The 56,427-nt window shown below is 46.2% G+C and carries 54 protein-coding genes and 3 pseudogenes; 34 read left to right on the plus strand and 23 right to left on the minus strand.

The annotated features are described in order from the left end of the window. Positions 1-96 precede the first annotated feature (96 nt). Positions 97-3,315, plus strand: coding sequence for a SusC/RagA family TonB-linked outer membrane protein (locus NBH07_RS20495; protein WP_009274903.1), 3,219 nt, complete (start codon positions 97-99; stop codon positions 3,313-3,315). Positions 3,316-3,339: 24 nt separating this feature from the next. Beyond that, the gene (locus tag NBH07_RS20500) at positions 3,340-4,971 is read left to right on the plus strand and encodes a SusD/RagB family nutrient-binding outer membrane lipoprotein (RefSeq protein ID WP_122128820.1); all 1,632 of its coding nucleotides are present in this window, start codon (positions 3,340-3,342) and stop codon (positions 4,969-4,971) included. Positions 4,972-5,330: 359 nt separating this feature from the next. Here the strand turns inward: NBH07_RS20500 and NBH07_RS20505 are convergent, their stop codons facing one another. The 8 genes from NBH07_RS20505 to NBH07_RS20540 all read right to left on the minus strand — a co-directional run bounded on the left by NBH07_RS20505 (position 5,331) and on the right by NBH07_RS20540 (position 17,657). Beyond that, on the minus strand, positions 5,331-5,531 hold the full coding sequence (locus tag NBH07_RS20505) for a hypothetical protein (protein ID WP_034528123.1): 201 nt from the start codon (positions 5,529-5,531) through the stop codon (positions 5,331-5,333). A 144-nt stretch (positions 5,532-5,675) separates the two neighbouring features. Next, positions 5,676-6,086, minus strand: a complete 411-nt coding sequence (locus NBH07_RS20510; RefSeq protein WP_122128818.1) for a hypothetical protein — start codon at positions 6,084-6,086, stop codon at positions 5,676-5,678. A gap of 292 nt (positions 6,087-6,378) precedes the next feature. Further along, positions 6,379-11,349 carry a C10 family peptidase gene (locus NBH07_RS20515; protein ID WP_034528120.1) on the minus strand — a complete coding sequence of 1,657 codons (4,971 nt, stop codon included), beginning with the start codon at positions 11,347-11,349 and terminating at the stop codon, positions 6,379-6,381. A 40-nt stretch (positions 11,350-11,389) separates the two neighbouring features. Beyond that, entirely contained in the window at positions 11,390-12,835 is a 1,446-nt protein-coding gene (locus NBH07_RS20520) for a transglutaminase domain-containing protein (protein WP_008781179.1), read from the minus strand. A 1,272-nt stretch (positions 12,836-14,107) separates the two neighbouring features. Beyond that, positions 14,108-14,506 (minus strand): single-stranded DNA-binding protein, encoded by a 399-nt coding sequence (locus tag NBH07_RS20525; RefSeq protein ID WP_122145459.1) that lies wholly within the window; start codon positions 14,504-14,506, stop codon positions 14,108-14,110. A 1,005-nt stretch (positions 14,507-15,511) separates the two neighbouring features. Continuing rightward, positions 15,512-16,795 carry a type II toxin-antitoxin system HipA family toxin gene (locus tag NBH07_RS20530; RefSeq protein WP_008781177.1) on the minus strand — a complete coding sequence of 428 codons (1,284 nt, stop codon included), beginning with the start codon at positions 16,793-16,795 and terminating at the stop codon, positions 15,512-15,514. Further along, positions 16,792-17,130, minus strand: coding sequence for a helix-turn-helix domain-containing protein (locus NBH07_RS20535; protein ID WP_008781176.1), 339 nt, complete (start codon positions 17,128-17,130; stop codon positions 16,792-16,794). Before NBH07_RS20535 ends, NBH07_RS20530 begins: the two co-directional genes overlap by 4 nt. Positions 17,131-17,264: 134 nt before the next feature. After that, on the minus strand, positions 17,265-17,657 hold the full coding sequence (locus NBH07_RS20540; protein WP_122145460.1) for a single-stranded DNA-binding protein: 393 nt from the start codon (positions 17,655-17,657) through the stop codon (positions 17,265-17,267). A gap of 209 nt (positions 17,658-17,866) precedes the next feature. Here NBH07_RS20540 and NBH07_RS20545 point away from each other — a divergent pair, with 209 nt between their 5' ends. After that, complete coding sequence (locus NBH07_RS20545) at positions 17,867-18,472, plus strand: recombinase family protein (RefSeq protein ID WP_008781173.1); 606 nt, start codon at positions 17,867-17,869, stop codon at positions 18,470-18,472. Positions 18,473-18,693: 221 nt separating this feature from the next. Here the strand turns inward: NBH07_RS20545 and NBH07_RS22775 are convergent. The 8 genes and pseudogenes from NBH07_RS22775 to NBH07_RS20585 form a co-directional block, all read right to left on the minus strand. Next, positions 18,694-19,243: pseudogene (locus NBH07_RS22775) on the minus strand (Fic family protein); the annotation flags it as partial. Then, positions 19,240-19,426 (minus strand): annotated as a pseudogene (locus NBH07_RS22780) (site-specific integrase); the annotation flags it as partial. The pseudogenes NBH07_RS22780 and NBH07_RS22775, both read right to left, overlap by 4 nt. A gap of 440 nt (positions 19,427-19,866) precedes the next feature. Beyond that, entirely contained in the window at positions 19,867-20,268 is a 402-nt protein-coding gene (locus tag NBH07_RS20560) for a hypothetical protein (protein ID WP_034528130.1), read from the minus strand. 177 nt (positions 20,269-20,445) lie between these two features. Then, positions 20,446-21,072, minus strand: a complete 627-nt coding sequence (locus NBH07_RS20565) for a JAB domain-containing protein (protein WP_227154435.1) — start codon at positions 21,070-21,072, stop codon at positions 20,446-20,448. 880 nt (positions 21,073-21,952) lie between these two features. Next, a complete protein-coding gene (locus NBH07_RS20570) occupies positions 21,953-22,516 on the minus strand; it encodes a hypothetical protein (protein ID WP_227154433.1) in 564 nt (187 codons plus the stop codon). Further along, positions 22,491-23,162, minus strand: coding sequence for a hypothetical protein (locus NBH07_RS20575; RefSeq protein WP_227154431.1), 672 nt, complete (start codon positions 23,160-23,162; stop codon positions 22,491-22,493). Before NBH07_RS20575 ends, NBH07_RS20570 begins: the two co-directional genes overlap by 26 nt. Before the next feature lie 126 nt (positions 23,163-23,288). Next, positions 23,289-24,569, minus strand: coding sequence for an ATP-binding protein (locus NBH07_RS20580; RefSeq protein WP_008781169.1), 1,281 nt, complete (start codon positions 24,567-24,569; stop codon positions 23,289-23,291). Between the two features lie 126 nt (positions 24,570-24,695). Beyond that, positions 24,696-24,874 (minus strand): annotated as a pseudogene (locus NBH07_RS20585) (helix-turn-helix domain-containing protein). 192 nt (positions 24,875-25,066) lie between these two features. On the opposite strand from NBH07_RS20585, the gene NBH07_RS20590 reads away from it, so the two are divergent. The 4 genes from NBH07_RS20590 (at position 25,067) to NBH07_RS20605 (ending at position 28,938) form a co-directional block, all read left to right on the plus strand. Next, positions 25,067-25,417, plus strand: coding sequence for a helix-turn-helix transcriptional regulator (locus NBH07_RS20590; RefSeq protein ID WP_008781168.1), 351 nt, complete (start codon positions 25,067-25,069; stop codon positions 25,415-25,417). Beyond that, positions 25,410-26,999 (plus strand): type II toxin-antitoxin system HipA family toxin, encoded by a 1,590-nt coding sequence (locus NBH07_RS20595; protein WP_008781167.1) that lies wholly within the window; start codon positions 25,410-25,412, stop codon positions 26,997-26,999. The genes NBH07_RS20590 and NBH07_RS20595 overlap by 8 nt, the downstream gene beginning before the upstream one ends. Before the next feature lie 99 nt (positions 27,000-27,098). Next, positions 27,099-27,419, plus strand: a complete 321-nt coding sequence (locus NBH07_RS20600; RefSeq protein ID WP_007844677.1) for a helix-turn-helix domain-containing protein — start codon at positions 27,099-27,101, stop codon at positions 27,417-27,419. Beyond that, positions 27,409-28,938, plus strand: a complete 1,530-nt coding sequence (locus tag NBH07_RS20605) for a type II toxin-antitoxin system HipA family toxin (RefSeq protein WP_008781166.1) — start codon at positions 27,409-27,411, stop codon at positions 28,936-28,938. Before NBH07_RS20600 ends, NBH07_RS20605 begins: the two co-directional genes overlap by 11 nt. A 202-nt stretch (positions 28,939-29,140) precedes the next feature. Here NBH07_RS20605 and NBH07_RS20610 read toward each other — a convergent pair whose 3' ends face one another. From NBH07_RS20610 to NBH07_RS20625, 4 genes are read right to left on the minus strand one after another with little or no spacing between them, the layout of a single operon-like run. Then, positions 29,141-29,578, minus strand: coding sequence for a hypothetical protein (locus NBH07_RS20610; protein ID WP_008781165.1), 438 nt, complete (start codon positions 29,576-29,578; stop codon positions 29,141-29,143). Between the two features lie 43 nt (positions 29,579-29,621). Further along, positions 29,622-29,870 carry a hypothetical protein gene (locus NBH07_RS20615; RefSeq protein WP_034528129.1) on the minus strand — a complete coding sequence of 83 codons (249 nt, stop codon included), beginning with the start codon at positions 29,868-29,870 and terminating at the stop codon, positions 29,622-29,624. Positions 29,871-29,883: 13 nt separating this feature from the next. Then, positions 29,884-30,120, minus strand: a complete 237-nt coding sequence (locus NBH07_RS20620; protein ID WP_008781163.1) for a hypothetical protein — start codon at positions 30,118-30,120, stop codon at positions 29,884-29,886. A 40-nt stretch (positions 30,121-30,160) separates the two neighbouring features. After that, positions 30,161-30,472: a DUF2958 domain-containing protein gene (locus tag NBH07_RS20625; RefSeq protein WP_122128857.1), complete on the minus strand. Its 312-nt coding sequence runs from the start codon at positions 30,470-30,472 to the stop codon at positions 30,161-30,163. 538 nt (positions 30,473-31,010) lie between these two features. Here NBH07_RS20625 and NBH07_RS20630 point away from each other — a divergent pair. Next, on the plus strand, positions 31,011-31,160 hold the full coding sequence (locus NBH07_RS20630) for a hypothetical protein (protein ID WP_227154429.1): 150 nt from the start codon (positions 31,011-31,013) through the stop codon (positions 31,158-31,160). 596 nt (positions 31,161-31,756) lie between these two features. Continuing rightward, a complete protein-coding gene (locus tag NBH07_RS20635) occupies positions 31,757-31,912 on the plus strand; it encodes a hypothetical protein (RefSeq protein ID WP_005868867.1) in 156 nt (51 codons plus the stop codon). A gap of 44 nt (positions 31,913-31,956) precedes the next feature. Here the strand turns inward: NBH07_RS20635 and NBH07_RS20640 are convergent, their stop codons facing one another. The 3 genes from NBH07_RS20640 to NBH07_RS20650 are packed head-to-tail and all read right to left on the minus strand — an operon-like array spanning position 31,957 to position 34,703. After that, positions 31,957-32,940, minus strand: a complete 984-nt coding sequence (locus NBH07_RS20640) for a hypothetical protein (RefSeq protein ID WP_008781160.1) — start codon at positions 32,938-32,940, stop codon at positions 31,957-31,959. A 27-nt stretch (positions 32,941-32,967) separates the two neighbouring features. Then, on the minus strand, positions 32,968-34,368 hold the full coding sequence (locus NBH07_RS20645; protein ID WP_008781159.1) for a relaxase/mobilization nuclease domain-containing protein: 1,401 nt from the start codon (positions 34,366-34,368) through the stop codon (positions 32,968-32,970). Continuing rightward, complete coding sequence (locus NBH07_RS20650) at positions 34,365-34,703, minus strand: plasmid mobilization protein (protein WP_008781158.1); 339 nt, start codon at positions 34,701-34,703, stop codon at positions 34,365-34,367. Before NBH07_RS20650 ends, NBH07_RS20645 begins: the two co-directional genes overlap by 4 nt. A gap of 403 nt (positions 34,704-35,106) precedes the next feature. On the opposite strand from NBH07_RS20650, the gene NBH07_RS20655 reads away from it, so the two are divergent. The 25 genes from NBH07_RS20655 to NBH07_RS20775 all read left to right on the plus strand — a co-directional run bounded on the left by NBH07_RS20655 (position 35,107) and on the right by NBH07_RS20775 (position 56,190). Continuing rightward, positions 35,107-35,805, plus strand: a complete 699-nt coding sequence (locus NBH07_RS20655) for a ParA family protein (RefSeq protein WP_008781157.1) — start codon at positions 35,107-35,109, stop codon at positions 35,803-35,805. 4 nt (positions 35,806-35,809) lie between these two features. Then, positions 35,810-36,292 carry a DUF3408 domain-containing protein gene (locus tag NBH07_RS20660; protein ID WP_008781156.1) on the plus strand — a complete coding sequence of 161 codons (483 nt, stop codon included), beginning with the start codon at positions 35,810-35,812 and terminating at the stop codon, positions 36,290-36,292. Between the two features lie 694 nt (positions 36,293-36,986). Continuing rightward, positions 36,987-38,117 (plus strand): hypothetical protein, encoded by a 1,131-nt coding sequence (locus NBH07_RS20665; protein ID WP_110506514.1) that lies wholly within the window; start codon positions 36,987-36,989, stop codon positions 38,115-38,117. Positions 38,118-38,361: 244 nt separating this feature from the next. After that, positions 38,362-38,955, plus strand: a complete 594-nt coding sequence (locus NBH07_RS20670) for a Crp/Fnr family transcriptional regulator (protein WP_007844590.1) — start codon at positions 38,362-38,364, stop codon at positions 38,953-38,955. 308 nt (positions 38,956-39,263) lie between these two features. Further along, positions 39,264-39,842, plus strand: coding sequence for a conjugal transfer protein TraO (locus NBH07_RS20675; RefSeq protein WP_008781154.1), 579 nt, complete (start codon positions 39,264-39,266; stop codon positions 39,840-39,842). A gap of 18 nt (positions 39,843-39,860) precedes the next feature. Then, the gene (locus NBH07_RS20680) at positions 39,861-40,073 is read left to right on the plus strand and encodes a hypothetical protein (RefSeq protein WP_005868879.1); all 213 of its coding nucleotides are present in this window, start codon (positions 39,861-39,863) and stop codon (positions 40,071-40,073) included. Then, positions 40,070-40,420: a hypothetical protein gene (locus NBH07_RS20685; RefSeq protein WP_008781153.1), complete on the plus strand. Its 351-nt coding sequence runs from the start codon at positions 40,070-40,072 to the stop codon at positions 40,418-40,420. Before NBH07_RS20680 ends, NBH07_RS20685 begins: the two co-directional genes overlap by 4 nt. A gap of 18 nt (positions 40,421-40,438) precedes the next feature. Then, positions 40,439-40,783 (plus strand): hypothetical protein, encoded by a 345-nt coding sequence (locus NBH07_RS20690; protein ID WP_005868883.1) that lies wholly within the window; start codon positions 40,439-40,441, stop codon positions 40,781-40,783. Between the two features lie 12 nt (positions 40,784-40,795). Then, positions 40,796-41,107, plus strand: coding sequence for a hypothetical protein (locus NBH07_RS20695; RefSeq protein ID WP_005868885.1), 312 nt, complete (start codon positions 40,796-40,798; stop codon positions 41,105-41,107). Then, the gene (locus tag NBH07_RS20700; protein ID WP_008781152.1) at positions 41,104-43,710 is read left to right on the plus strand and encodes a TraG family conjugative transposon ATPase; all 2,607 of its coding nucleotides are present in this window, start codon (positions 41,104-41,106) and stop codon (positions 43,708-43,710) included. The genes NBH07_RS20695 and NBH07_RS20700 overlap by 4 nt, the downstream gene beginning before the upstream one ends. Beyond that, positions 43,703-43,924, plus strand: a complete 222-nt coding sequence (locus NBH07_RS20705; protein ID WP_008781151.1) for a hypothetical protein — start codon at positions 43,703-43,705, stop codon at positions 43,922-43,924. The genes NBH07_RS20700 and NBH07_RS20705 overlap by 8 nt, the downstream gene beginning before the upstream one ends. A 5-nt stretch (positions 43,925-43,929) precedes the next feature. Further along, on the plus strand, positions 43,930-44,526 hold the full coding sequence (locus NBH07_RS20710; RefSeq protein ID WP_008781150.1) for a TrbJ/VirB5 family protein: 597 nt from the start codon (positions 43,930-43,932) through the stop codon (positions 44,524-44,526). A 6-nt stretch (positions 44,527-44,532) separates the two neighbouring features. Then, the gene (locus tag NBH07_RS20715) at positions 44,533-45,588 is read left to right on the plus strand and encodes a TraJ family protein (protein WP_122128855.1); all 1,056 of its coding nucleotides are present in this window, start codon (positions 44,533-44,535) and stop codon (positions 45,586-45,588) included. Positions 45,589-45,592: 4 nt separating this feature from the next. Next, positions 45,593-46,291, plus strand: coding sequence for a hypothetical protein (locus NBH07_RS20720; protein WP_008771423.1), 699 nt, complete (start codon positions 45,593-45,595; stop codon positions 46,289-46,291). Continuing rightward, positions 46,278-47,561, plus strand: coding sequence for a conjugative transposon protein TraM (gene traM, locus NBH07_RS20725; protein ID WP_122128853.1), 1,284 nt, complete (start codon positions 46,278-46,280; stop codon positions 47,559-47,561). Before NBH07_RS20720 ends, traM begins: the two co-directional genes overlap by 14 nt. After that, positions 47,558-47,743 (plus strand): hypothetical protein, encoded by a 186-nt coding sequence (locus NBH07_RS20730; protein WP_007564699.1) that lies wholly within the window; start codon positions 47,558-47,560, stop codon positions 47,741-47,743. Before traM ends, NBH07_RS20730 begins: the two co-directional genes overlap by 4 nt. A 12-nt stretch (positions 47,744-47,755) precedes the next feature. Then, on the plus strand, positions 47,756-48,868 hold the full coding sequence (locus NBH07_RS20735; RefSeq protein WP_122128851.1) for a DUF4138 domain-containing protein: 1,113 nt from the start codon (positions 47,756-47,758) through the stop codon (positions 48,866-48,868). Beyond that, positions 48,865-50,337: a DUF3945 domain-containing protein gene (locus tag NBH07_RS20740; protein WP_122128849.1), complete on the plus strand. Its 1,473-nt coding sequence runs from the start codon at positions 48,865-48,867 to the stop codon at positions 50,335-50,337. The genes NBH07_RS20735 and NBH07_RS20740 overlap by 4 nt, the downstream gene beginning before the upstream one ends. Positions 50,338-50,355: 18 nt before the next feature. Continuing rightward, positions 50,356-50,541: a hypothetical protein gene (locus NBH07_RS20745; protein ID WP_005868897.1), complete on the plus strand. Its 186-nt coding sequence runs from the start codon at positions 50,356-50,358 to the stop codon at positions 50,539-50,541. A 3-nt stretch (positions 50,542-50,544) separates the two neighbouring features. After that, positions 50,545-51,738, plus strand: a complete 1,194-nt coding sequence (locus NBH07_RS20750) for an ArdC family protein (protein WP_122128847.1) — start codon at positions 50,545-50,547, stop codon at positions 51,736-51,738. Then, positions 51,716-52,099 carry a single-stranded DNA-binding protein gene (locus NBH07_RS20755; RefSeq protein WP_008771429.1) on the plus strand — a complete coding sequence of 128 codons (384 nt, stop codon included), beginning with the start codon at positions 51,716-51,718 and terminating at the stop codon, positions 52,097-52,099. Before NBH07_RS20750 ends, NBH07_RS20755 begins: the two co-directional genes overlap by 23 nt. An 11-nt stretch (positions 52,100-52,110) precedes the next feature. After that, positions 52,111-54,057: a type IV secretory system conjugative DNA transfer family protein gene (locus NBH07_RS20760; RefSeq protein WP_122128845.1), complete on the plus strand. Its 1,947-nt coding sequence runs from the start codon at positions 52,111-52,113 to the stop codon at positions 54,055-54,057. A 22-nt stretch (positions 54,058-54,079) separates the two neighbouring features. Beyond that, on the plus strand, positions 54,080-54,499 hold the full coding sequence (locus NBH07_RS20765; RefSeq protein ID WP_008781143.1) for a hypothetical protein: 420 nt from the start codon (positions 54,080-54,082) through the stop codon (positions 54,497-54,499). Positions 54,500-54,624: 125 nt separating this feature from the next. After that, a complete protein-coding gene (locus tag NBH07_RS20770) occupies positions 54,625-55,650 on the plus strand; it encodes a toprim domain-containing protein (RefSeq protein WP_122128844.1) in 1,026 nt (341 codons plus the stop codon). Positions 55,651-55,704: 54 nt separating this feature from the next. Further along, positions 55,705-56,190 (plus strand): hypothetical protein, encoded by a 486-nt coding sequence (locus NBH07_RS20775; protein ID WP_007844621.1) that lies wholly within the window; start codon positions 55,705-55,707, stop codon positions 56,188-56,190. Positions 56,191-56,427 lie beyond the last annotated feature (237 nt).

Raw genomic sequence — 56,427 nt, forward strand, 5'->3', positions numbered from 1 at the left:
TTAGTTCCGCTGGAACCATGTTCATATTGTGATATAACATTACAGGAATAAATGTAATCAATCTAAACTTAAACTTAATTTTAAAACAAAAGCAAGATGACAAAGAATGAATCTAAGCTATTATCCCTTCAATGGATAGCTAAAACCTCGGCGTTCTGTTTGTTGCTTTCCGCTTTTTCTGTAAACGCGGCGATGGCCGTTCCTGCTTCCGTAGGCACGGTTGATGAGGTGATGGGCGTACAGCAGGACAAGAAGGTGACAGGTACGGTCGTAGACGAAGCGGGTATTCCCGTAATCGGTGCGAACGTGATCCAAAAAGGTACGACAAACGGCGTGATTACGGATCTAGACGGAAACTTTTCTTTGGAGATTCCCAATGGGGCGGTAATCGAGATCAGTTATATCGGTTATGCGACACAGGAGATCACGGCGAGCGGGCAGACGGGCTTGCAAGTGAAACTGACGGAGGACACGCAGAAGATCGATGAGGTGGTAGTCACCGCATTGGGTATAAAACGCCAAAGCCGCTCGTTGGGTTACTCCACGACGCAAGTGGGTGGCGAGGACTTTACGATGGCCCGTGACCCGAACCTAGGTAACGCCCTTTCCGGTAAGGTGGCCGGTGTTAGCGTAGGCGGTAACTCGACCGGTACGGGTGGTTCCTCCCGTGTGATCATCCGCGGAAACGCCTCCCTGACAGGTAATAATATGCCGCTATACGTGGTGGATGGCGTGCCCTTCAGTAACCAGAACTTAGGATCGGCCGGCACATGGGGCGGTATAGATATGGGTGATGGATTGAGTAACATCAACCCGGACGATATCGAGAGCATACAGGTGTTAAAAGGTGCCGCCGCATCCGCATTGTACGGATACCGCGGTGGTAACGGTGCGATCTTGATCACGACCAAGTCCGGAAAGAAAGGTAAGCCTGTGAACATCGAGTTCAACAACAACTTGACTTTTAACATGATCTACGACTACCGAGACTTTCAAAATGTGTTCGGGCAGGGTGATTATGGCGTACGTCCTACCTCCGTAGCGGGAGCTGAGACCACGCAGACTAGTAGCTGGGGAGACGTTTTAGGTGGTACGGCGACCAACTTCCTGGGAAATGAGGTGCCTTACGAGTATATCGACAATTGGCCGAATTTCTACCGCACGGGTATCAACAACTCAACTTCCGCCTCGCTCAGCGGCGCGGGAGACAAGATCACCTACCGCTTCGGCGTATCCAACGTAGCAGAGAAGGGACAGTTACCGAACTCTAGTAACAGCCAGCAAGGTATCAATATGAATACGACGTATGATATCTTGAAGAACCTGCACTTGATCGTAAACGCCAACTATGTGTTTGAGAAGTCGAAAGGCCGTTCGAACCTGTCCGATGGCAACGGTAATACCAACGCTACCTTGCTGCACTTGGCGAACTCGTTCGATGTACGTTGGTTGGAAAGAGGCTCGGCGAACGCTCCTTGGGGTTCCTTTGAGGACGGCTCGGAAATGAACGGTAATGGTAACCGCAATGTATATTTCAACAACCCCTACTGGTTGCAGTATCGGAAAACCAACGATATGCAGAAGAACCGCTTGACGGGATCAATGACCTTGAAATACGACATCACGGATTGGTTGTATGTGCAAGGTGCCGTTCAACGCGATGGTTACAATTTGGAGTTCAAACAGATACAGCCGACTGGAGCTGCTGCGGATCCACAAGGCTGGATGACGGAATACTCCCGTAGCTTCTCCGAGATGAACTTGAACTACTTGATCGGGTTCAATAAGGAGTGGGGCGACTGGTCGGTTGGCGCCACGTTGGGCGGTAACCGTCAGCGTACGATCAACAAGATGTTCTATACGACGGATGGAGGCCGTCCGTTTATCGTCGATGGACTGTGGTCTGTAAATAATCTCAGCGATAAACGATCGAAGAAGGACTATTCGGAATACCGGGTGAACTCCATATACGCTACGGCGGACTTCGGATGGAAGAACCAAGTGTTCTTGAACCTGACGGGACGTAACGACTGGTTCTCCACCTTGAACCCGGATAGCAACAGCTATTTCTATCCGTCCGTGACGCTCTCGTGGGTATTCTCCGATACCTTCCGTGACAATATGCCGGATTGGTTCGATTTCGGTAAGATCCGCGGCTCGTGGGCAAGCTCCTCCAATGGTACAGATCCATACAAGACCTTGATGGTGTATAAGGTTCAGAATTTCCAGATCAACGGACAGACCGGAGGTACGGCAAACAGTAACCAATTTGCGAATCCAGACTTGAAACCGGTCAGCATCAAGGAGTACGAGGTGGGCTTGAACCTAGCGTTTATGAGCAACCGCCTATCGTTCGATATGGCGTACTACAACAAGAACACGACAGACGATATCGCTGTTGTCACCACGTCCAGCGCGTCCGGGTTCGGATCGAAATACATGAACGTGGGCGAGATCCGGAACCAAGGTTTCGAGTTCATGGTGAATGCGACACCGGTGCATACGAAGAACTTCTCATGGGAGACGACCTTCAACTTCGCATACAACGATAGTGAGGTGAAATACCTGGGAGGCGTAGAGTCCCTGTCTATCGACGGAGCCTCCGCACGCTCGGGCAACGTGACCGTCCGCAACATCGTAGGCCAGCCTTACGGTATGTTGGTGGGCTACAAATACGCCCGTGACGAGCAAGGCCGGATCATCCATAAGAACGGTATCCCGCAAGCGACCGACGAGTTGCAGAACCTAGGCAACGGTGTCTACAAATATACCGGAGGATGGAGCAACACGTTGAGATTCCGCGATTTCTCCTTGTCGTTCTTGATTGACTACAAGGCAGGCGCAAGCCTCTTCTCCGGCACGAACTACTCGCTCTACAGCGAGGGTCTGCACAAGGGTACGTTGCTTGGCCGTACGGTCGATAACCCGGGAGGCAGTGGCTTTATCGGTGCCGGTGTCATGATAGATGACAATGGAAAGATCCTTGGAGAGAACAACGTGGCGGTAAACGCGCAGGATTATCACAAGGGGATCGTCAACAATAATATCGCCGAGGAGTTCGTCTACAATGCCAGCTTCATCAAGTTGCGTGAGTTGTCGCTCGGCTATACCTTCCCGCAGTCTGTCTTGAACAAGATGAAGGTGGTGAAGGGCTTGAGCGTCTCGTTGGTGGGACGTAACCTATGGACTATCTTGAAGCATACCGATAACATCGATCCCGAGTCAGCTTACAACAATACGAACGGACAGGGCTTGGAGTTGAACGGTTATCCGGCCACGAGAAATGTCGGTTTCAATGTCAATGTCAAATTCTAATCACGTTTGAAGAAGTATAATAGTATGAAAAAGTATTTAGTATATATGACGTGCGCCGCCGCGGCCATGATCGGGGGAACGGGTTGCAGCGATTTCGGGGATGTGAATATGGACCCGGAGCACCTGAATTCGGAGAATATCCCGACCGAGTTATTGTTCACCAACGGTCAGCATCAGATGTTAGGATCTGATTGGGACGTATGGCGAAACGGTTGTATCTATGCGGCTCAATGGATGAGCCATACCGCATCGTTCAATTGGTTGGGTAATGCGAATTACACTTGGAACGACGGCTACTCAGGTGCGTATTGGGAAATCTACAACGGTGACACGCGCGGGGCGCTCCGCGACATGAAAAATGCGGTGGAGGCTTGGAAAGAGGATCCGTCACGGCAGACCGATTACCAAATCGCCCGTATCATGCTCGCCTACGGCATGCACCGCATGACCGACCTTTACGGGGATATCCCCTACTCGCAGGCGGTACAGCCGGAGTTGTATTCCTTCCCGGAGTATGACACGCAACAATCTATCTATATGGATTTGTTGAAGGAATTGAACGAGGCACAGGCCGCCTTGAACGGTGCATCGGCGGCAGCGATGAAATCGGCGGACAACTTCTACCAAGGCGATGCCTCGAAGTGGCGGAAGTTTGCCAACTCACTGATGCTGCGCGTGGCGATGCGTATGTCGAAGGTAGACCCGGCCGCGGCGGAGCAATGGGTGAAGACCGCGGTAGCCAACGGGGTATTTGAGTCGGATGCGGACAACTGCATGCTGATGCATGCGGGTGGCCTGACAACGAACGACTCCTCCGAGCCATACGCCAAGATCTACTCGCACGAGGATCGCGGCAACTTCTTCCTGACCGAGTATTTCGTGGATCTGCTGAAAAGTACTAACGATCCGCGCCTGCCGTTGATCGGTACGGTGTGCGAGGATCCGACCATCTCAGTGCAGGCGGGTAGCGACTTCCAATATGGCAATTCCGATCCGGCCGTCCAGAAAGGCTTGCCTAGCGGTTTCTCCGACAGCCCCGATAGCCCGTGGTTCGTAGGAAACAAATACCCCGAGTTCAAGGACGAGGATTACCGCAGCACGTACAGGAGTCGTTATTCCACGATAAACCGTTATACCTATTCCGACCCGACGGGCCCGACGTTCGTCTGCACCTATGCCCAGACACAATTGTTGCTGGCCGAGGCTGCCGTACGCGGCTGGGTAGACGGGAGCGCGCAGGCTTACTACGAGAACGGCGTACGCGCTGCCATGCGGCAGTTCGCACAGTTCCCCAACGGCACGGCACTGTACAATCAGTATCTGACGCAGGCCGCGATCGACCGCTATTTGACGGAGAACCCGTTCAATGCATCGAAAGCGTTGGAACAGATCAACACACAATATTGGATCAACTGTTTCTGTGATGAATATGAGACCTTTGCTAACTGGCGTCGTTCCGGCTATCCGGAATTAAAATCGACCTATGACCCGGCCAATCCGTATCCTAACGCAGATACGAATGGCGAGATCCCCCGTCGTTTCCGCTACCCATCAAAAGAGTCGCAAGACAATGCGGCTAATTACGAGGCAGCTGTTAGCCGTCTGTCCGGTGGCGATCACTTCAGTTCTCGCATATGGTGGGACGTGGCGAAATAAACTGTCCTACCGCTCACCGCAGATAACAAGAAAGAGGATGTCAAAACTAAAATGACTACTCTAAGTAGTTGCAAATTGCAATTGTAAAGCTAAAAAAAGCTGTATTATTGCTTGACACATTAAGTTGTGCGTATAAGGTCAGTCATTACAATAGAAGTACATTGATTGGGACTATTTTGAATAACTGATGGCATGAGGGGATAAGAATGAGCAATCATCTTATCCCCTCTTTGTCTACTCGGTTAGCCTGTTTAGTTACATAGAATAATGTACACTGAATTTTGGTATGATTATCTTACTATTCAATCGAAACAGGTACTTGTTCTCGAAAAAGCATTTTTATGAAACTACAAAAAACATTATGAATTAAAATCTTTAGCTATGAGGACAAGAAAGCAAGAACACTTGCCTTTCAGGAGGAGAGCTTCTTTCAACGAAGCAAGTTCTTCTAGCAGACGGTCAATGCGGAAAACAAGTTCTTTTTCCCTTACTTTAGCATTATATGCACTAGCAATCGGTGTAACCTGCAATGGCAACACTTCTTCAGCGTTATTTTCCATACAGTAAAGGATATGGCTGTAACTTGCCATTTGCGGAATCCTAAAACCTTTGCCGAGCAAAAAGCCGGACTCGGATCGGAGGAAAGAAGCCGGGGGAGGCAGCCCATAAAAAGGGCAATCCGATACAATCAAGAAATTAACCTGCTATACCCTTGTACGAATGAAATAATCCATCATAGACACTACATACCTAAGTAATGGTATCAATACACCGATTACATATATCATAGCGTACCCCAAAAGGACAAAAGGTAATGTTCTACGATAAATACATGCAACAGCGAGCAATATAAACGAAAAAGAAAAACCATAAACTCCCATTTGAAAACCGGGTATCAATTCATAAACAGGTATGGGCTCCGGATGAAGCATGGCTCCGGCCACAATAGAATAAAGGCTGGTCAATAATATAAGCAGCGTATATAAGCAACTCTTAAGAATCCTGGGATCATTCATTTTACAATAGAGAATCGTTCGGATATCACTTCTAAGAAACTCAATGCCCAGTAAGAGAGCCACCATAACGCCTGTATCAAAAGCAGAAAATACATTCATTCCAATCACCTTTGGCGCAAAGATATGTAAATTATTCTTTGATTTGGCAGACAAAAGGCGGTGTGATCCTAATCGATGAAAATGGTAGACGATTCATGCTCACCCCCATAAACGAAAATGAATTAACAGAACTATCTCTATGATAGAATACAGAGAGAAGCGGAAGTGCCCTCCGATGATAGAAAAGAAGGAGATGTGGCAAGCCGGTATATACCGGTATTCGCCACACCTCCTGAAGGTTTGAGGGTGTCCCAAAACGCAAAATGGAACACCCCCGCTTTGTGTTTAGTGTCTAGAAGTTCAGTTTATAGGATTGTTTACCTATCTGGATAATGTAGGAACCTTGCGGCATCTGCTCCGAGTACTCGCCTGCGGACAAGGACAGGGTCTTGTACACACGACCGTCGAAGGTTACGACATAAGCCCGCTCAGCCTCCGGTGTCCGGATGAACAGGCGGCTGCCGGAAGCCCATACACGCAACTCACCGGCCTCGATCTCCTCGTTGGCGGTCGGATCGTCGCCCTTCACGATACCGGTTACGGTTACTACCACGTTGCTACGGATGTTAGCGACCGTATAGCGACCGTTCGCGTCGGCCGTAAGTGTCGTACCGTTGGCCTTTACTACCATATTGTCGGCGTTATAGCCTGCTTTCACCTCTACGGTGAAGGAGAGGCTACTACCCTCCGTAACGGTAGTGGACCCAGAGGCGGAGATCGTAGCCCCCTCCACGACCGGAAGCGTCACGGTATAGGTAGTCGGGGTTGGCTCGGGTTCCGGTTCGGGTTCGGGGATACGGGATCCGTTCGCCGTGATCACCAGCGTACCGGTGATCTTCTCCAGCGTGAACTTACCGGTGGAACGATCATAAGCGTAATCCGTTCCGGTGGCAAGGGGTGCGTTGCCCATTTTCACGGTAATGCCGCTAGGGAGCTCGTAGCCGGAGCTTGGCTTCAAGGTCAGCTCGATCTTCGCATCCTTGGCCTGCGGCTCAAAGGAAGCGGGTTCGGAGGAGAGGTTCACGAGGTTAAGCACTACCTCGAAGTGACCCTCTTTAACACCCTTGACAGAGATAGAAAGCGGACCGCTCACGTTCGGTATCTCGATCTTGCCGGAAACATTATCATAAGAATACTCCCCGGCACTCAACAGGCGACCATTCATAACGACACTGATCGCATATGGCAAGTGGTAGCCGGTGTTGGGTTCCAGCTCAGCGGTGAAGGTCTCGCCTTCCTCCACATTCTCCGTGCCCTCGATCGTCACGCCCTCTGCGTTTTCCGTCACGGGATAGAGCTTATTAGCTTTCGCCGTGATCTCGATCGGGCCTAAGACCTTGGTGATAGAGATCTTGCCATTCTGATACGTATGCTCGGCGGGTTTGCCGTTCATCAGTACGGTAACGGCTTGCGGCAACTTATAATCTGCGGGAGCGGTCAATTGGATGTCTAACGACTTGCCATGAGTCACCTTCGTTCCGGACACAAAGTCGGAGGTTAGGTTCGTCAAGTTAAGTTTCACCTCGTAAGTCTTCGCCACGGCAACGGCTGTTACCTCTACGTTTTCGGTCACCTTGGCGATGGAAACCTCGCCGGTAGCCTTGTTATAAGTGTAATCCGTAGCGGCGGCGAGTGCCTTTCCGCCCATCTTCACCACGATAGCCTCCGGCAGGTCGTAGCCCTCGTCCGGCACCAGATTGAACGATAACGGATCTCCATGGGCAACGTTTTCTGGCACATCCATCGGGGTAAGGCTCGTAGCGGTCACCTTAACAGTGTACTGCTTCTTCACGCCCTTGGGGGTAGAGATCGTCAGGGTAGCGTCGATCCCCTTCAACAAGGCGAACGCTCCGGTTTGCTTCTCATAGGTATAGTCCGTACCGGCGGTAAGTGTCTTATCGCCCATCTTCACCGCGATAGAGCCATCGTAGGTATATCCCTCGGCGGCGGCGAACACCACGTTGAACGCGGCCTTCTCGCCAACCGTAAATAGCTGCTCGATCGCGTTCGGAGTCGCCACGACACCCTCGCCCGGCTTCAAGATCACGTTGAAGTGATGGTCGTCGATAGCGGTTGCCGTGATGGTAATATTTTCAGTTACCTTCTCGATAACTACTTTACCCGTCTTCGAATCGTACGTGTACTTAATCGTAGATGGAGTCACCGTGATATCCTCCGGCAAGCGGTAATCCGTAGCGGGCTTCAGCGTGAACTCGAAAGTTTCGTTCTCTTTTACCGGTACGCCTTTCACGATGTCCTTATCAGCGGTCAGGTTCGTCAGCTTACCGGTGATCGTAAAGCTATTCGGCTCAGGATCGGCATAGACAAATAATTCCATATCCGCGGTAACAGCATGTATCTTCACCGTGCCGCTCTTATAATCGGCCGCCTCCGTATAGGTATAGTCTTCACCTTCCTGGAGCGTCTTGTCCGTCTTAATGATAACATCTGTTTTCTTGATCAGATAACCTGGCTTCGCGGTCAGCTTGATCGTACATTCCGAGTTCTCTTTAACGGATAGACCTCCTTCCGGAATATCGGATGTAGCCCCGATCAGCTCACTCGCTTTGATCATATAAGTGACGGCCGGGATAGGCTCGGCATTGGCGGTGATCACCACATCGCCGATGACGGCCGGGATATGGATCCAGCCATTCGAGCTATCATAGGTATAGCCCGTACCGGCTACCAACTCCGTGCCGCCCATCGTAACCTTGATGGATGCCGGCAGGCGATAGCCCGCTTTGTCGCAGAGCAGCTGGCCCGTGAACTTTTTGCCTTCCTCTATCACGTTTTGGGTATTTGCCAACTTCAAGCTGGACGAGTTAAGCGTGACGGTATAGGTTTTGACTGTAGTCGGGTCGATGATGATCTTTGGGACATCAGGAAGGCAGGGAACCTCTTTGTCATCCACATATGGAGTTATATACAAATAGGGCGCATTAGATTCTTGGAATAACGTATGACTCTTGAGTTTGAAAGAATAAGGCGTATTCTCTGCCAACGTTCCAATCGAGATATTCTCTGTTGTAGACAAATAAGAGTCATTTCCACTAGCTGCCTCCAGCAGGATCTCCTTACCCTGAGCGTCAAATAATTGTATTTGGCCTTCCTTCGCTCCTTGTATAGACATCGAGAGCTTCAACGGTTTTCCGGAGAGTGCTCTTGCCACATCCGTAAAACGGATGGCAAACGGGATCTCCTGATTGACAGTTCCGCGGATCGGGATCTTGTCAAAAGTCCCTGTCATGTTGTCCAAAAATAGCATCTTGTTACCGGATCTCTCAAACGCAGGCTTATTCCGATCGGACTCAGAGAATACTTGTATATCGTAAGTAAGCTCTCCGGCCTTGTCGGATAACACTTTCAAATAATTGACATAGGCTCCGTTTTTAATCTGTTTTAGAAGGACAGATACCTCAAACGAGCCGTTCGCGTCAATCGTTACCTTGTCACCTTTATTCGCTCCAGCGAGGGTATAATCTTCTCCGGTATAAATATCCAGTTTACCGACCCAGTCCGTATATCCTTTCAAGGTATAACGGATGATGACATTATCCTTCGCGTTTGTCAAAGAATAACTGATACCCTGCGTATTAGAATAATTATATTTAGTGTTATCCAATCCAGAAACAGACAGGAATTCCTTATCGAAACCATTCCAATTGATATCAGCGTTCATCGGTTGCTCCGGATCATTCGGATCGTCCGGAACGGGATCGATCACGCCATTGTTGTCAATTCCGGTAGGGATAGTCTCCAAGGCACGCATCACTTCCCAATTGGAACCATCGGCAGAGCAGAGCAAAGCGATACGTTGCCCGTCCGACAAATCGGACGACAGAGTCATCGTGGCAGAATAACCGGTATACTCCCGCCAACCTCCAACGTATGCTTGAAAATTCCTCGCCAAAGGATCCGTTGGTTTTTGTACGATCGCACCATCCTGACCTATCACGCCCAACTCCAAATAGAACACATGATCTTTCAAGGCGTAGTATTTCATGTCGAAACTGACACTCGCATTATTCCCGGACTTACTATAATTCGCCCGTATCAGGTAAGGCCTGATAAAATATTCCTCCCCGCTTTGCTCGGGGCGAATCTCCAACAAGACCGCCTGTCCATCGCTATATCCATTGCCATCCCCCTCTGCATCCAAGGTGGAAAGCACGAAGTAACCGTTAGAATATCCATCCCAACCCCAATTGATATGGAACGTTCCATCCTCGCTGTATCCGTCGCAAACAAATGCATGTCCACCACTACTGCTTTGACCGTCATAGATCATCGGATAACCCAGATCCAGCTCTTTACGCAACATGTCTTTCCACTCATCCCAACGGTAAGCCTCTTTCTGAAGATACCGGATAGAGGGACTATAACCAAACACCTCGGATAACGCTAGCGCCACACGGGAAGTCTGCGTCCCACTTGCGCTGACACTGTAGTTCATCTCTACATTTGCTCCGCAATGGTAAAGAAGCTCGGCTACAGCATCAGCCTGCGCATCATTATAACCACCGCCTTTATAAGAAGAAAGCATATTCCCCCAGTCATAATCTCCGTATGAAAGTTTATGTCCGCTATAATACCCGTCAATCGAATAATAATTATATTCCGGAGGATTCACCGCCCGTATCGGATACTCATGATATTTCATGATGATACCCATAGCGGTAGCCACGCAGCCGGTCACCGTATGTTTACCTTTAATAGTCGGTGTTTGCCGGTTATACGGTTCGCCTTGGCTCCAGTTGGCCGTTTCCAACAACACCTTTTCCCCGGCCGCCCGCAGCGCCGTGCCGCTCATCAGTTGGTTCCACTCGGCGGCGATGTCCGGGGTGGCCTCGATGCCCTTGTCGTTCGCCCACGTGATCTGGTCTTGGTAATAGGCCAACATCCCGCGAAGGTTCTCCGGCAGTTTGTCGGGGTCGAAACTACCCTTGTCGGAGTAGCCTAGGACGGGGCGTACCCGGTCGTCACCCGCCACGATAGCGAACCCCTTCTCGCCGGGGAAGTTGAACACGAAGTAGTCGGCCGAGCCTTCCATCGTACCGCTACGCAGGGCCGAGCCGCTTTGCCCGGGGGCGGCGGCGTACACCAACGATAAATCACTTGCCGAGCGCAGGCCACTGGTCACGCCCTCTCTTTGCGCCACGCTCCCCGCAACCTTGCGGGCCGTGGCCACGTCGATCCGTTCCGCCCACGTCAGCGAGGCCGTAAGGCAGAGGACCAACATTAGTAAAAATTGTTTTCTCATACGTGTATAAATTAAAAGTGGATAAGTATCAAACTCTTTGTTATAAGGCGACCTTGAATACCTCATTTCCCACGCGGATGATATAACGTCCTGCGGATAAAGCCAAGCTCGTATCTCCCGCCGGAAGCGCGACCGCCTGTAGCAGCCTGCCGTCAAAAGCGCTGATATAGACTTTCGAGGGGCTGGCCAAGTGTACGCTCAAACGACCGTCTTTTCCCCATACGGTAGCGGCCTTTGCCATCGGGATCTCCCCGTTGGCGGTCGGGACTGCGGCTGTCTTGAGAGCCAGGTCATACGTTCCCATGCTCGTCTCTATATTTCCCACCATCCGCAAAGGCGTAAAGACAATTCCATATTCCGTCTCGGGATCCAACCCGTCCAACGGCATGGAGGAGGCGTCCGCGGGCACGTCTACCACGTCGGTCAAACGTCCGGTAGCCTTCTCATAGACCTTGGAGCGATATCCGGTAGCGCCCGGGAACAGGTTCCAGCTCAAGGTGGCTCTGTCGTAGCGGGTCTCCTCGATAACGGGTATCGACACCCGGCCGGTTTGCCGCCCTCGAAGCGCATGCTCTGCTTCGACAGTCCCACTGGCATTCCTGTACCAGTACCAATACCAGAAAGTCTGGAGGATTACCCCCTCGAATTTCTCTCCGGGCAAGAACTCCGCCTCATGGCAGATGTCTTCCGACATGATGATACCATCCCCCCGGCAATAGCCGAAATAATTCCCCCGAGGATCGACCAGCCTTGCGTTCACGTCCACGGGTATCCAACCGTACCGCTCCAGATAGAAATCCGCCCAGACGTGATGAGACCCGTCGGGTCTTACCGTAACGATATGTTTAGCCGGTATCTTTTTAGCTCTCATCAGATTGACAAATATGGAAGCAAGGTTACCGCAATCACCTCCCCCGTCAGAAAGGATAGTCGCTATCGGGTTTATCCCGGTGTCTGTATACAGATACTTAAAATTCGCCGCCACGTACTCGTAGCACAAGCGAGCGTAATCCAAGATCTCGCCGCCGGACTCGCCCCAAAGCCTGTCTGACACGGAGCGGATCGTCGGATTGCTCGTATCGATATATCCCCCCTTATCCGCGGTATATCGCTTATAGATAGCGGATTCAGTATCATACGGATAGAGCGTGGTGAATTGTGCCATATCGATGTACATAGGATAGAGCGTGACTGAGAACTCCTCGCTTAACGTATACGATTCGCCGGAGGACGGCTGTCCGTCCGTCTTTATGTCTCTCAAATATCGGTTCGAGGCATCCAAATCGAGAACCGTACCCGAGGATCCCTTGAGCCCGACTACGTCTTGATAGATATTACTGACAGGAACGGGTAAGATCACGCTCATCTTTGTCAAATCACAATCCTCGTTTCTCAGCGTGACACTGTTCTTTACTTGGTAAGAGCTTTGCGCAAGCATCGCTTGCATGTTCATCGCCAATGCAGCGGTAAGTAGCAGATATCTCATAAGCTATACAATTAAAGGTACATATGGTTTTAACATTTATTCATTGGTATATATACATAAACCTCTATTCTGTTATTTATTTCCGATAAACCGAACATTTCGATATTTACGATACCCAAATACAGAAGTTACGAACCCTCTCAGATGTTTCATGTCGCTGTCACTCGGACAGTCGAAAAGAAACGCCAAAGACAGTGCTTCAACATTGTTCCGAGAGAACTTAATACTTTTTTATTGTAAAAATGAGCACTTTTTAACAAAAAGTCCGGGTACCTATTAAAAAAAATAACACTTGTGACAAATATTTTAATATCTTTGCAATGGGTGATACAGAAAAAACATAGTTCTCTCGGTACTTAAGTGAAAAATCAATAAAACACGAAAGCCACCAACCACAGAACTTTAGATTTCAACGCCAAACAATAGACGCTTCCGCAAGGCGTATCAGGATTCAACTCGAATACAAACGTGGCAATTAGCAGAGGCTATAAGAAAACGACACTATACAACTATCTGTTTTACAACCATATAAACAATTTAATCTAAATATTAGATCTCTGATTTTATGTTTCAGCTAGATTTAAAGACCTTTTTTTAAAACTCCTTTCCGGGATGGTCTTTTCTTTCTACCGACTTTTTTCCGAGCTTTCATGCCCCATCTGAGTTTATGAGCCTTTTTTTTACGGCACATAGCAATAAGGTAGGAGGAAGTGAGAAAAGTTTTGGACGACAAAAAATGTTGGGGACAGCGAAACCAGCCAGCGTTATTTTTTTCGGAACAAAGGGCGAAGACCGGAACTTTTTCGTATCTATCTACCGAAATAAATTTGCCGTTCAAAAACAAAGGGTCTCAGATGGAGCTATGAAAAACACACATAAAGGGAGGCAGAAAACAAGGAAAAGGGCAGTACGGAAAGTAAAACAAACCATACGGTTTTGCAAGCAAAACCGTATTCCTATCTCCCTGCCACCCGTGACTGGGGAAAAAGGTTAACAATGGACTGCCGGGACAAACGGTTAAAGGTCGGGACTGCAAAACGGAAGAAGAAGGTTGTTTCGGCATGGACGAAACTCTAGATGATGACTGTTGCAATCCCGCCCACGTTTGGAACTTCTCTTTTCAGGTTTACCCATAATCAGCCACATAACGGATGACTACGGGTAAACTTGGAATGAGAACAGTCATTCCGATGAAGGGGAGGAAAAAATCTGTGTGAACGCAAAAACGCCCTCGGATATGTAGCAAAAAAAAGCGGCACCAGGCCGCTTCAATCATTTAGTTGCTTTTTTCTTTTTAGGGGCAACCTTCTTTTTAGGCTGATCCGGTTTTTCCTCTTCTTTCTCCGGAGTAGGATAAAACCTGGTGGCTACCATAATGACGCGGTCACGCTTCTCACCACTTTTTGAATCCGTCCATTCTTCCGGCCTGAAGTAGCCTACAACGGTAATCAGCTCTCCTTTTTTCAATACATCGAAGGAATCCACCGCTTCATTCTTTCTCCAGGCTTCAATCCCAATGAAAGCGGAAACATAAGAGGTTTCTCCACCTGTCTTGTCTGCACGGCTGACCGCGATAGAGAAGCGTGCCACGCTTACTGTTCCAAAACTACGGATTTCCGCATCCTTTCCGATAAAACCTGTCACTGCGAATGAATTTTCAATCTTTTTCATATCTCTGATTTTTTAGAAGTTAATTAATCAATTTTGCAGCGCAATAACTGATTGTTGGTTGGGGGACACCATGAAAAAAGAGATAAATACACTTTTTACGCTTATCGGAAAAAGGAAGATTTGTAACTTTTTTATTGGTGAAGATGGCAACAAATAATCCGGGTTAAATACGCTTTGTGAGCGGGGCGGAAAAAAGGAAGATTTCAATCGGATAACAACGGGGTATTTGTGAATCGTCCCCATATCCCCGTAACAGGGGTTGGCAACAATCTATATTTGCAACGGAAAATGATTTGACTTCACTAAAAAAACGATATGAAAAAGACAAAACTTGAAAATCAGTAACAGGTTTGGGAAGGACGCAAAAACAACCGGTTAGACAGCAGGCTGGGCCATACCGAGAATATAGTCAGCCGTCTATCGATACACCGGAAGAAACATCCGCAATTCCTTAAAAAAAATGAAGCCGGGGAATGAGGCATACCATATTCCATAATATTAGAAAAAGGACTGTGCGATAATATGAAAGGCTACACCGGAAAAATAGGAAAACGGATTCTGTGGGGAGAACATAACCATATGGGCATACAACCACTACACTTGTTTCCGGAAAAGAAGATTATACGACCGGAAAAATAACAAGACATCCATTCGGAGAAAAGCAAGCGATTGAAGCGGATGCCACTTTGGGGGCGAAATATCCGACTACCTATCTACAGCCCCTAAAGGGCTGGGGCATATGGGTAAAAAATAAGGGGAGAAAACGCATCATCCTACAAGATGATGCGTGAACGTATCGGATACCTGATTCCGATGCCAACGAACAACAGTGAGGATTAACAAGAATCAGGCATACCTCAATGGGGCGATGGAAGTAAGAGAACTGCGTGTACGCTATCGCAAATCAGCTCAAAGGGGCTACCTTAATGTAGGGTGGTGGATAAGGAAAATGTGCCCCCCTTCTGAATTCAATCAGCAAATAAAATAACCGTTCAAGATTACAACTTACTGTTTCTTCGATTCCAACAAGTTCAAATCATCGATGACCAATCCATCCAGCACATGTTGGATTTTATCAGATATAGCCTTGTCTATGCTATACTTGGCACACAATGATTGAAAGCTACTTACAGCATCGAACACCTGTAGTATCTTCTTTTCGGGTTCCTCCACAAAATCCTCGGCGAAGTTAACGAAATCACTTGTGGTCAAGGCAGACCTTTTGCCCATCACGCCCATCGAATGAATGTGCGCAGAAGAATTTTCCCATGTATTTGCCGTGAACATCACATCGTATGCAGGTGACAAACGCCACACTCCTGTCCTGTCCATGGTAAACGAAATATTCTTATTATGGTCATCAGATATACCTGCGACATAATTAAACACCATCCTGATAAATATCTGGTCTTTGTCTTCCAGAGGAAGTTTCAGAGTCTCCGCTATCCAACACAGCTTCATATAATCATCTGCCCCCGGCATGATGGCCGCAAGAGTCTGGCTAAGAATCTTTTCTCCATTCTTACGATCAAATCTTTCTGTTACGAAATGATTCCTTCCATCAATTTCTTTCAGGAAACATGGCATCATGTCAATCCCTGCCGCCGCAGCCATTTCGCTGTATATCATTTCTATCTCTGTGGTAGGAGAGTCATCTGCCTCTTTGAATTTTATGATATACTGTTTGAAATTTTCGGGTAAATCCACCTGGCCGGAACGGAACTCTCCCGTTTCGGTATTATAGGCGATCACTGCCTTCGGGCGCATACCTCCGGCAGAGGTCCCAAGATATACCAACTTTTTCATCGTGAGGCTATCCTCTGGCGATATGACAGCAGCATCCCGGTCATTATATATTTTAGAAGCCAATGTTGCCAATGATGACATATCCACCGTCTCTTGGATGTCATCATCATTAAATTCCGGTTCAAATTCCAATGCTCCCATAGCTCTCTTGCCAATATAAGAGAGTTTCAATAGGGGTAATGACTCTGTAACCTTTATATTGTTATCCGTGAGCCACTGATCAAACAGGGAAGCCCCCCATTTGTCAGGAAGCGCATCCGCAAGAAATTCCGGAAGCCCTTGATATAACTTATCTTTATTCCCATAGAAAGACGCAAACAAAGGGGTTCTCTTGGGATGGGTGGAAGGACATATATCATAATCTTGTTTCCTATATTCATCAGTAAATTGGAATACGGAACAATGCTTTTCAAAATCCCAATTCAATTTACCAATACAAGTCCCCCACAGATATACATTCACTATAATTGGTTCTTTCTTCATGCCATCTTGCGTTTACTGTTAATTCTTTGTATTCTCTTGCCTGTTTTCTCATTGATAAGGAATGGAGAGTCTGGAAGTTCCGGTACCAGACCGACAACGCCCTCAAGAGTTCCACTTATACGTAAAATCTTAAGCAATGTACTCAGGGTAATATCATTTACTTTGCAAGATTCTATTCTTTTAATTGTAATGATGGATACTCCTGCCTTGTCTGCAAATTCTTGTTGAGAAAAACAACAGCTAAGTCGTATAGCCTTAACCCTCTTACATATTTCCTTAACAATACTTTCATCTGAGAATTCATATATTGAATATGTATCATATAATTTTTTCATAGAGGAAAATATATTTAAGTATCATTTTTGATACAAAAATATCGATAAACTTGAAAAACTCCAAATTTACAGACATTTTTTAATGCGTAATCTTTTTTTGTATTAGCAAAAAAAGCGTATGCCGCTTCAATTATTTAGTTGCCTTTTTTCTTTTTAGAAGCAGCCTTTTTAGGCTGATCCGGTTTTTCCTCTTCTTTTTCCGGAGTAGGATAGAACTTGGTGGCTACCATAATGACGCGGTCACGCTTCTCACCACTTTTTGAATCCGTCCATTCCTCCGGCTTAAAGTAGCCTTCAACGGTAATCAGCTCGCCTTTTTTCAATACACCGAAGGAATCCACCGCTTCATTCTTTCTCCAGGCTTCAATCCCAATGAAAGCGGAAACATAAGAGGTTTCTCCACCTGTCTTGTCTGCACGGCTGACCGCGATAGAGAAGCGTGCCACGCTGGCTGTTTCAAAACTACGGATTTCCGCATCCTTACCGATAAAACCTGTCACTGCGAATAAATTTTCAATCTTTTTCATATCTCTGATTTTTTAGAAGTTAATTAATCAATTTTACAGCGCAATAACTGATTGTTGGTTGGGGGACACCATGAAAAAAGATATAAATACACTTTTTACGCTTATCGGAAAAAGGAAAATTTGTAACTTTTTTATTGGTGAAGATGGCAACAAATAATCCGGATTAAATATGCTTTGTGAGCGGGGCGGAAATCTAAATACGAAACAAGATGAAAATAGGATATGCCCGTGTTTCCACCAAGGAACAACATCTGGATATGCAACTGGAAGCGTTGAAGGCTGCCGGATGCGAGAAGATCTTCTCGGAGAAAATGACCGGCCGCCAACAAAACCGCCCGGAACTGGAAGCCTGCCTGAATTTTCTACGGGAAGGTGACACGCTTGTCGTATATAAGCTGGACCGGCTTGGCCGTTCGCTGAAGAATATCCTTACGCTATTGGAAGATTTCAAGAATAGGGGCATCCAATTCACCTCACTGCAAGACAACATCAGTACGGAAGGCGCAATCGGCCAACTGATGAACAACATTCTCGGTGCTTTCGCCCAATTTGAGCGTGACCTTATTTATGAGAGAACCCAAGAAGGCAGAAGAATCGCCAAGGAAAAAGGTGTCAAATTCGGCAGGAAGACACTTATCAACAAAAACAACATCGCCAAGCAGAAAAGCTGCATCCAGCTCTATGAATCCGGAACACCGGTAAGGGAGATACAGAAAATATTAAATATAGGCAGTAGCGGAACGGTATATCGTTTATTACGAAGAAATGGCATTGCGCTGAAATCCGAAAGGAAAAATAAAGATTGTCATCAATAATGAGCAGTGATAATCAAAGATTTTTCTGCTAATATTGCATAAACAACATATGGTCATTAGGGCTTGTTCCCTTTTTTACATTTTAACTTAACGAGCCTCGGTCTTGCCGGATGTACAATTTTCAGATACCGAGGTAGTATAATCCCAGATGATGTTTTTGCGATCATTGGTAATGCCAATAGAAATAGGCAACAAGCGGAGATGGGGATTGAATACAAGGCTTAGTATTTTATCCGGTAGTAATCAAGTAGGGCCTTGTAGCTGTCCTGTGCGGTGAGGCAAGTGTCACGCAGATACTCTCGGATTGTCGGCCATTGTTGCAGACCACGATAATAGAACATCTTCAACTCGTCCGTAACGATGAACGGTACGAAACCATTAGCCAGGTATTCTTTGAGCATCACAAGTCGGCCCACACGACCGCTGCCATCCTGGAATGGATGTATTGTTTCGAAACGTTGATGCAGATCAAGAACATCATCTAATGACTTTTTCTTCTTGGCATTATACTCCTTCAGGAGAGCTTTGATTTCGCATTTGACATCTTCCCGGCACTGTTATTTCGTTGCCGCCTACTTCATTAGGGATACGCTTATATTCACCCACGGCAAACCACTCCTGCGACTGTCGGCAGTACCGGATTTAAGTATAACGTGGAGTTCTTTAATCAGGCTCTCGGTCAATGATAAGATCGATGCATCTGAAGTGATTGACAGTCTCAATGATGTCATCCACTTTTATGCTTTCGCCCTCTATGTCAATAGTATTGGTCTAATACCAAAATCAGACCATTCAGGTTTAAAATATCACTTATTCTCAAACTTATAAAACATGAAAAAGAGTGAAGCAGCCTTCAGAACAGCTATTTTACAGGATGTGGCAGCCAGTTGTTTCATTTCATCAAAAGTCAGGTATTCTCTTAGTATCTTCCCAGTCTATTTTTGAAAGAGTATCTCTTGATATCGTTCTTCTGCCAATCACCGAAAGCAGGGTACACTTTCATGAAGAGATAAACCATACGGGTAGGCTTTCTCGTTATTGTTACAACCGATCATATCGAAATTCAAATATCCTTTCACATTCCTTATCTCCGGTAATACGACTTTATTTAAACTTTGATTAATGTGTATAATACTTTGGTAATTTTTCACCGAAATATTAATTAAGTCATTCGCTTACTTTTGCATTTCATGCGTTAAACAATCGGTGTGGCCTGTATACGGCGACACTTCTTCATCGTTATTTTTCATATAGTAAAGACACTTGGCTGTAACTTGCCATTTGCGGAATACTGGAACCTTTGCCGGGCAAAAAGCCAAACCCGGACGGAGGAAAAGAATTGGAGGAGGCAACCCACAGAAAGGGCGATCCGATACAATCAATAAATTAACCAGCTACACCCTGGCGCGAGCGAAATAATCCATCATAGACACTATATATCTAAGTAACGGTACCAGTACACCTATTACGTATATTATAGCGTACCCCAAAAGGACTAAAGGTAATATTTTACGATAAAGACATGCTATAGCAAGTAATATAAACGAGAAGGAAAAGCCATAAACTCCTATTTGAAAACCGGGTATCAATTCATAAACAGGTACGGGTTCCGGATGAAGCATGGCTCCGGCCACAATAGAATAAAGGCTGGTCAATAATATAAGCAGCGTATATAAGCAACTCTTAAGAATCCCGGGATCATTCCTTTTACAAAGGGTTATTGTCTGGATGTCACTCCTAAGAAACTCAATCCCCAATAAAATAGCCACTATAATGCCTGTATCAAAAGTATTCATTCCAATCACGTTTAGTGCAAATATATATATTAATTCCGAAAGGTCACGCTTTGACTTATTGCAGGATGTAGCATCCGATAGTCTGGAAAGCATTTTTTTGGTTCTTTTTTGGGGAGACTGCCAAAAAAGAACCCCGAAGCTGAAATTCCGGGCAGACGGGATTTCTCCCGTCCACCTTTACCTATTTTGTAATCTTCCCTCGTCCGCATAGCTATAATAACTATTACCGGCAACAATCACATGATCTAACAGACGGATGTCTAATGTTTCAGCGGCTTTTTTAACCGCTTCCGTCAAGCGGTCATCTGCACCGCTAGGCTTGCGTGCTCCTGACGGGTGGTTATGCACCATGATAAAAGATACGGCGTTATAATACAATGCCTGCCTCATGATAACCCGTATATCCACAGGGGCGGTATTTATCCCACCGCATGAGATACGGACTTTACGGATGAGTTTGGACGAACTGTTCAGCAACAGCACCCACATCTCTTCAGTAGTGATATCGCACAAAACAGGATGCATCATTTTATAAACATGATCACTGGATAAAAGCGCAGGACTTTCAACTTGCCCTTCTTTCAGGCGTTTATACAGCTCAATCGCCGCATAAGCGACTTTTTTACGGCTGGGTGTCAGTGTTTCCAGTACATCAGACAAAAACAACCCGTCCATTTCCATCTGTTCATACTTATATTCCTCATGTTTCAGTTTCTCACTGTTCGTCAAGACATAGATCAACTCGCTGTTTTCCATCACCCGATAAACGTCATTCACCTCAAATACGGTTCTCTTCGTTTTCATACTGCCAAAAATTAAAAGATTAATACTCGCAAACATCGCTTGTCGCCCCAACCATAAATTTTTCCTTAACTGATTGGGAACAGTGCATTGAAGAGAAAGCGGGAAAGACGGATCAGAACGGGATTGAACTGGTAAATACTACCTCCCGGAATGGGAGGATGGAGATTTGGCTTTTCAATATCGGGCGTTCCGGCCACGCCTACCTTCGCAATGTTCCTGTCAGTTCAGGAAAAAATCATCATACCTCTCTTCCGGCATAGCCGGAGCGTAGAGCGTTTGGGATAGCAGGGAAAAGCCCGGAGGGTAACGAGGACTTGCAACGAATAGCCCGGCCAGAAGGGAACGCCCTGAAAAACCAATTCGGATACAGAAGATGAACAGAACCGCCTTCCAATCATATAAAAAAACGTGAAAATCAACACATACTTCCGAAAAATCTTTTTCCGAAAGTACGTATAGGGCATGTGAAGGGAAAATAAATTTTCCCGGTCATTTCTATGTTACCGCTTTGGGGATATTTAAAGGGGTTAGGAGTTTAGGTCTTTATTATGTATTTTGGTGGATGGTTTTACACAGCCGATACCTTTTATTTAAAAATTTCTCTCTTTTATTTCACTGATATACCGACATATAAAAAAACAGGGATTACCTATTCCCTTCATTAACGGGTGGACGGTTTTACACAGCTGACAAGTGAAACCGGACGCTTTTACACAACTAAAGCAAAAGGAGTGGACGGTTCTACACAACTATAAGCAATAAACGGGACACTTGTACACAACTAAAACAGGCAAAGCGGATGACTCCACACATCTAATCACCCCAATAGGGACACTTCTACACAACTAATTCTGTAAAAAAACGTGAAACGTGGACGGTTCTACACAGCTGGATCGTCCATGTTCACCGCCCCGTCCGTTTCCGGAGATATGAACTCTTCAGGAGCAGGAGCAACTTCCGTTCCATTGGCACTCTCCAACTCTTCCTGTGCCCATCCTTCTGGAAACCTGCCGAATACAGCCACGAAATCACTGATATATATCTGTTTTTTCTTTTCTACGCTTTCCGGGGAGTTTGCCCATAAAAGGAACTCTTTATACAGTCCGGCATCTTCCTCCACCTCTTTGATCTTCTTCCTCCTGACAGCCATATCCGTGTCCGGGTAGGCAATCTCGACATACAGCCCAAGCAGGTTCTTATAGAATTTCTTCACCACGACAGCATATTGTCCTTCATCAAAACAGTGTAGCGTATGCCTAGGAAACGAGAACAACACGGTATATGCCCATCTCTCATGATCGCCTTTCACAAAAGAGAAATTGAAATTGGTATATTTCAGGTAAGTATTCATCTTTTTCAGTATCGAGGCGACCTTCTTTTTCCGGTCTTTGGGTTCGGCAATCTCTATGCCGAGCTTTTTAGCCAGCTGATCGACTGTCAGCACATAAAAAAGGAGCCTTATTCTTGGTGGTCTTATACTTGATCAGGTAAACCATCTTGGAAAGTTCCAGATAGAAATAGCGGTAACGGCTGGGCAGGCTACGGTAATCCTGAAGCTCCAAGAGGTTATAGAGCGAGAACATGAAATTTTTTATCTCCGGGCTTACCACAGCCGAGTACAGCCTTTTCGTTGACTTCTTCGTCTTGAAATCGGTCATTATGTCGAAACGTTTCAAGATCTGCACGAAATTATAGGATGTACGGCCATCCTCGCCAATGGTCGGATAGCAGAGGTTCTCCAATCCCAGTTTATAGAGAGCCGCCTCAAAAACCGTCTCGATAGGATGGCTGATTCTCTGTCCTGCCGTGTCGGTACATACATATTCCGGCTGCATATTCTTTCCGAACATGGCCGAGAGCTGCCGACTATCCAGCTTGCGCTGCAAGTTGGTACGGTCATACCCCATCTTACGGCAAAAGTCTTCTACGGAGAACCAGGAAGTCCCGAACAAGTCTTTGAGGTGATAGCTGCCCAGGTATATGATCAGATCGAGCATGACGTTTCCACCTGCCTCATACAACCGTTCAATCAGCACGGAATTATAGCTTTCCCCAAGCACCCTGGGGACACGGATCAGTTCTTTTGCCATGATAATACTTACAAAATCAATCCTCTCTCTGTTTTCATTACCACAAAGATAGGCATACCGGCCAACATACGCATCATACTTATCAATCAGTTTTAACGCTATGACCGGCATGAGAAAAGGATACACTTATATTGCATATAGCGGAAAATTTGTAAGATTACCCTGTACTTTATAAGGCAACATAGAAAATCTCTCCGCATGCAATTCCGATCTTTTTCCCAGTAATGCTGTCAACGAATTGGCCCGGACATTCCCTTCGGCCTTCACTTCTATCGGCACCATTTGGGCATTACGTTGAATAACAAAATCCAACTCAAGACGCGAATTGTCTGTGTTATGGTAATAAATCGGTGATACGCCCTTACTTTTCATCTGCTGCAATACATATTGTTCAGTCATTCCTCCCTTGTATTCCTTAAATATGTCGTTTTTAATCAAGACTTGGGCCGGATCTGTCTTGACCATAGCACCCATAAGCCCCAAATCAACCATATAGAGTTTGAAAGCCGACAGGTCTTCATAAATATCAAGCGGAAGCTCCGGTTTGGTACATCGAGGCACTTTATACAACAACCCGGCATTTACAAGCCATTGAATGGCCATCTCAAAATCATTGGCTCTGGCACCTTTTCGCAAAGCTCCGTAAATGAATTTCTTGTTTTCTTTAAATAATTGGGAAGGAATGCTGTTCCATACCATTCGGACACGCAGAACCTGTTCTTTGGGCGCATGTTTTGAGAAGTCAAGATCATAGCCTTGCAAAATCTCCGACTGTATTCTTCTGACTTCCAGCAAGGAATCCGTTTCTACATATTTGAGTACAACTTCCGGCATACCACCTACATAATAATATTGCCGAAGGAGATCCGTATATTTGTCATGCAGGAGGCTTATCGTTTCAAAATCCCCACTCATAAGCAATTTACAAGCTTCTCCTTCTCCCTTGGCGACAAGAAACTCTTCAAAGTTCATAGGAAATATATTGATGACATTTACCTTCCCTACGGGATAAGACACATCCTGATGAAGGGACATCCCCAAAAGTGAACCTGCCACAGCTATATGATACTCCGGAACCTCCTCTTTAAAATACTTCAAAGATTCCAGTGCTTCCGGGATATCTTGTATCTCATCAAGGATAATAAGCGTATCACCCGGAGTAATGTCAACGGAAGTCATCGCACGCAGCCCCCGTAAAATTCTGTCAACATTGAAATCCTGAGAAAAAAGCTGGCGTGCAAGGTTATTCTTACGGCATACCACATAAGCCTCTTTTTTGTATTCAAGTTTGGCAAACTCATGGAGCAGCCATGTTTTCCCAACTTGTCGGGCACCATTTAAAATCAGAGGTTTTCTATCCTCACGGTTTTTCCATTCTATAAGTTGTTGCAAAACAAATCTTTTCATCTACAAACAGCATTTTTATACATGTAAAAACAGCGTATAATACATTTTTCCGCACTTATTTACACTACAAATATACTAAAATAAGCAGATAATAGAAGCAATCTTATACATTTTTCCGCACTTTAATCAACTCCGTTGAAGCCCAATGTCAAGAATGGAAAGCAGTAGCCAATTTAGGATTGCCTTCTCCACGCTCGATGGCCACCAGCGTATTGATGCCCACGCCCGCCAGTTCGGAGAAGTTCCAGCTGATTGACCTTCAAACTCTTCCTGCGCTCTTTAATCATCTTTCCTAGCTCTTTCATATTCACAACACATTGTGATTTTTCGACAGAAATAGGAATTTAAAACATGAAAACTGACTAAAATCACACTGTATTGTGATTTTAATCAGTTTTCATCCTAGTTCAAAGAAAAAAGAACAGCCGATAAAGTAACTATAATCATTGTATTCATATAGATTAACATCATATATTCAAGTTAATCTATATATTTACATGGATTATTTGTATATTTGCAAAAAAGGAACAACCATGTGGCATGAAATGAGCAATCCGGCTGTGCTGATGAAAATCGGCCAACGCATCAAAGAGACACGTATAAGGCAGCGTATCACGCAGGAAGAACTGGCAACGGCTTCCGGTGTAAGCCCCTTGACCGTTGCGAACATCGAGAAGGGCAAATCGGTATCGCTGCTGTTGTTCATCAGCGTACTCCGCTCGCTCGGTCTGCTGGAGAACCTGGAGCAACTGGTACCGGAAACCCGGGTCAGCCCGATAGAACTCAAGAAACTGCAAGGGAAGAAACGCTACCGTGTACGCCATTTAAAACAAGATAACCATGAATGATTTGATAGTAGATGTAAAGCTGTGGGGAGAAAGCGTAGGCTCTCTCTATTGGGAAAAGGAAAGCAATGCCGCCTTGTTCGACTATGAACGGAAGTTCATCCGCTCCGGTCTTGACATTTCTCCCATCATCATGCCCATCGACCAATACAGGAACACACCCTACCGATTCCTTGAAAACCGCACCAACTGTTTCAAGGGGTTGCCCGGACTGTTTGCCGATTCACTGCCGGATACATTTGGAAACCAAATCATCAATGAATGGTTTGCCAGCAAGGGATTGTCCAGAGAAGAGATTACCCCTTTAGACAGGCTTTGCTATGTAGGCAAACGTGGCATGGGCGCACTGGAGTTTGAGCCGTCTTCGCCAATCAACGGCATGAACGAATCATCGGTCCTCCATATCGAGGAGCTGACAGAGCTTGCCAAATTCGTATTCACAGATAGGATGGCTTTTCAGGCCCAACTGCGCCAGGAAGGAAGAAACATACTAGATATACTGAAGGTGGGAACATCAGCCGGAGGTGCCAAGCCCAAGGCCATCATCGCCTATAACGATATTACCGGAGAGGTACGCTCCGGGCAGGTAAAAGCCCCTGAAGGATTCGGGTATTGGCTGCTGAAATTTGATGGCGGCAAATACAGCGAACACACGCAGATAACGGACAATCCACAAGGAATAGGAAACATCGAATATGCCTATCACCGAATGGCAAAAGCCTGTGGTATCGATATGATGGAATGTCGGTTACTTCAGGAAAAAGAGTCATGCCATTTTATGACACGCCGTTTTGACCGTATGGAAAACGGAGAGAAGATTCATGTACAGACATTGGCCGGGCTTGCCCACTATGACCGTGACCAGCGCCATTCATACGAAGAGATATTCCGCATCATGAGGCAAATGAACCTGCCTTATCCCAGCCAGGAGGAGCTTTACCGAAGAATGGTGTTTAACGTCATGAGCCGGAACCATGACGACCATAGCAAGAACTTCTCTTTCCTGATGGACAAACAAGGGAAGTGGAAACTGTCTCCTGCATACGACCTCTGCTATTCATACACACCGGGCGGCAAATGGACGAACCGCCACCAACTGTCACTCAACGGCAAACAAGACAATTTCACGATGGAAGATCTGCAAAAGGTGGGTGAGAACATGGGTATCCGGGAACACAAACAGATTATCGAAAAGGTACAGGAAACCGTATCGCATTGGCATGAAACTGCCAAGGATTGCGGGGTCAAACCGGAACACGCCGACTTTATCGGAAAAAGCCTGCTCTTGTTCGGCAAGCAACTGCATACCATCCAAATGCCGGACATTGCCAACGAACAAGAGCAGGCTTTCATGAAGGCTATGCGGAATGATGACTTCAACGCCATCCTGGAACTGAAGATGAAAGGATATCAGCCATCGGAAAAGGTACTGAAAATCCTCCAGCCGGATATATCCGCCACCACCTTCATCGCTGCCGCCAAAATCTTCCAAATGGAGGAAGTGCTAAAAAGCATTCAGGACATAAAGCCCGCACAAAGCCCGATTATAGGCGGCAATAAGCGTAGCATGGAATTGGGGGATTAGCACACAAACGACGTCTCGCGACATTCAATATAATAGTAAATATATTAATTATTATCTATTATATTTTGATTTAACAGTTAATATATTTACCTTTGCGATATGACAACGAATCACATCACCCAAGCCATGGCCAATCCGGAAATCATAGCGGAACTGGGCAGGCGATTTAAGGAATACAGACTAACCTATAGGTTCACCCAGAAAGAGGCTGCCGAGAAAGCCGGTGTCAGCCTTATCACCTTGCGCCAGTTTGAGAACGGGAAGGCCTATAACATCAATATGGGCAACTTTCTTGCCCTGCTGCGAGTAGTGGACTGTCTGGAACAGATGGACGACCTGCTGCCGGAAATACCTGTTTCAGCCTATACTATGGAACAAATAATGAATAAAAAGCCGAAAAGGATAAGACATGGAAAATAATGTTGTGAGTGTTATGTTATGGGGGGAAGAAGTCGGAAAGCTCTATTGGGACGAAAGGAGCAAAAGAGCCGTCTTCAACTATCATCCGGACTTCATCAAGAAAGGAGTGGAAATCGCCCCACTGACCGCTTCTGTCAAAGGATCGGCGGCAAAGGGTATGCCCATACTCGGAAACAGAGAAAAGATTTATCAAGGTCTTCCACCGTTCTTGGCAGATTCATTGCCTGACCGGTGGGGTAACATGGTCTTCGACCAATGGGCGGCACAAAACCATATCCCCAAGCGCAAACTCACGCCGGTAGATAAACTGTCTTTCATCGGAAAACGGGGAATGGGAGCCTTTGAGTTCATTCCGGCCACTCCGGGATTGGAATCCTCTTCTACTCTCCAGATAGAGAGTTTATACCAACTGGCACGCCGTATCTTCGAGGAACGGGAGGAAATATCCGTGCAAGATGATGAAGCACTGCAACTGCAAAGTATCTATGAGATAGGGACATCAGCCGGAGGACAGCACCCGAAAGCCATCATCGCCATCAATGAAACGACACATGATATACGTTCCGGCCAAGTTCCTTTGCCGGAGGGCTATACCTACTACATATTGAAGTTTGCAGAAGGGGACGATTTTCCGTTCACGCAAATGGAAATGGTATATTATAAGTTGGCAAAAGAAGCCGGGATTACGATGATGCCTTCCCGACTCATTCAAATTGAGGGGAAACATCACTTCCTGACGGAGCGTTACGATAGGATAAACGGAGAGAAGATACATACACAGACACTCGCTGCCATGAATCCGGACGCAACAAGCTATGAGGATTTGTTTGAAGTCTGCCGAAAACTGAGCATCCCGGCCAGCGAACAGTCCGAACTGTACCGCCGGATGGTATTCAATGTCATGGGCGGCAACGTGGATGACCATATCAAGAATTTCTCTTTCCTGATGGAAAGAAACGGCACATGGCACATCACCCCTGCATACGACATGACATTCACCACCAATTTAGACGGTGCGGCCTATGAAAACGTACACTCTATGAATATTTCGGGAAAAGACAACGGCATCACGGAAGATGACCTCTTGCAATTTGCCCGACAAAACGGAATAAAGAATGCGAAAAGGATAATCGAGGAAGTCAGCCTTGCCATCAGCCATTTCTACGATTATGCCACCAATTATCAAATCGATGAGTATTGGAAAGACCGCATCGAAGAGCATCTTTCCGGCTTGGTATCTCCGCTCATAGGGGAAACCATGAAGCACTACCTGCCCACCATCGTTGAACCCTACGAAACAGAGGATGGCTTTCTAGTATCAGAAATCAACATCATCGAAAACACCCGGCATGATTTCCGTATCGAGGCAGTCATCAACGGAAAGCGACAGAAATACATCGCCGGGCGTAAAAGCGATTTGGCTGCTGAAATCATAGCCAAAGGAAGAAACAAAATGACCGCTGAGAACAAGAAAGAACTTCTGGAACGGTTGTTGCTCCCTTTGGCTAGAAGAAAATAAAAACAGACAAATAGCGACATTATCACATTAATAAAAAATCTGTTCTTGTTCGGCAGACAACCACATACAACTTCTTCTGAAAGCATAAATCAAAGAGGCGTTAAAAAATAGCATTCAAAGTTTTTTGGTTCTTTTTGCGAAAAAGAACCGCTGAGCAAAAAAATCAACGGTTACTTTACTTTCGGAAAAATATGTAATGACGTTATAGACCGAATGAGGGGCGCAGCTTCTTCATAGCATTCTCCACATCAAAGGAAGACACATCCATAAGATCTTCTCCCCATGCTTCCGGAAAGTCAAGAATGGAACGTCCGTTATTGAGAACCGCATCACGGATGGCTCTCATCGCATTCTGCCGGGTCGGTTCCAGCTTGAAGAAAAGACAATGCCTGACTGCCATCGTAAGGGTATCATCGTCTATAAAGAAACGGATGGTGACTGTCATGTGTACCTGTGTCCGTTTCTCCAGTATCTTCTTTTTGGTTTCCAGCTTAGCCAACCGGGAAACATAAAATGAAGGAATACGTTTCCCAGATTCAACACAAGCCTTCATCGCTTCATGTATTTCAGCGATACCGTCACGTATATCCGTCAAGTCGGTGCAATTGGATGCAACCGTGTAAGCCGATAACTTTTTCATCTCAAAAGCCGTTTTTATAGGGCAAAAGCCCTGTTTGTGAAACTTATATTATCTGAATCTCCTTGTCACCTACCTTCTCGTCCGATACAACCAATACCTCGTATTTCATCTTCTTGTAATTATAGACTACGGCAAGCGTATTAAAAACACCGTTATCATACCGCCTGTCATAAACGGTATGTACATACTCATACATCGTATTTCCCATCATGAACTTGATGGATGCTTCAGTAAAATAGAATGCCACCGCATAAGCCAGCGTTTTCTTTTTATCAACCTTCTTTGTTTTCATAACCATTTGTCCTTTATTGTTTTCTGATAAAATATTCAATGGCCGAATGAACCAATATATAATGTGTAGGTGTCTGCCTGCATTGTTCCGCATAAGGATTATAGAACTGGAGAGCCAGCGCATGGTATAATTCCGGCAATTCCCGCTTGATTCTCGCTGCAAGCATCCGATAAGAGCATTTTCGTCCGTACTTCATCAGCTCACGCCATTTATCCTGTGTTATTTCCGTGCAATTCGTTTCGTAAACCATAACTTCCGTTTTTAAGTTCAACATTCCGTTTACCCCTTAATCAATTCAGGCAATCCTTTACCGTCGTACCGATTTTCAGCCCTTTATCCAGCTGCACGATCAACCCACGAACATTCACCTCTTGAATTTGAGAAAGAAGCACATACCCCCATTCCCATTCTTGAATATGGCAATAGCCGAAAAAGAGCCAATCACCGTCTTCCTGCTGTTCAGCTTCCGTTACCAACCATACCGCCGAAGAGAAAGGAAGAAAAAATCTCGCTATAACTTCCGCATTAAGCCCCTGCCCCTCTTTTGAATACAAAGGGTTGGCTTCAAACACATTCTTTAGTTGTTCTGTCACTGTAATCATACGTCACATTTTTAATGGGTTAAACTTCTAATTTTATGCTTCAGCTAGATTTAAAGACCTTTTTTTAAAACCCTTTCCGGGATGGCCTTTTCCAAACATATCCTTCAAGAAAACAAGATACGCCTGAATTCTTTTTTCCTGGAACAGGAATCCGTGCAGAAGAAAGGGACTCAGTTTATATTCAGATATGCATTCTACTCCGTTGAGAAACCCCGAAAGATCACGAAGCAGCATCTATTGAAAGAATATGCAGGGGTGCCTTTGGAAAAAAGGAGCATGCAACCGGAACAAATACCCGATATGAAGCAATATAGTGATATAATACTGTATTGGAGATGCCAACTCTCCTGAAGCACAGCAACAGCTGACGGAATACCTCCAGCAACATAATTCATTAAAAGTCCAGTTGTCTTTTTTTGACAAGAGAAATGATTCCACTAGCAAGGATGAACAATCCATCGCATATGCGGAACTACAGAAGGCGTTATTTTTTTGCCAAAGAAAAAAGATACCTCTCCTGTTCGTTTCCATAAAAGACATGATAAACGATATCCGTTTTTTCAATCTGCTGGAGGAGAGCCATATCGATTTCAGATGTATTGATTTCCCGTGGTTCTACAAGGAGAATCTGCCTCTGATAAAGGCGGTTGTGCTATATGAAAAATTGGAAATAAGAATAAATGTATAAGATATCAAGCTTACAGATTGGCCTTCAATGTTGCAGCATTGAGGTTTATGAGAAACAATTCTAAATATATTTCTGTTTGGCGAAATCTTATTCTAAAAGGAACTCTAAATAAAAGAATCCACCTTCAGATATCTTTCTTCACTTATCCTCAAAGTATATAATCCAAACATAAATATCAGACCTATTTTCCCTATAACTGAGTAATAAAAAGATTATTCCCCAACACCGTAAACAAAGAAATAACAGAAGCACTTTAAAAGAGTGTATCTAACTCACTTTTTTAAGGATAATATCCCTGTTACAGTTATCTGTAGCAGGTGATCCTTTCAAATTGGGCATTAGATGCACCCTTTTTCTTATTCCAACAAATGCACCAATTCCCAATACATCTTCAAAAACACCTCCAGATACACCTTCAGACTCGGGAAATAGACGAAAGACTTCCGGCAAAAGAAAGGCACGTGAATGGCCGTTCATTCGGAACCTCCATTTCCGGATAGCGTTTCTTTGTCCATCCAAAATAATCTCTATCGGGACAGAACAATAAACAAAAGCATAAATATCAGGCAAAATTGTCCCGATAAAATAATTATAACATGACTATTGAAGATGAAATCCTCCAATACCTGCACTATCATCCTCTATCAAACAGGGTTGAGATAACGCTTGGGATAACCAATCCTCCCAGTGGCAGGATTGTAAAAAGACTACTGGCCGATGCCGTAACCAAAGGAATGATAGAAGTACTCTAACAATAGTAGTGCCACTATATTATAAGCAGCACTGCAATTGTTCCTTACCCCAGCAAATGCACCTCCTGTAACCTCACCAATCCCAAATACATCTTCAAGAACACCTCCTGATACACCTTCAGATCCGGGAAATAGACGAAAGACTTCCGGGAAAAAGAGAGACATGTGAATGGCCGTTCATTTGGAACCTCCATTTCCGGATAGCGTTTCTTCGCCTGGTCAACCGCCATCTTGTTCAGTGAAGCCACGAAGTTGGCCTGCCGTATCGGATTCCATTTCGGGGTTTCAAGAATCACCATCCCATCTTTTCTCTCCGGGATAACCATGTATTCATTCTGTGTGTTACGGGCATAATAACACACGAAAGACAAGGCTTCATAGACATTATCCCCCACATGAATGCCGATAACCTGTTCTTCAACCGGTGTACCGGCAAAGCATTCCGCAATCTGCTTCATGGCATACCCATGCAACAAGGCAGCATCAGAAGCCAACAGATAAGCCGGTGCGGTACGCTCTCCTCCCTTATCGATGGCAGCAAAGAGAGAAGGACTCCAACAGAGATGGATGAGCTTTCCTTTTTCTTTCTCACGAAGGGAAGCGACACATAACCGGTTGTCAAAGACCAAACGGGCTTCTTTCGTTTCCGGATGAAACTGGAACACGTTCCGTACCTTATCAGGTTTGTGTATATCCATCATCAGATAGCCTTGCCACCCGGACACATGTTTTGTCTTCAAAGTTGTTTCGCTTTCCTCTACATCAAAGAGATATGACAAGAGCTTTTCCCGCTTGCAACATACGGAAAGAGAAAACTCATCCTGTTCTTTCATCTGCTGCATATCCAATGAAAGGACAAAAGCCAATTGCCAAGGAGTAAGCTCGGAAAAGCCATGTAATTCGATACAAGACAACGCATCTTTCTCCGGTGAGTAAACGACATATCCCCGGCCACCTATCTCATATCTCAACATGAAATCCCCCTGTTCAGTGGGATGATAATTCTGTAAAACGGTCTGATAATTCATAAAGCAAATGTATTAAGTTAGTATTCATCATAATGAGAAATCGGGACCACTCTTGCGTTTCCGTTTCTTTTTGGACGGTATGAGATCATCCTCTTGCGACTTCTTCCCGCTGCCGGTAATGTCAAGCTCCGGAATGGCCATAACTCCCCCACCCTGCATATAGAAAGCCTCACGATCCACCCGCTCACGGAACTCCCCTACCCTATCAATATGCGATGAGAAACCGATAGCCACACCATCGAAATGCCTCTGGATATTCCGATAAGTAAGCTGGCGAGAAAGTTCCGCACCCTTGAAGATATGAGGATCTTCCACGTTTTCCATATAGAAAGAAATCCCATATGCGCCTTTGCCGTTTACATGCTCCGTCACCCGAATCGATTCTTCCGCCAAGTTCTTCTTGAAATCCTCATATCCGGAAGAAGAGTTCAAAGCCTTAAACACGTGGTCATAGAGATAATGCTTCTGTTCATCGGCACTCATGCCATGGCCATCAAAACAGATATTACCGAAGCGATATTTCTGAGGAAGCGAAACGTCCTTCAGATAAAATCCAGAATCCTTAATGCCATAGACATAATAGGATTTGTCATTCTTGGTGACAAGGCGCATATATCCCCCTTCTTGTTCCAGGTTTCTTCGGAAATCGGATGTACTTTCAGAAAAAGAATAAATACGGTCAAGCAGCTGTAACAGTTCGTCCTTGAACAAGGGTTTGAAAAAGCCTCCTTTTTCCAGCAATGCGAAAAGGTTGTCATAGCTTTCATCACCCAACAGGACACGCCATTCTTCATTGGCCAGTTTTATTTCTTGCAAGGGTTTATCCAAAGACCAGTATGTATCGGATTGTTCCAGGACAGCCGATACCTTATCCTTATAATTATAACTACGCATGGCTTTTTTCAAGGCCGCATCAAAATAATAGTTACGGTATTGCGACTCTCCCAATGTGGTTCTCTTGACACCTTCCTTTTCCAAAGGCAATAACCCATACTTCTGCTCCAGTTCCCTTGATATCTTTTCGGAACGGCTGTAATTATTCCCGGAAGGAATGCTTTTGCCTTCTTCATCAATCGTGGTCAGCAGCACATGCACATGGCTGTGTACCTTGTCGGTATTCAGGACAACTGCATAACAGGACTTTCCGTACCCCATCCTCTCGATATATTCCCCGGCAAGAGAAAGCCACTGTTTATCGGAAAGGCTTTCTCCCGGATAGAGGCTCAGAATAAATTCCGCATAAGGTAGTTTCACCCGGTCATTCAACTGGGAGATAAGTTTCATGTAGGCTGGCATGGCGGCCAGTTCGTCACCGGTGGAGGTGCAAAGCACTTTTCCGTTTCCTTCCTTGACCTTGGAAAGCTGGTATTCGATTTTCCTGCTCATGGACAGGTGGGATGAGAAAGAAGGCTGTATCTCGGCTATCATAACAATTTCCGGTTAATGGTTTCTACATCCGAAAGGTATTGGTTAATCCGATCCAATGAATACAATATATTTTCATCGGACGGAAGCGTATTGATATGTTTGGCAAGCTGGTTGATATTGGCTCCTATTTTACGAAGTTCATATATCATTTGCACATCGGTTTTCGATATGCTTCTGCCTTTCAAGGCAGACTCTCTGATAAAGGAAGAAAGGGATTTTCCCTCTTCCTTTGAACGTTGAAGAAGCTGTTCTTTCTCGGCTTCCGTCAAGCGGATCTTTATACTTATATCTCGATTCTTTTTCATATATACAGAGTATGTGAGTGTAACGAACATTGGTCGGCAACTCGGCTGTCGCAAGGGTTTTTGTACCCACAAAAACATACCTTGCATTAGCAAAGATATGCAATAATACTCAGCTGTGAAACAAAACCAGACAAAAGTCTTGATTTCTTAATCCAGATTAACCGCTCACTTTGTTACAAAGTAACTACGCACATTGTAACAGGCAAACGGAAAGCCATTAGTTACAAAATACATAATTACTAATTATATTATTACAAAGTATGAACATACATACTTAATTATAATATTAAGTATGTACATAATTATATTCATATTTATATATGTAATTACTTATACAATTAAGTAAATAAGTGTGTAATAAATTAATTATAAAAGTATGCAATTATTTAATTTATTATTTATATATTTGCGCACATACTTAAAAACGTACATTATGGGACAAATATTACCAGGAGTAGTCGTAGCTTTTGAGAATCCCAAGGGCGGGGTAGGGAAGTCTACGCTGACAGCTTTGTTTGCAGGTTATATTCATTCGCAGTCAAACGAAGAGGGTGGCTTATCCATTGCCGTGGTGGATATCGACGACATGCAGAACACTATCGGAAAATTACGTGAGGACGAAGCCGAGGACGGAATCATGAAAAAGGAAGAAGAATATGAGGTTATCAATATCTCTTCCTCAGAGTTCATCAACCAACTGGATTTCCTTCAGGACAATTACGACATTATACTTGTCGATTTTCCGGGTAACCTGAAACAAAACGGTGTAGTTGAAACGCTGCACTTCGTTGACGTGATCATCATTCCCTTCGAACCGAACCAGACCGATTTAAGACCTACATTGGTCTTTTACAATAACATCTATGAAGGGATTATTGAAAGCCGTCAAAAGATTGGCAAAAAGACTACCGTGCGTGGTGTTATGAACCGTGTTCTTCCGAATGTGCTGGAGTTCAAAGAAATTTTGAAAAATAAAAAAACCTTGCCTTTCGAATTGATGCAAAACTACATCAAGGATTCAAGGGTTGACTATCAACGCAATTTAAGTACGCTGAGTAAAGCGTACCATCATCCCTGTGATGCGTTCTGTGAAGAGGTATTGGAATTAATCTGTAACCATATAGGAGAATAAAGCTATGGCAACCAACAAAGAAAGGACATCATCAGCCGCCATGAGAAAACTCTTGCTGCAAAGCGCCAGTAAGAAAGAGCAGGAAATCCAGCAGATCGGAAGTGTTGCGGAAAGCACTATTCCCCAACCTGCGATTGAGCAACCCATTCATGAAGAGGTGAAAGAATCGGCTCCGGTCACAGAAACCGTCCAAGAACCTCAGCCGGAACAAATGGAAAAGCCGGAATCCAAACCTTCCGTGCAGTCTTCTCCAAAAACAGAAGAAAGCAAAGTCTGCGGAAAAAAATTCTCGGAATATCTGGAAGAGCGAAAATTAAAGAACACCGAAGTAATCCGGATATCCAGCGAAACCCACAGAAAGCTGAAGCAGATTGCTATGGCCACTGGATTAGGAATGCACAACATCGCCAACAACATTCTTGAAGACATATTGACCAGCCATAACAAGGAGATTCAAGCGATACTGAAGAAGTATATGAGCATCTGATTCTACTTTCGGAAAAATATATATACGCCTGTTCGACTGCATCTGTCGGGCAGGCGTTATTTTTGCACACCGTTTTAGTGAAGGCCGGCATTGAACCGGGACACTTTTACACAACTGCGGAAAAATCCCTTTGCCTATTATCCTGGACAATATGTTAAAGAATTCAAACTTCTACTTGTTTCCACCTCAAAATTTTTTCCGAAAGTAAGAATACAGTAATAAAATCATTTCTTTGTTTTATTTAGGTTTTTAGGAATTTAAGTATTTGTGGGACACTTTTACACAACTAATAAGGGAGGTTTTCTGTATAATTAACTATATTATTGTAAGTTAGCACTTGATGGCATTTTTTCACAACCAGGACACTTCTGCACAACTAACCGACTATTCGGGACACTTCTGCACAACTAAATCGGTCATCCGGGACACTTTTACACAACTAGAATCTGCATTCAGGACACTTTTACACAACTAAATCAGGAATCCGGGACACTTCTGCACAACTAAACCGATCATTCGGGACACTTTTACACAACTGGGGGAGCGGAAACAGCCGTAGTCGGGACACTTTTACACAACTAAATCAAGAAACAGCACGAAAAAAATGCTTTGGAATCTTCATTTATAGGGAGTTAGATTCACTATCTCCGTAAAAAAACGTATCTTTGCATCAGTAAACAACAAGTGTCCGCCTATGAAGGAAAGTAATACACAAAAAGAGTTGAGCAGAGTCCCCAGGACTCTCAGCGAGTCTTCCAACACGAAAGTATTGGAAGTTCTATTTGATGCAGGCGGCACTGTCATGTCTGACATTATCATTTACGTGGCATCTTCACAAATGAAAGATCTGTTCGGCGACTGCTGGTTCTCCATCAACGATTTTTGTGAGGTCATGGGGTATGAACGAACCAAGTTGCAACGAAAACTGACCGAGAAGCAGCTTGACTTCCTGTTCAGCAACCAACGTCCGGTATATATCACCGAACAGAACGGGCAAAAGATAGAGCATCCGATAGAGAACACCTTTGAAGCGGCGTTATACCGTTTAGGGACATCCAACCTCAGTGTAGCATACGCCATGAACGGCAAGACGCAATATAAGTTCATTCAAATACTGGATCGCTTTGAGATAAAGGATGACTTCGGCACGAAAAAGCGCACCAAGCGGAATTACAACGTGCATCTGAGCAAAGATCTGATGAATACTTTGCTTACCGAATACAATCTGCTAGAACTGAAAGACTACCGTAACCTGCCAAACCGCAAAGGCTACCGCAAGTTTTATCTGAACCTAGCGAAAATGATTTACTTGATCAAGTATAAGATTGACCAAGGACAAGCACCTTATTTCACCGTTACGGTAGATCAGCTTGCCAAGGAATTTGATGTAACGGTAAAGGATAACCATGACCGGAAGAAGAAGGTGACTAGCATCTTAAACGGTATCAACAAAAAGCTGGAGAGAACCAAATTCCAATACCAGTACATCAAAGGAAAAGGGGAGAGGTGGCCTTATACCGTACAGTTTTTCTTTGACCAAGAAACACTGGAATATTTCGATGAAAAGATAAAGGCGATACTGACCTCGCAATATCACGATGCGCTCAAATCATCCTTCTTGTTAAACAAGAAAGGCATTCCCGTGAGCAGGCATTATCAATATAAGGATTTCTTCAAATTCGGCACCGGCGAATACTACCATGAATTTACCGCATGGCTTTATTCTGAAGAGGACAAGGAGATTAAGGAGAACATCTACCGGGATACCTATATAAAGGTAGTGGGCATTCGCCCAGAAGACCTTGCCGTCAACTTAAATCCCTAAAAGTTGGAACAAAAATCATAAAATAGTATCTTTGCAGCGGATTGTCAGGAAATTGGCAGTCCGCTTTTTACATACGTCCGTCTGTCTAACAAAAGAGTGGCATCTATCGTTAAGGAATTAACAACAACAGGCGCATGCCTGTACCAGTATGAAACTGGTACGGGGCGTGCCTTTGTTGTTGGAACGCCACGTCCATGTTAGAGGGTACGTTTCCGTACCCTTATATAAACATAAAACAAATTCAATGGTTCAAACAATTGCCACCCTGATAGATGAGACGCTCATGGTAATGGGCACCCATCTTCACGTGCGGATGACAGACGAAGAAAAGGCGTATCTTGATGCTCATTTCGAGCTTATCCATATCAAGAAGGGAGAACACCTCGTCACTAGGGGCGAGGAAGTATGCTACCTCTATTATCTGGAATCCGGCATCGTCCGGTTATGGTTTCCGGACAAAGAGAATAGAGAGATTTCAGCACGGTTTATCCAAGCCAAAGAGTTCATCAATTTTTTCCTTTCACATGAAGAACACCATGCCCACTACAATATCAAGGCATTGGAGCCATGCAAGATCTGGAGATTGCCCAAAAAAGACCTTCATCAGCTATATGAGTTATCCATCAATTTCAACAAGCTGGCCAGAATACATTTGGTAAGATCCATCAACCGCAAAATAATAAGGGAAGAGGAGTTTTACACACTGGATGCCGAAGCGCGTTACAAAGCGCTTTTGGCCAATGAAAAATGGCTGTTACGTTCAATACCCTTAAAAGACATAGCAAGTTATATCGGCATCACGCCACAAGCATTGAGCAACATCCGAAAGCGCATATAAACCAAACCCTATAAGCCGGGCAGGACAGTTTTACACAACTAATCCTATCCGGCTTTTTTCTGTAGAATTATTCCACACCTGCCGGTTTACGGCACATGTATTTTTAATGCACATTAAATAAACACGGAAGGCCCTTTAAAAACCCTTCATAAAATTTGTCCTCCCGTATATAATCTATATGTTTGGAGCGAAAACAACGCGATAAGCACCTTGATTCGGTTCTGCCGACAGGAATCCGCGTAAATTGGAAACACCGTATGAGACAAATAGAAAAATATATAACATTAATAACCTAAAGAGTAATTCCCATGGAACACATCAGACTGACTGCTATCAGCCTTAGCCTGCTGTTATGCACCGTAAGCGCTTTTGCGCAACGCCATTATGAGAACATCCCGGCACTTGAATTGAACTACGGCACTAACCTGTTCGGCAATGCAGGCAACTATTACAACCTGTCCTTTTCCAGATACATCAACCGGACAAGCTATTGGAAAGCCGGGCTCAGCTATTTTGAGAAGCCTTACGAATACACACCCAACCTACCGCAAGTCTCTACCTTGAACCCGGAAGAAACGATTCCCGAAACGATACATGATAAGGGTAAGGACTTTTATGTGGACGGCGGTTATTACAGAACCCTGGCCAGCAACCTGAAATCCGTTTACTGGGGCATCGGCCTGGGAGGATTCATCGGTACAGAATACGTCCGCCACCCCGATAAGGAATACGACTTCATCATCGGCCCGAAACTGGAAACGGAACTGGAAGTATTCATCCTGCCCCGAACGGCATTGCTTGCCCGCATACAACAACATTGGAATCCCCTATCCATTGACAAGTGGAACACTGTCTGGAACGTAGGAATAAAGATACTGCTCTACTAACCGACAAATCATATCACCATGCTTATTATCATATTGTTAGCCGATACAAATGTATCCGGCCTGATCTCCTTATACCGTGAAATAGGCGCCATGCTGATAGGGGTAGGCTTTCTATGTGCCGGACTAGCGGTACTTAAAAAGCTGATAAGCAACCACGAGCGCACCAAAGAGGCCATCATCACCTATATCACGGCATTGGTCACTTGGCTCATTATCTGGCAACTCTTATGAACGTAGTGGATTTGATACTGGTTGCCATACTCGCCTGTGTCACGCTTCACTTTTACTTCCGGAAAAAGAAGAAAGCCCTTTCTTCTTTTTCCGGAAAGGAGAAAGAGAAGCCGATAAGGGAGGCGGTGCGCAAGGAAGGGCAGGAGAGAGCCTGTCCGGTCATCTGCGTGGTATTTCAGCCTGAGCTGGAAGAAGAGGAATTGGCTGCCGAAATAGCCGATATGTACCTGCATGGAAGAGCCTACTACTACTCAGGCAAACCACTGCCGGAACAGCCGAAAGAAGAGCCCATATCCATCAAGTATAAGGATGTGCAATGGGATAGACTGAAAACGATTCATGTTTAATTAAAAAATAGGAACAAAATGAAAGCAATCGAAAATGTAAGAGAAAAAGCGAACCAAGTCATTAACCGCTATGGAAAGGTTATCTTCACCTTTCTCATATTCTTCACGCTGTTGGGAACGGCACAAGTGGCGGAGGCACAAAGCGGCCTGAAGATCAACAGCCTATCCGAAGTGACAGACAAAGCCAAAGAGGGTGCGGACACCATTCTGGACGTAGCCAAATACATTTTGGCAGCGGTACTCGGCATCGCTCTGGTCTTTGTCATCTATTCGCTTGCCACGAACAATCCCCATGCCAAGGAATACCTGCTCGGCTGGATCATCGCCGTGGTAGTCATCATGGTGGCCTTCCTGATTATCTAAAAACGAAGAGCCATGAGAACCATGCGTAAAATCAACAAGCCGATCAAGTTCTTCGGTCTGTCATCGGGACAGTTCGCCATTTTCATGCTGCTGACGGCCATCATCATCATCGTGAGCATATTCAAGCAGCTGCACCCGATACTCATCATCGGAATCATTTCCGCCATTCTGTTTCTATCCGGTCTGCTGTTCCAAACCTTGAAAAAGGAACACAAGGCCGGTAACCCGGACTACCTGACCGGCCTCCGGATCAAGAACGCCACCCCCCGGCAGATAACGGACAAACGGCAGATTTTCAAATTCATCCTAAAACAGCAACCATGATAGGAATCATCATACTCATATCACTGCTAATCTGTGCGCTGAGCCTGCTGATTGCTCTGCTGTATATCCGGCAGACAGAGATAGAGGTGAAGGACAAATCCGTGGATCTGGAAAGTGTCTTGCCTATCCAGACCATCACGGAGAACGCCGTCATCAACGGGAACGGTGACATCACCGTCGGCTACCGGCTGCTTCTGCCCGAAGTGTTCACCTTGTCGGAAAGCGAGGCGCAATACATCCATGAGCGGTTGGAGGCTCTTTTGAAGATGCTTCCGGCAGGCACGGTCATCCATCAGCAGAATTTCTACTATACGGGGCGATACCATCATGCAGAATACTCTTCCAATGCCCTGATAGCGGAGAACAACCGTCATTTCAACGGCAAGGAGATACTGAACAGCTACACCAACCTGTATGTGACGTTCACGAACGGCAGCCGAAACGGTAAGATACGCAAAAGCGCATCGGGCACCTCGCTGATGCGAAAGCTGCACTACCCGTTCAAGCAACCTTATAAAGAATATCAGCAACGGCTGACAGAAATGGAAGCCTTTCTGATGAACTTTGAGAACGGCTTGTCGTCCATCCAGCAGTTTGAGATACGCAAGATGGATGATACGGAACTGAACAACGCCATCTACGACTACGTCAACCTCTCTTACGAGACACCGGAAAACGATGCCACGCAGAAGAGCGTCAACCCTATGGCCGTCAGTGAAAGCGGAAGCATGAAAATAGGGCAGCAGCACGTTTCCATCCTTTCGCTGACCAATGAAGGCGAGCATCTTCAGGAACTGGCCGTGCCGCACACCGGCAAGTCGAAGGCATACGGGGGAAACATAGAGATACCGGACAGCATACGGAGCAAATGCTCGATGCTGTACCCCGTAGGACTTGGCCTGCCGTTCAACCACATCGTAAACATCGTGATAGAGATAACCGATCCCGATGCCACCGTAACGGCCATCGGTGCGGAGAAAGACGCGCTGAACTACATCACCAACTTTTATCCGCCCGCAGCGGAGAAGCAACGCGAGCAGGCAGCCTTCTGCGATGAGATTACCCAGTTCGACTACCAGACCGCCTATACCGCTTTCAATGTCGTGCTGAACGATACAGACCGTACCTCGCTCATGCAGAAAACCGCACTGGTACAGCAAGGCTTCAGCTTTATGAACCAAAGTTCGTGTTATGTGGAGAACGCCGAGCTGTGCAACCTGTTCTTCTGCAACATACCCGGCAATGCCAGGGCCAATTACCGGGGCTTCGTCAACACGACCAAGCAGGCCATCTGTTATCTGCAAAAAGAGGGGATGTACCTTTCGGACGAGAAAGGACATATCTACCATGACCGTTTCGGTACTCCAGCCAAGATAAACCTCTGGGATTATCCGGCGCTGAACAACAAGAACCGCATCGTTATCGGCCCGTCCGGTTCCGGTAAATCTTTCTGGCTGAACAATTACATCCTGCAAAGCTATGAGCTGGGCCGGGATGTGATGATCATCGACATCGGCGGCTCTTACCGCTCGACGATAGCCTTGAACCGGGGCAAATACTTCGACTCTACCGAGCAGAAGAAATTTGCGTTCAACCCCTTCTTGTGTGACCGTGATAAGAACGGCAAATACCTGTACATCGACACCACGGATGCCGAGTCTGCCGATGACCAGATAAAGACCATCGTCGCCATTATCAGCTACATTTGGAAGGTACGTGAACCCATGCTGCCTGCCGAGAACGCCATTCTCAGGAAATCCGTCATCGGATTTTACGACTATGTGAACAACTCTTCAATAGGAGAGAAGCATGAGCGTATCTTCCCGACGCTGATAACTTACCGGGCTTATCTGAAGGAAGTGTTCAGCAAACGGATGACTGAGTTTGAGAAACAGAAATTCGAGATAGAGGAACTGTTACTTTTGCTGGAACCCTATACGGACGGAGAGCTGTCATTCCTGCTGAACGCCACCGAGAACGTGGATATCGTGCATGACCGGCTGATAGCCTTCGATATGGAAGATGCCTCTAAGAAAGAGTACTTTCCACTCGTTGCCATCATCACCCTGCAAATGATCGTGGATAAAATCAAGAAACGCCAGGGATTTGCCAAAGAACTGATCATCGACGAAGCGCTCGACTTCCTGCAAGACGAGAAATTCGGAGACTTCATCGCCTACCTGTACCGTACCTTCCGTAAAAAGGAAGGAAGCATCACGCTGGCTGCACAGAACATCCTGTTTTTGAAAAACATGCCGTCCAGTATCAAGGACTCCATCATCATCAACTGCGCGACCAAGATTATCCTCGACCATTCGGAACACCGGCAGAACCTGCCGGAAGTGAAAGCCGTGCTTTCCATCACGGACGAAGAGGCCTATATGATTGAGTCGTTGCAACGCACGGAACGCTGGAGAGAGTTTTTCATCAAGATGTCGAACGATGCCTTCATCTTCCGCAATGAGGTGTCCGACTTCGCCGCCGTAGCCTTCGATTCGCGCCAAGCGACGGTAGTACGGCTGAAGCAGTTGTTCAACGAAAGCGGCTCGACCTATACGGCCATCAACCGCTATCTGGAGGAAAGGAGGAAAAAGTATGGATGACGCCACCCAAGGGCTGACCTCCCTTCTAAGCTGGTCAACCGACTTCAACGGCAGCGCATACAATCTTGCCGGAAGCATTGCCGCCGCACTTTTGGGCGTTGCGCTCATTTTCGTGGTATGGGCACTCGCCACGAAAAAGGAAAATGCCAAAAGCTATCTGATAGCCTGGCTGGTATGTGTCATATTCACCCTATTATTCATCATCAACAAATAACCGTCATGAAAAGAATCATTCTCATACTCGGACTTGCCGTCTCGATGGGGCTGACGGGAACCGGCAGCGTTCATGCCCAGTTTGTCGTGCATGATCCCGGACACACCCTGCTGAACTCAACGGAATGGATCGCCAATGTCAAGAAATGGGTCGCACAAATCAATGAAATGATAGACGCTCAGGAACTGAGGCTTGGCCTGCAAAAAATCGACCAGCTGAAGGAACTCAAGTCACTAAAAGAACTGGCCGATTTACTTGACGATGTAGCCTGCCTGAGCAGCGACTACAGTTTTTACCTGAATATAGGTTCAAATTACCACTGTTTGAAATTTCTTAATTTTCAGCGTGTAACCGTCAACCTGAGCCTGAGTACCGATTTGCTGTTCAAGGTAGCCACCGTGACCAGTTATTTCTCGATGAACTCGGAAGGACGCATGTCATTCATCGAGCAAGTGAAGGAATCGGTAGAGAAGGCAGCTGAAGAAATGCGAGAGTTTAACGAATCCGTGCGTTCCACGGTCATTTACAAATCCATGAAAGGGCATAACCGGAAGACCTACTATCAGGGACGGCTGGCCGCTTTCACACGACACACCAATTAAAGCGTTATGAATCAAGACAATTTTCTCTGGGGACTCCAGATCACGGACGGCCTGACCATGGAACTCGTTTCGCAAATGACGGTCATCGCCTTCGGTGTTGGTGTCATCTGCTTTATCTGCAACCTGGCATACAACTATCTCTATCACGGAGCCAGCCAGCTGTTAAGCCCGAATGAGGACAAATTTCCCGACATGATGGAAATCGCCCGTTGCCTGGTACTGTTCTTCTGCCTGAGCATGTACACCCCCATCGCCCAAACCATCGTAGGCACGATGGAAGTAATCAACGAAGCCACCTCGCTGACCTCCGAGCGTGCGCAGGAATTTGCCCAGTTCATGGCACAATCAGCCACCGAACAAGGAGAGATGATTGCCGAATACGACAAACACAGCCTCCAGTCGGAGGTAGCATCCGGAGAAGACAACACCGGCGCCATGCAGCACGAACTGGATAAAAAGATGGAAGAGGACGAAATGACCGGTGTACGCTCCAGCGTGGAGAAGATTGTGCAGCTGCTCAATCCCGCCAACCTCGCCACCCTTGTACTTCATGGCATTTCCGCCCTATTGGTAGGAATCATACAAGTAGTCATCTTGGGTATCGGCGTGGTCATTGTCAAGCTACTGGTCATTCTCGGCCCGTTTGTCTTTGCCGTAAGCATGCTGCCGGTCTTTCAGAAACAGTTGAGTATCTGGTTCGGTACGCTCTGCTCCGCCTGTATGGTATTCACCGTCATCAATATTCTGAACCAAATCATGTGGCAGACCTTCAAGGCCATCTATACGGAAAGTGCCGACATGGTGGACGCAGCTACGCAGCAGATACAATATTTAGGAATGGATCTCGCCTTAATCGGTGCTTATTGCAGCTGTTTCTGGCTATCCTCCAAAATCGTAGGACACAGCGATGCAGGGAAAATCATTTCGAAAACCGTGTCAATCGTCACCACGGCGGCCACCATCGCCCTGATGGGAGGCGCAGCGGCAGGCGGCAAGCTGACCAACGTAGGCGGTGCCGCCTCTATCGGGGCAAGTTTCATAAACGACAACAATAAAAAATAGAACTATGAATCTGATGAAATTCAAAGGAGCTGATGATGCGGTCAAGCTGACTATCCGGCTTTCAGCCGGGTACTGCATCATCCTGACTATCGCTTTTGCCAGCAGTATCATCTTCCTTATCAACAAAATAGAAAAAGCATACGGCCAGGCTCTCGTCATCGACAGGCAGGGAGAAGTCTATGAGGCAAGCAGCCTGTCTGCCAGCGATATGCGGCAATACGAATACATGAACCATGTAAAGACCTTCGTAACCCACTGGTATGCCTTTGACGAGAGCAGCTACGAGAAGAACATTTCGCTTGCGCTCAACCTCATAGGTAACAAGGGGAAGGAGTTGTTGAACGAGTACAACGATGTGAATATGCTGAACTCACTCATACAAAAGAATATCCGTTACGGGGTACGCATCAAGGATGTAGAGATTAACACCCAAACGATACCCGTTTCCGGAAAGATAATCTTCACGCAGACCGGGTACCGGGCACGGGGAAGCATCTCACGTAATATCGAAGCGGAGTTCACCATCTATGATATGCTGTCCCGCAGCGAGGAAAATGCGCACGGAGCCAAGATAGAAGATTGGATTGTCCGCTATTCCGAACCCGTGGAAAGCAACGGCGCCAACACATCGCAGGCAGCTTCTCCGGGCAAGAATGAAAACCAGTCAGAAACCTCTAAACCAACCGACCATGGAACCGAATAAACTTATCAAAGACAAGAACAAGCTGTTGATGGCCATCCCGGTAATCCTGGGCATCCTCTTCCTTTATGTATTCTTCATCCGTGAGGACGGGAACGTGCCGTCAGGGAGTGACAGACAGGCCGCCTCGCAAGCCTTTCTGGAACCACAGTCGGAAATGGCCGACAAGGTGAACGACAAGATGGAAGCCTATAAGCAGGACAAACTGGAAGAGCAGGAGAAGGCACGCATCCTGAAAGAGTCTCAGGTCAAAGGATCTGATTTTTACTTCGAGCTGCAAAACCAGCAGGAACGGTATGACCGTGCCACACTGGAGCGCATCCGCCGTATGCAGAACGATCCGTACAGCGAAGTCATGGCAGAATACGGAGGTGGCCGGAACGGACGCTTCTCTCATCAGCTGGAAAGCCAACTGGACGGACTGGAGGACGAGCAGGCACTCAACGAGATTATCCGGGAAGCCAAGAAGAACTCACGCATCCGCAAGGAACTGGAAGAATCCGACAAATACCGCAAGCGCATGTATGAACGGATTGTCAATTATGACCAAGAGGGAAAAACGGAGAAAGCCGCTGCCAACCCTTCCGGCCATCCATCCGCCGACAGCCTGATGCAAAAAGGCCCGATCTACCGTGCCGAAAACGGCAAGCGGGTACGCCGCCAACCGACCTCCACACCGGGAAACAGCAACCTCTTCAGGGCTTGCATCCACGGCGACCAGACCGTAGTCACGGGCAGTACGGTACGGATGCGGTTGCTTCAGGACGTAACCCTATCCGGCATGAAGATACCGGTCAACACGCTGTTTTACGGTATCGCCACTTTGGGAGCCAACCGCCTCGATGTGGTAGTCAGCAACCTGAAGGTAGGAGACAACCTCAATCCCGTATCGGTGGTTGTCTTCGACAATGATGCCATGGAAGGTTTGAACCTGCCCAATAACCTGAAAGCCAGTGCAGCCAAGCGTATGGAACAAGGTCTTGTACAGAACATTGACATGCCGCTCTCTTCCATCGGCACGATGGCCAGCGAAGTGACCAGCGTAGTCAACGCCACCACCCAGGTAGCCAAGCAAATCTTGAACATGAGCCTCTCACAAGTGAAGGTACATCTCAAGTCCAACTACGAAATGTATATCCAGGAAGAGAGTCAGGAATCGAAGTTGCGCAGGCAAGCCGTGCAAGCGGAGTTACAGAAGCTCTATGAGCAAATGGAACAAGAGAAAACGAACAAGAAAAATCATCCCCTTCAAACATTGATAGACAAATTATGATAGACATTCTCAATTACCTGCTTGCGCTGTCAGCGGTCTTTTTCGGCTATCGGATCTACGTATCACGCCGGAACGGACGAGCCTTTAAAGAAATCCGTCCGCTGACCGTTTCTTTCGGCATTACCCTGCTTCTTCTATGGGGCATTACCGTATTCACCGCCTTTTTTTCAAGAACCGTTTAACATATCGACAACATGAAGAAATATATTTATCTACTGTTTTACTGCCTTGTGTGCAGCCTGCCGCTCTTCGCTCAGGGAAACGGCACTCCCCGGCAACAAGCCATCAGCCAAAAAGACATCTTTATCTCTTTCGACTGTGTGAAACACCTGGTATTCCCTGTGCAAGTATCTGATATCGCCATCGGCGAACAGGAGCTTGTCATGGCCAGCCGGGTAGAAGAGGCGCCCCATATCGTCAGGCTCTCGGCGCAAGCGGAAGGATTCACCGAAGAGACCAACCTGACCGTAGTCTGCATCGACGGAAGCGTTTACACCTATCACATCCGCTACCTTCCCGAAGGCGGCACGGATTCGCACCCGAACATTTACGAGGACAACGGGAAATGGCAGCACCATGACTATCAGGCAGAAGTCAGCGACCTCCATCTGGCCGAGTTCTTCTTTCCGGAGGACATCGCTTACGGAACGCCCGGCAACGAGGTGTCCTTCACTCTGGCCGCCTACAACAACCAGTTGAAAGTATCAACCGCCAAAGATGCCGTGGCATATTCCAACCTGTTTGTGGTGGATAAGGCCATGAACACTTACCACATCACCATCAAACGGGGCAATACCTCCGTATTCACCTACAATTTTGATGACCAGCGCAAATATACCGCCCATGTGGATGTGAACAGCGAGGAAATGGAAAGATGCATCCAAGAGCTGCGCACCAAGAAGCGCAACATCTACAGCCTGGGGGTCATCGAGAACAAGTTTGAGTTGTCAATGGCCAATCTGTATGTGCATGAGGACTTCATGTTTTTCATCTTTGACCTGAAAAACAAATCATACATCGACTACGACATCGAGTTTGTCAAATGTTTCCAGCGTAACCAAAAGAAGAGCAAGAACGCCATCCAGCAAGAAACGACCATCGAACCTATCTATCAGAAAGATTTTGATACGAAAATCAAAGGCAAGAGCCGGAACCGGCTGATACTTGGTTTCGACAAATTCACGATACCCGATGATAAGGTATTCGAGATCGAGATTTACGAGCGAAACGGCGGGCGGCACATCAAGCTGGCCGTGTTGAACGAATACATCCTTTCCGCAGAACCCTTATACAAGCTACAGCCATGAAACTGAGAGAAGCATTAGACACCTATATGTTCGACAACGTGGGACAGTTCGGCGGCATCGCCGAATCACTGGGCTATCAGACCGAATACCGGAACGGATATTTCCGATTCCGCAAAGACGGGGAAGAGCAAAGCATGAGCGTAAGCGAAATCAGGGAAAAAGCCGGAGCAAAGTACGATGAAAGCCTTCGTGACCAATCAAAAGAACGTGTATCCGCCCTTTTTGACAAGGAACGTGCCAATGATCCTAAATATGTCGCCGAACTGGAGAAGGATGGCATCAGCATCAAGCGGTGGGAGAACCTGAAGGGACATGACAAGGACGGCTTTACCGTCATCGACCATCGCCTGAAGGTATGCTACACCGGACAGTCGCTCTATGAATACGCCTACAAGCAAGGGAACATCCTCGACGGGAAAGGCACCAAGCTGGAAAAGGGTGTCATGTCTGATTTGATGGAGATACACGGCAAACCGGGGAAGCTCCGTTTCAACGATGACGGAATCTCCGTATTCTACCGCAAAGAGGCGTTGGTTATCCCGGACAAGGTGCTGGGAAAGAAGTTGGGCAAGAAAGAGAAAGAACAGCTGCTTGCCGGTGACATCGTACCCATCACCGTAAATAAGAAGGACATCCTGCTGCAAGTTGACCGGGATCTGAACTCCGTCATCCTGCGCACCAACCAGGAAATCAAGATTCCCGACATCATCGGGCAGACCAGCGAATATGGCGGCTACAAGTTAACCAAAGCCGACAAATACCTGCTCGCCAACGGCCATGCACTGGAGAACAAGCTGCTGCACAGTCCGGAAGGCTACTTCATTGCCGACATCCAACTGACGGATGACAGGAAAGGAGTCATGATACAGAACATACAGAGTATCACTCCCGGCAAGGCACAAGAGCTGATCAAGGCCATGACCCCCAAACTGGAAGCCCATGCGGCCAACATAGAAGCTGCAAAAGAGCAAAAACACGAAGAGGGGCGCAATATGGAAGCCGAGTTTAAGGAAGCGGTGGGCAAACATGACTTTGAAAAAATCGGGAAGCTCAAAGAGGAAGGATATAAACCCAGTGAAGAGTTTATCAAAGGAATCGGTAAGGAACACGGTCTGGATGAAAGGCAAACCCATGAAGTCATCCAGCTGTTCGGCACCAAGCCGGAAGAACAGGGCGAACATGAAAGGCAGGCCGCACGTCTGTTGGATGCCGCACAGACCGACAACTTTCATGTCATCCAAGAGATACAGAAAGAAGGGTACCGGCTCGCCCAAGAAGACCTTACCCAGATGCGTGAAACGGGTGTGCAAGCCAACACGCTGATAGCCGTACAAAAGATTTTCGGGATGGAAGGCAGCACAAAGACACTGGGAGATGTCAAACTGGCCAGCACACCCAAACCCGACAACAGCAAGGAAATGGCCCGTCCGATAGCCAGCACCATCAACCGGGCTTTCAATGACTTATAACCTAAAAAATCAGGAATTATGGATTACGATGAATTAGTACAGAAAAACATTGCAGGAGAAATCAGTGACTTAGAGTTTCTACTTGCACAGGAAGAGCTTGCACAAGCCTATCAAGAAGAGATGGCTGCCAAGCAACAAGAGACAAACAACCAAACGGCCAGAGAATGGCTGCTTGATTACGAGAACAGAAATCTATACCAATAAATCATGGATACAGCAAGTGACAAAGCATTACAGCGTTTCGCCGAACTGATGATCGAAAAGATAAAGCAGGTGGAAGACAACTGGCAGAAGCCTTGGTTCGGGATAAAGGGTGGGGGACTTCCGCAAAATATCGAGGGAAGAACCTACAACGGAGTAAATTCCTTCATGTTGTTTCTACTTTCGGAAAAAGAGCAGTACAGCCTGCCGGTCTATATGACCTTCATGCAAGCCAAAGACAACGGCCTTAACATACTGAAAGGAGAAAAGTCATTCCCGGTCATTTACTGGAATTTCTCAGTAAGAGACAAGAACGGAAAGAAAATACCTTTCGACGTATATAAGAACCTGGATAAAAACGAGCAGCAGGAATATAAGGTCACGCCGTTTCTGAAGACATACAATGTGTTCAACGTACAGCAGACCAATCTTCAGGAAACGAAACCGGAGAAATGGGAAGCATTGAAGGAGCAATTCAAGATACCGGCCATCAAGGACGAGCAAGGGATGCTCACCGTGCCTCTGATTGATGCGATGGTACGGGAACAGCAATGGATCTGCCCCATTTATTCCAAGGAAGGAAATAGTGCTTACCATGCAAGGGGAGAAGATAACCATATCGTCGTACCCCTGAAGGGGCAGTTTAAGGACGGAGAGAATTTCTACTCCACACTACTTCATGAGATGGCGCACTCGACTGGGGAGCCTGAGCATCTGAACCGGGAAAAAGGTGTGATTTTCGGAGACAAGCAATATGCCAAAGAGGAACTGGTTGCCGAACTCACCTCCGCTACCGTCGGGCAAAGCCTGGGAATATCCACCTATATCCGGGAAGAGAATGCCATGTATCTAAAGAACTGGCTGGGAGCCTTGAAAGAAGATCCCAAATTCATCTATAACATCCTTGCCGATGTAGGCAAAGCCAGTAATATGATTCAGGAACACGCCTCACGGATGGAACAGTACCTCACACCGGAGGAACGGTTTACGCTGGCCGTCCTGCAAGACAACCGTCCGGTATTGGAGCAGATGAAGAATGAAGGTTTTATTCCTTCATCCCGACAATTGGAAAGCCTCGCCGCCAACCATCCCACGGCAAGCAACCTTGAAACACTATACGGCACTTTCGGCATTTCGCTGCCTGTCATGGAAGCGGAACCGGCCATGAAAAATACGAATGAGCCACAGCTCGGATTATAAACTTTTAAAAACCATCATTATGTTTACAGGACAAATTATCGGTTATGTCGGTGCGGATGCCCGGCAGAACAAGAACGGAAAAGGATTCAACTTCCATGTATCCACCAAGTACAAGAACGTGAACAACGAGGAACAGACCCTATGGGTATGCTGCTTCGTAAATTACGAGAGTAAGGTCTTTGAGTATCTGAAAAAAGGAACACAGGTATATGTCTGCGGCGATGTGTATGCCGATGTATTCCAGAAGGATGACGGTAGCCACATCCCATCCGTCAGCCTGACCGTTTCACGCATTGAGCTACTGGGAAAGGCTGAGAAAAAAGAGAACGGTGACGGAACGGCAACCGGACAACCCCAATAACTGCAACGGCCATGGAAAGAGAGAAGAAAGACCTGTCATTCATCCTGATCCTGCTATCCACGCTCATCGGGACAGCCGTAATGTTTCAGTGGGCTATCGTTACGGGATTATACGCTCCACTACGTAATCCGGCCATGTGGGAAAGGCTGATGGAAAAGGATGCCCTATTCCGGTTTCTCTACGTCATCCTGATCGGCGGTCTTGCTTTTCTCTTCCCGGTAGGCAAGGTGAAAGACGAAAACAAGAAATGGGTTTACACCAGTATGACATTGGTTTCGGCATCCATGCTGGTTATCGGATTCAGCCGGTTATCAGCGTGGTATAACCTATTTGTGTTTCCTACTGTGTTTGTGGCGTACACGTTGCTTGTCATCAAGACTCTGCCTTATTTCATCCGGCGCCATGCCCAATCCGATGACAGCATTTTCGGGTTAAGCCGGGAAGAATCAGCTTTCTACTTCCGCTTTGAGACCGCCTCCGGGCCGTTGGTCATCCATAAGCCGCAGCAGAATGTCTATATTGACGGCGGTCCGGGAAGCGGTAAATCGGAAAGCTGGATCAAGGGAATCATCTACCAGTGCGCCGAGCGCAACTATGCCGGATTCGTGTACGACTGGGAGGGTGATCCCACCAAGGACAAGTCACCCATCCTCTCACGTATCGCCTACGGAAGCATTGAATACTTCCGGGCTAAAGGAGTGGAGACACCCCGTTTCGCCTATATCAATTTCGTGGATATGTCACGCACGGTCAGGGTAAACGTACTCTCTCCGAAATATATGTCAAAGGGCAACGAATCGCTATTCATCCGTAACATCATCATCACGCTGATGAAAAATCTGGAAGCCAGTTGGAAAGAAAAAACAGACTTTTGGGCCAACAATGCCATTAACTACGTCTATTCAATCGCCTACAAATGTTTCAAGGAGAGAGAGTCAGGAATCTGTACGCTGCCCCATGTGATAGCCCTTGCCCTTTCAGACAGCAACCTGGTATTCCACTGGCTGTCGGAAGATCCTGAAATCGCATTGAACATGTCTTCAATGCTGACCGCCTGGAAGCTGGGCGCGCAGCAACAGACAGCCGGTGCCGTATCATCCGCACAGACTCCGTTAGTACTTCTGAATAACAAATATATCTTCTGGGTGTTGTCGCCACTTCCCGAAGAAGAGTTTTCATTGGATATTACCAACAAAGAACATCCAACCCTTCTATGTGTAGGGAATGCGCCGACCATCAAGGAAGCCGTTTCCCCTGCCATTTCCTGTATAGGCAGTGTCTTGATGTCACAGATGAACAATCCCGGCAAAGCAACCAGCGTATTCATGGTAGATGAGTTTCCGACCATCCTGCTACAAGGCATAGACACTTTCATAGGTACCGCCCGGAAACACAATGTCGCCACCATTCTCGCCGTGCAGGACTTCAACCAAGCGGTCAGGGATTATGGAGAAAAAAGTGCCAACATACTGAAAGCCTCCTGCGGAACGCAGGCTTACGGCATGACCGGAAACGAGAAGACCGCCAAGGACATCGAGAATTTGCTTGGGGAGAAGAAAGAGGCACAAGAATCTTACTCGCACCAAACCGGTGGCAGTAACAGTGTCACGGAGAGCCTGCAAAAGGAAAAGGTCTTAAAGGCAAGGGACATTGCCGGGCAAGCAGCCGGGCACTTCATCGGCAAGATTGCCGGAGGCAAGCCTCCATTCTTCAACGTGCAGATGGATATGTGCCGTTTTGAAGAGAAGGAGATACCCCGTTTTTCCTTACCGGTCAAACTAGGCAACGGCAAAGAAGAGATGGAACTGGAAATCTTGGAAGAGATTATCCAGCAGAACTACATCAAAATCATTGAGGATGTCAACGCTATCCTTAAAAAGATAGAGGATAAATTAAAAGAAAAGTCAGCAGTTCCGGCAGCCGGGACACATAAGACAGAACAAAAAATCATCCGATAACATTCAACAAAAGAATCCTACCATGAGAAAAATCCATTCATTATTAGTGGCAGCCTGCTTATTGGCGGCTTCATGCAACAGAGAGGAAATCCAACCGGAAACAGACAAAGCCGGTATGTATCACATCACCGTAGCCGTAACCGGCACCTCACCCAAAGGCAGTGTACATATATACAATCTTGACGGCGTGAAATTCAGGAACAAACGCACCGGCACCTCCGCATTTTCCGTAGATGAGACCTTCACCGATAAAGTGGAATACAGTACGGAAAAGCCGGTCAGCCAAATTACCGTGCAAGGCATCCTCTATTCCAAAGAGAACGCAACCATCACCCTGCAAGTAAAGAAAGACGGTGAAAGCGTGTTCAACCAGAGTAAACAGCTAGAGGCCGTTCCCAGTATAGACAACACGGTAGATTTGGTTTACAGTACCGTAAAATAAAATCAAAAAAACATATATTTTCTCTTTCGTATTTAGATGATATTTATTATCTTTATGAAAGATAATCTTTCTCATTTATAATCTAAACTCAGATAAAATGAGATTCAACTAATCCAGTCAATCGTATGAAAGTCGATTTCAATCAGATAAAAACAACCATTTCTCTGCCCGATTTCCTGCTGGAGCTGGGATGGAAAATCGTGGAAGGCTCTTCCAACTCTTGTCCCAAAATGAGCAACGGAACGCATACCATCGTCATCAAGCGGAACTCACAGAACCAATATACCTATTGGGACGTGCATAGCGACAGCGTGCGTGGCCGAAGCATCATGGATCTGATGCAGGAACATCTATTTGAAACAACCGGAAAAATGCCGACCTTGCGCGAGGTGGGAGAGATCCTTCAGAACTACATCAACACCAACCGCATCACGACACCCGAAAAAAGCCGGTATGAAGTCGGTAACACAAGCATGGGAACGGACGAACTGCATTTCTACCTACGCCAACTGCAAACTTACAAAGGAAACTATCTCTCAAAAAGAGGTATCTTGAAAGAAAGCATCGAAAGCCGGTTCTTCAAAGACACTTTCTTTATCCGTGAAGTAAAGAACAAAGGGAGTATTTACCAAAACGTGTGTATCAAGATGTACAATGAAAACGGTGTACAAGCCATTTCACAGCGGAATGAGGCGTTCAAGGGTATTCTCGGTGGCAAGTTCGACTGTCTGGCGACCAGCAACCATGACAAAAGCCGCCCGATAGACATTCTATACATCGGGGAGTCATTTATCGACTGTATCTCCCACTATCAGCTATGCCATTCCGGAAGCGACCTCAATCTCGTATATGTATCTACGGAAGGGACATTCACGGAAGGACAAATGAGGCTATTACGCCTGATTCTTGACAAAAACCAGGTAAAGGAGCTTCGGAGCATCTTTGACAACGACAAGCAAGGACACAAATACACCCTATGGCTGCATCGTTACTTTCATGGCGATACGACTGATGTCGAAAGCCTGAGCAACGATGAACTCCGCAACAAGGTACAGGAACTGAAGAACGTCGAACTTTCGGAAAACAAGGATTGGAACGATGATTTGAAAGTCTCGTGTGGCATCTATACCTCCACGGATGGCGGCCAGTAACCTCATAGATTTGCTCAATCACATAAATACAACAACCAATAAAATCAGGTCAATATGAATATCAAGCACTTATTTTTTTATATGCTGCTCATTGCCTTTTCCTCATGCAGCAAACCCGGCTATGAGAAAGCCATTGCAGAATGGATTCAGACAGATTCTCACGGTACCTGGACGGATTTAAAGTTCGAACTACTGGAAGTGCTGGAAACAGAAGATGTCACCGTATCGGACAGCCTGCGCTATCTGAACAACAAAAGCGCACAATTATCCGCTGTCATACAGAAAGCGGAAAGTCCCCGTGCCCTATTCAAACCGTCCTTTTCCGCCTATATGGAAGCCGAAAAAAGCCTGAAAGCAACGGATGCCATGAAAGCCAACTACCTGCACCGTGACAGTACGGAAGTTATCGGCAAGATATTAAAATGCAGGTATGCCATCATCCAGCCACACTCAGGGGTGCAGCAGAAAAAGACGGCTTCTTTCCTATTGTCCCCCGACATGGAAAAATGTATCGGAAAACTAAAGCCGGCAAGCAAATAATCCGAGCGTAACGATGTGTTGTAGCGACAACGTTTTTTGGGTTCTTTTTGGGGCGTATTCCCAAAAAGAACTCCCACACATTTAAATGTGTGGGCTATTCATTACACTACCATCCTTTCTTCTATGGAACACATGCATTGCCAATTTCTATATGTGTGCCTGTAATTCGTTCTAATTCACGTTTGTATCTTGTAATCCGTTTTTCGAGTAATACTTTCTCGTCTATACCTACTCTTT

Source organism: Parabacteroides sp. B2-S-102 (assembly GCF_023656665.1).
Taxonomy (GTDB): domain Bacteria; phylum Bacteroidota; class Bacteroidia; order Bacteroidales; family Tannerellaceae; genus Parabacteroides; species Parabacteroides distasonis.

Excerpts from the sequence above, each read along its gene's own strand:
- NBH07_RS20700 (WP_008781152.1), top strand. The coding sequence starts at position 41,104 with ATGATAGGAATCATCATACTCATATCACTGCTAATCTGTGCGCTGAGC.
- NBH07_RS20560 (WP_034528130.1), bottom strand. The coding sequence starts at position 20,268 with ATGAATACTTTTGATACAGGCATTATAGTGGCTATTTTATTGGGGATT.
- NBH07_RS20740 (WP_122128849.1), top strand. The coding sequence starts at position 48,865 with ATGAAACTGAGAGAAGCATTAGACACCTATATGTTCGACAACGTGGGA.
- NBH07_RS20605 (WP_008781166.1), top strand. The coding sequence starts at position 27,409 with ATGGAAAATAATGTTGTGAGTGTTATGTTATGGGGGGAAGAAGTCGGA.
- NBH07_RS20595 (WP_008781167.1), top strand. The coding sequence starts at position 25,410 with ATGAATGATTTGATAGTAGATGTAAAGCTGTGGGGAGAAAGCGTAGGC.
- NBH07_RS20535 (WP_008781176.1), bottom strand. The coding sequence starts at position 17,130 with ATGAAAAAATTATATGATACATATTCAATATATGAATTCTCAGATGAA.
- NBH07_RS20590 (WP_008781168.1), top strand. The coding sequence starts at position 25,067 with ATGGATTATTTGTATATTTGCAAAAAAGGAACAACCATGTGGCATGAA.
- NBH07_RS20690 (WP_005868883.1), top strand. The coding sequence starts at position 40,439 with ATGAAAGCAATCGAAAATGTAAGAGAAAAAGCGAACCAAGTCATTAAC.
- NBH07_RS20765 (WP_008781143.1), top strand. The coding sequence starts at position 54,080 with ATGAGAAAAATCCATTCATTATTAGTGGCAGCCTGCTTATTGGCGGCT.
- NBH07_RS20630 (WP_227154429.1), top strand. The coding sequence starts at position 31,011 with ATGATAAACGATATCCGTTTTTTCAATCTGCTGGAGGAGAGCCATATC.
- NBH07_RS20600 (WP_007844677.1), top strand. The coding sequence starts at position 27,099 with ATGACAACGAATCACATCACCCAAGCCATGGCCAATCCGGAAATCATA.
- NBH07_RS20615 (WP_034528129.1), bottom strand. The coding sequence starts at position 29,870 with ATGAAAACAAAGAAGGTTGATAAAAAGAAAACGCTGGCTTATGCGGTG.
- NBH07_RS20580 (WP_008781169.1), bottom strand. The coding sequence starts at position 24,569 with ATGAAAAGATTTGTTTTGCAACAACTTATAGAATGGAAAAACCGTGAG.
- NBH07_RS20760 (WP_122128845.1), top strand. The coding sequence starts at position 52,111 with ATGGAAAGAGAGAAGAAAGACCTGTCATTCATCCTGATCCTGCTATCC.
- NBH07_RS20695 (WP_005868885.1), top strand. The coding sequence starts at position 40,796 with ATGAGAACCATGCGTAAAATCAACAAGCCGATCAAGTTCTTCGGTCTG.
- NBH07_RS20775 (WP_007844621.1), top strand. The coding sequence starts at position 55,705 with ATGAATATCAAGCACTTATTTTTTTATATGCTGCTCATTGCCTTTTCC.
- NBH07_RS20730 (WP_007564699.1), top strand. The coding sequence starts at position 47,558 with ATGATAGACATTCTCAATTACCTGCTTGCGCTGTCAGCGGTCTTTTTC.
- NBH07_RS20645 (WP_008781159.1), bottom strand. The coding sequence starts at position 34,368 with ATGATAGCCGAGATACAGCCTTCTTTCTCATCCCACCTGTCCATGAGC.
- NBH07_RS20720 (WP_008771423.1), top strand. The coding sequence starts at position 45,593 with ATGAATCTGATGAAATTCAAAGGAGCTGATGATGCGGTCAAGCTGACT.
- NBH07_RS20710 (WP_008781150.1), top strand. The coding sequence starts at position 43,930 with ATGAAAAGAATCATTCTCATACTCGGACTTGCCGTCTCGATGGGGCTG.
- NBH07_RS20565 (WP_227154435.1), bottom strand. The coding sequence starts at position 21,072 with ATGAAAACGAAGAGAACCGTATTTGAGGTGAATGACGTTTATCGGGTG.
- NBH07_RS20510 (WP_122128818.1), bottom strand. The coding sequence starts at position 6,086 with ATGAATGTATTTTCTGCTTTTGATACAGGCGTTATGGTGGCTCTCTTA.
- NBH07_RS20515 (WP_034528120.1), bottom strand. The coding sequence starts at position 11,349 with ATGAGAAAACAATTTTTACTAATGTTGGTCCTCTGCCTTACGGCCTCG.
- NBH07_RS20735 (WP_122128851.1), top strand. The coding sequence starts at position 47,756 with ATGAAGAAATATATTTATCTACTGTTTTACTGCCTTGTGTGCAGCCTG.
- NBH07_RS20500 (WP_122128820.1), top strand. The coding sequence starts at position 3,340 with ATGAAAAAGTATTTAGTATATATGACGTGCGCCGCCGCGGCCATGATC.
- NBH07_RS20660 (WP_008781156.1), top strand. The coding sequence starts at position 35,810 with ATGGCAACCAACAAAGAAAGGACATCATCAGCCGCCATGAGAAAACTC.
- NBH07_RS20665 (WP_110506514.1), top strand. The coding sequence starts at position 36,987 with ATGAAGGAAAGTAATACACAAAAAGAGTTGAGCAGAGTCCCCAGGACT.
- NBH07_RS20505 (WP_034528123.1), bottom strand. The coding sequence starts at position 5,531 with ATGGAAAATAACGCTGAAGAAGTGTTGCCATTGCAGGTTACACCGATT.
- NBH07_RS20545 (WP_008781173.1), top strand. The coding sequence starts at position 17,867 with ATGAAAATAGGATATGCCCGTGTTTCCACCAAGGAACAACATCTGGAT.
- NBH07_RS20530 (WP_008781177.1), bottom strand. The coding sequence starts at position 16,795 with ATGAAGAAAGAACCAATTATAGTGAATGTATATCTGTGGGGGACTTGT.
- NBH07_RS20715 (WP_122128855.1), top strand. The coding sequence starts at position 44,533 with ATGAATCAAGACAATTTTCTCTGGGGACTCCAGATCACGGACGGCCTG.
- traM (WP_122128853.1), top strand. The coding sequence starts at position 46,278 with ATGGAACCGAATAAACTTATCAAAGACAAGAACAAGCTGTTGATGGCC.
- NBH07_RS20495 (WP_009274903.1), top strand. The coding sequence starts at position 97 with ATGACAAAGAATGAATCTAAGCTATTATCCCTTCAATGGATAGCTAAA.
- NBH07_RS20755 (WP_008771429.1), top strand. The coding sequence starts at position 51,716 with ATGAGCCACAGCTCGGATTATAAACTTTTAAAAACCATCATTATGTTT.
- NBH07_RS20770 (WP_122128844.1), top strand. The coding sequence starts at position 54,625 with ATGAAAGTCGATTTCAATCAGATAAAAACAACCATTTCTCTGCCCGAT.
- NBH07_RS20540 (WP_122145460.1), bottom strand. The coding sequence starts at position 17,657 with ATGAAAAAGATTGAAAATTTATTCGCAGTGACAGGTTTTATCGGTAAG.
- NBH07_RS20640 (WP_008781160.1), bottom strand. The coding sequence starts at position 32,940 with ATGAATTATCAGACCGTTTTACAGAATTATCATCCCACTGAACAGGGG.
- NBH07_RS20745 (WP_005868897.1), top strand. The coding sequence starts at position 50,356 with ATGGATTACGATGAATTAGTACAGAAAAACATTGCAGGAGAAATCAGT.
- NBH07_RS20670 (WP_007844590.1), top strand. The coding sequence starts at position 38,362 with ATGGTTCAAACAATTGCCACCCTGATAGATGAGACGCTCATGGTAATG.
- NBH07_RS20675 (WP_008781154.1), top strand. The coding sequence starts at position 39,264 with ATGGAACACATCAGACTGACTGCTATCAGCCTTAGCCTGCTGTTATGC.
- NBH07_RS20680 (WP_005868879.1), top strand. The coding sequence starts at position 39,861 with ATGCTTATTATCATATTGTTAGCCGATACAAATGTATCCGGCCTGATC.
- NBH07_RS20685 (WP_008781153.1), top strand. The coding sequence starts at position 40,070 with ATGAACGTAGTGGATTTGATACTGGTTGCCATACTCGCCTGTGTCACG.
- NBH07_RS20635 (WP_005868867.1), top strand. The coding sequence starts at position 31,757 with ATGACTATTGAAGATGAAATCCTCCAATACCTGCACTATCATCCTCTA.
- NBH07_RS20625 (WP_122128857.1), bottom strand. The coding sequence starts at position 30,472 with ATGATTACAGTGACAGAACAACTAAAGAATGTGTTTGAAGCCAACCCT.
- NBH07_RS20750 (WP_122128847.1), top strand. The coding sequence starts at position 50,545 with ATGGATACAGCAAGTGACAAAGCATTACAGCGTTTCGCCGAACTGATG.
- NBH07_RS20705 (WP_008781151.1), top strand. The coding sequence starts at position 43,703 with ATGGATGACGCCACCCAAGGGCTGACCTCCCTTCTAAGCTGGTCAACC.
- NBH07_RS20650 (WP_008781158.1), bottom strand. The coding sequence starts at position 34,703 with ATGTTCGTTACACTCACATACTCTGTATATATGAAAAAGAATCGAGAT.
- NBH07_RS20655 (WP_008781157.1), top strand. The coding sequence starts at position 35,107 with ATGGGACAAATATTACCAGGAGTAGTCGTAGCTTTTGAGAATCCCAAG.
- NBH07_RS20575 (WP_227154431.1), bottom strand. The coding sequence starts at position 23,162 with ATGGCAAAAGAACTGATCCGTGTCCCCAGGGTGCTTGGGGAAAGCTAT.
- NBH07_RS20525 (WP_122145459.1), bottom strand. The coding sequence starts at position 14,506 with ATGAAAAAGATTGAAAATTCATTCGCAGTGACAGGTTTTATCGGAAAG.
- NBH07_RS20520 (WP_008781179.1), bottom strand. The coding sequence starts at position 12,835 with ATGAGATATCTGCTACTTACCGCTGCATTGGCGATGAACATGCAAGCG.
- NBH07_RS20610 (WP_008781165.1), bottom strand. The coding sequence starts at position 29,578 with ATGAAAAAGTTATCGGCTTACACGGTTGCATCCAATTGCACCGACTTG.
- NBH07_RS20620 (WP_008781163.1), bottom strand. The coding sequence starts at position 30,120 with ATGGTTTACGAAACGAATTGCACGGAAATAACACAGGATAAATGGCGT.